The organism is Nocardia sp. NPDC055029 (assembly GCF_053608525.1).
In genome coordinates this window covers 54,295-101,690 of record NZ_JBSGVQ010000028.1, presented here as the reverse complement: position 1 = coordinate 101,690, position 47,396 = coordinate 54,295, and the positions used below count along the sequence as shown (strand labels likewise).

Here is a 47,396-nt window from a genome sequence, read left to right as displayed (position 1 = left end):
CGGGCACGAACCTGAGCGTGGACGCGCACCCGATCGGCTACAGCGGCCTACGTCGCGGCCGCGGCCGCGTTCAGGCTGTGCACCTGGCGGTGACGGTCGCCGACCGCGCGGGCCCGCCGCGTCGATCTCGTCTGACCATTACCGGGGCCGGTGACGGAATCGTTCGGTGGGAGCCGTACGCGGCGCCGGTCGCGGCGGCGCACCAGCGGCTTTCGCGCACCGGGTGAGGCTCTGTGCGAGCACTCGCTGTTTCCGACGGTCACCACTCTCGGTCGGCGACCGGGAACGTCTGTCGACGGGCTCTCGGTGCCGCGCGAGTCATCGAGCGAATTCCCACGCTCCCGCAGATGTGAGGCCATAGCGACGAACAGCCTGATCGGGTTCGTCTCGCTACGCGGGGCCGAGACGGGTGTGGGGCCGTCTGTCGGCCTGCAACACAGCGGGCACAGATCGAGACTGCCCAGAATCCGGCGAGTGTGTGGCCTTAAGGTAGGCCTGTTGGGCAGGGACGAGCCAGTAGTCGCTGTGTCCGAGGGTGAGATCATCGACATCGGCGGGTGTGAGGTCGGGATCAGCGTTGGCGGCCTCCGAGGCGACAGGGCTGGTTTGGCCGCTCACGAATCTGGGGTCCGGGCGATCGAAGGTGTTGGGTGCGCTCGCGAATTCGTTACGGCGTGAACCGAACAGGGGACATCCGATCGGATCGGAGTCGCGCCAGAAGTTGCCCCATTCGATGACCTTCTGCTCGACTTCTTCACGTGCGGTCGTACTGAAGTAGAAGGGGAAGAACCGTGAGTACAGAGACAGCAATGGCGAGCCGCACGTGACTAGGTAGATGTCGAGTCTCGTCTTGCCGGCCGGGACCTTCGCGCATTTGACGGCGGTGAACGCCAGTACGCTGCCTTGGCTGTGACCGACCAGCACGTACGGCTCGTCTGCTCGGCTGATTTCGTATTCGAGGACTCTGACGACATCACCTCGGTAGGGCAGGGCTGCTAGGGGATGCCACTTGACGTTCCAGTAGCCGGCGATGTCACCCAAAACGGCGAAGGGTCGACGGACCGAGGGAATCAGCAGGGCGATAGTGACCGAGACCAGCAGCGCATCGACCGAAACTTCGCTGAGCCGCGCGGTCCAGACCACCGGGCCCTCGACTTGCCCGCTGCCCGATCTTTCGACCGCCCCCTCCCAACCGGGAAACCGACCCAAAAACCACAGCGGTACAAGGTAGGTCACTGCCAGCAGCCCGATGACGAACAAGGTCAGTCGAACCCGGCTCTCGTCGCAAATCACGGCGTGCTGGGCCTTCTTGAAGCGCGTGAGCCCCTTTCCGGGCGCTCCGCCAGAGGTGGCCGACGGGCCTTGCCTGACTCGTCGGATCACTCGCACCACCACAAGGATCAACACGCCCAACAGCCCCACCAGGATGAAGGGGGTGGCGATGCCCACCACGATCTCGGGACCATAGATGAAATCGTTGGCGGGTCGCAAGAGACCAGCGGCCTCGGTGACGTTCCTGGGGGAATCGATCCAAGGAACGTGCCTGCCGAGATAGCTCATGGCCCATGTCACCGCCATCACCGCGGCTGACCATCCGAGGTTGACCACCATCAGGCTCAACGCCAATAGCCCCGACATGGCCATCAGCGGGTCGGCGTCGGTGTCGCTCCAGGTGCGATCATCGCAGACCAAGTTCGCTACGGTGCAGATCAGCACGATGACGGCCGACAGTGCCGCGGTCGCCAGCGCGAAGATCGTCACCCAGTCGTGTCGGTAGATGACGCAGTCCGGGGGCGAGGCGGCATGCAGTACGCATTGACTGTCCAGGTTCGTCGCCGGTGCGATAACGATCACGGTGGCCGCGACCGCGAGTAGGGCCAGCGAGTGGAGCACTACGTTGGCGAGCAGGGTCCGGTCGAGTTCGGGGGCTGGATTCGAGTCGTCATTTTCCTCCGTAGCTCGGGTCAGTCCTTCGTTCTTGCGCCGGATCACTTTTCGCCACCACATCGGCGCGAGAATCAACGCAGCGATCACCGCGGCGGCATTCGAGTCGTCATTTTCCTCCGTAGCTCCGGTCAGTCCTTCGTTCTTGCGCCGGATCATTTTTCGCCACCACATCGGCGCGAGAATCAACGCAGCGATGACCGCGGCGGCAATCGAACCGGCCATACGCTGTGAATCCGCGTCGACGAAGTACGGGATGGCTGTCTCGGCAGCCAGTGTCGCCCATAGGAATGTGCCGATGATCGAGAAAGCGCCCCACATCCACACCAGGACCGCTTGGGGCTTACGCACCCACGATCGGTTGGATCGCATGAAGCCCGCGACATTGATCAGGGTGTACGGCAAGGCGAAGTACCACATCAGCGGGATCCTGGCGCGTGAGGAGCGCGTCCAACTCAACATCTGCACCGGATGTTGCGGCGGTTCCGGGACCTCGTACAACTCGACCCCAAGGATCGGACGCGCCCGCGGGTCTTCGCGCGCCTCGATCGACTCCACACCCGCCGGACCCGACTCGGCCAGCTCGTCGGGTTCGACCACCCGAGCAGACCCTTGTGCGCTCAAGGGGTCGTGATCCCCCATTCCATGCACCCGCAATTCCATATCTATCAGCTTTCACAGATGGTGGTGGTGTCGCACGAAACCTGTTCGATCGTTTCTCGGCCTATACCCTGCCAGTCCCGCGGGATGGTGGGCATGGCCGATTGACCACGATTCGAACCAGTCCTGAGCCTATGGCGGCGTTCGACAGAAAAGAACGAGTACAGCACTACCTCAGTTCGGCGAGTTTCGCGATCAGGCACCTCAGGACAGTTGAAATAACAGTCTGATCGGTCGCGGAAGGCGAATCGAACCCCGAAAGTGTCGAGATCGACTGGCACTAGGTGACTCTGCGGCGAGTCGGGGTTCGGGCATCACAGGCGACATCCCGATTGGAGCGCTCGGAGACTTCCGCACCAAGAAAGTCGCTGTCGGCTCTTCCCTCAGCGTCCCGTATGAGGGGATGATGAAGAAACCAACCGCGCGCGCCGATGCCTATCGGACGTCAGGCGGCAGTGCGCCTCCGCTAGGGATCGACGCACTTCGTATCGCTGAGGCGTCGGGCACGAACCTGAGCGTGGACGCGCACCCGATCGGCTACAGCGGCCTACGTCGCGGCCGCGGCCGCGTTCAGGCTGTGCACCTGGCGGTGACGGTCGCCGACCGCGCGGGCCCGCCGCGTCGATCTCGTCTGACCATTGCCGGGGCCGGTGACGGCATCGTTCGGTGGGAGCCGTACGCGGCGCCGGTCGCGGCGGCGCACCAGCGACTTTCGCGCACCGGGTGAGGCTCTGTGCGAGCACTCGAGATTGTCGGCCCGAACCGCTACCGTTGATAGGCCGCCTGCATCACCGGTCTCGGGGAGGATCGTATGTACACAGATTGGGTGCGCCTGTCCGGGCACAAGTTCCCCCTCGAGGACGTGCGCACGGACCCCGACAACTACGCCCGCGCGCTGGCGGCCGCGCGCCTGGAGAAGTCCGCCGAGTGCCTGTGCCGGCCCGAGCCCCTGCAGCTGGTCACCCGCGCGACCCAATCCGGCCGTCATCACCTGGCGTGCTGGCCGGGCACCGGGCCGAAGCATCTGCCGCAGTGTGCTTTTCACCGGCTCGACTCCGATACCTCCGGCGCCAGCGCCTACACCGACTCAGCGATCCGGGAAACCGCCGACGGCACCAGCATTCGGTTCGCCGCACCTCTGGTGAGCAACCCGTCCGAGAACACGACCACGCGCGCGGCCGTCGACCAGAACACCTACCCCGGCGTCGGCCGCCGGTCGATGGGGCTGCTCGGGCTGGTCCACCACCTCTGGGAGGCCTCGCGGCTGACCGCCTGGTCCGCGGGCTCCCGGCCCCGTACCTGGGCCGACGTCGCGCGTGCGATCGGCGAGTACGCGCCGACACTCACCATCAGCCGACACCCGGCCACCCGCGTCCTGTTCACCGTCCCGGCCTACCGGCGTGAACGCGCCGCGGCGAACCTCGCCGCCTTCGACGACTTCGTCGCTACCCTGCGGGCCGACCAGAAGCAGATTCGGCGCGGATTTGTCCTCGGTGAGATCAAGTCCGTCGACGAGGGCCAGTACGGGCTGCGCTACCAGCTGGCCCATCAAAGCCGCCAGCGGCAGATATTCGTCAGTGCCGACCTCGACGCGCGGCTGCGCTCGTCGTACCGGCACGCGTTCGCGCAGGCGGGTGAGGAGGCGGGTGGGCGCAAGGTCGGGTTGTTCTACGTCGAGCGGTCCCGGGGCGGGTACGCGATCGCCGTCGACGCCGCGGTGATGCTCACGAATGCGGGCTACATCCCGAGTGATTCGAGTTTCGAGGTCCGCATGGCCGACGCGCTGCACGCTGCGGGCCGTTCGTTCATCAAGCCGGTGACCTACGACGCGGCCAGCGACGCCGTCTTTCCCGACTACGTGCTCACCGACACGACCACCCCGACCTATGTCGAGGTGTGGGGCCTGCCCGGCCGCGAGGACTACGAGCGGCGCAAGGCCGAGAAGATCGCGCACTACCAGCGGGCAGCGGCGACCCTGATCGAATGGAATGTCGGAAACCCCATTCCAGATTTGCGACATAGGGATGGCCGCCTGCAGGATCGCTTGTCCGCGTCGTGAGCGCGCGGCCGATACAGGGACGGTGACTACTGATGGCAGACAAGCAGCCGGACGAGAATCGCGGCCGGGCGCCGATGACTCCGGGTTCTTCGCCGGAGCGCCCGAAGAACCAGCCCACGCCGCCACCGCCGCGCAAGCCGCCCGGGGGCGGCGCGGGTGAGGGCAAGGCGAAATAGCCTGGCCGATCTCGATCTTCGGCGGAACAATTCAGCCCGGCGCACTCGTTGTATGCGCGGTGCCCCATCCCGGGGTCTGACGGAAAGTTGGACGAATTGCCTGAGAACGGACAAGGACAACCCCGCTCGTTGACCGGTGGCGCCGCGCCTCGCGCCGCGTCGGACCGTCGAGGCGGCAACCACGGCACGAGCCCCTCTGCGCAGGCCGCCCCGGCTACTCCGCGGCCTGTTCGCAAGCCGCCCGCCGGCGGTGCCGGTGAGGCGAAGGCAAAGTAGCGGAGGCGTCCCCGTTGCCCGTTGGCTTGGTTGAGCAACGGGCAACGGGGGACGTGATGTGAACTGCCCTACGGCTGCTCGTTCACCCACTGGACGCGCTCCGAGCCGGTCAGGGGAACGTAGAGTCCGATCGCTTCCGGGATGGCCTTGACGAACCCGCCGTCTTCGTCCATTTCCCAGGGCTCGGGGATGAAGATGTCGCGGGGCTGAGGGTGTGTGGAGATGAAGCCAGCTGCGCCCGCAATGTAGCCTCCCACCCAGTAGCCGTCCGCGGTTCGGATCCGCACGAAGCAGTCCGCCAATTTGGGGGCATGCGCGTCCCAGGCACTGGGTGCTGCGTAGCCGATCTCACGCCACACCAGGATCGTCCATAGCTTCCACCAGGGCTTCGGAGGCCACTGCAGTTTGCGGAGGTTGAGGGACGCGGCGATCGCAGCAGGGATCACGAAGGCCAGGGCGGCCGCGGTGATCGCGGCCAGCTGGGGACGCTGGACGAATCCGGGGACTCCCTGAGCATTCTTGGTCCACAGCGTGATCAGCCACGGCCCGAGAACCAGCGCGTAGAGGCAGGCTAGGGCGATGCTGACCGCGATGGCGTTGGCCAGTCGAGCACTGAAGTCCTTGTCGTCGGCGCCCGGCCCACGCATCCAGCGCCGGACCGCCGAGAACGTGATGCCGGGAACGACCAGAAGTAGCAGGACGAAGAACTGGGCTACGGTCTGCGGCAAGCTCACGGAAGTCCCCCTCGGTAATCGGTGCGGTGTGCCGGACTTTCATACCGCAGCCCGGCCGCATCGACATCATCTTCACGCGCACAACCTGATTCGGTCTGCGGCACTCCGGACCTCGGTCCGAGCACTCGGCCCGGACGACTGGCCCTGACCGCCTCGATGGTCGAGCCCTTCCCGTAGGTGCTCGGGCCGAGTATCAGCGATAATGCGCACATCGCCATAGGTGGATGAATAGAAGAGACGGCTCTTTCGTGCAGCCAGCCCCTCAGGCGCGGAAGAGGCAGGTCCGGGGTTCGGCAGAGATCGGCGGGTCGGGGAGCATCGGCGGGAAATCCGGCGCTAAGGAGTTATGGCAGATAGCGGCACACTATCTGCCATAACTGAGGAGTCGACCAGGCAAACACGGCACGCAGTCGACGCGACTCGGGAAACTATCTGCCGTAGTGCACAAGTCGCGGCGACTCGCCAGTCGCATCAGACGCGACCAAGCACCGTCCACCAGCGGGTCAGTCGGCAAGCGCCGGATCTCGGGCGGATGCTCCCAACCCTCTCGCCGCTGAACTGCGTGCCGAGCTCGGACCTTCGCCGTCCGGTCAATGAGGCACCTCAGCGGCGTCGCCGGGCGGCGGGATCGGTTCGGGCCTGATCCAGTAGTGATCGTCGAATGCGGATATTCGATCACATTCGGGCCACCATCGTAGCGCCAATAATGAACCCGTCATTTTCGGATCAAGGGGTGTGAACTTTTAACCCTAGGGTGAGTGGCTTCCTGATTGACGCCACTGGCAGGATTGAACTCACGCCAAATGCCGCAGACCCGGAAATAGGATTATCGCTCCGATTCCACAAAGAAAGCAGGAAAATAATGTCAATCACTAAATGGGCCCACAAGACTATCCTGATGCCGTCTACGACTGGAGCTTCCGGGAATCCCCGGACCTTCCAGGGCTCTGTACAGTTCAATGGCGGCGTTGTGAAGGATGCTTCGATCGCGATCGCCGGTTTCAGGTTCGATTTCGACGGTGCGAGTGACAGTCAACGCCCATTGAATATGATCCAGATCGACGCCACCGTCCTCGGCTTTGGCGGGAACACGGTTAATTTCAACGTCCAGTGCCAGTACGCCGACAACAATTTCGACGATAGGTACCGCGGTCACGTCAAGGTTCTGGTAATCGCCGAGCTCGATACTTAGGCATTCTTATCGTGAGAGAACTGTCAGCTCCGCTGCGTTGTGGTGCATGTGGCACTGCTCGGCGTACTGCTCAGCGCTCGACAAGACCGGCCAGGGACCAGTACTTCATCAGTCTCATGCCCGCCATCCTGGCCGCCGGGTGGTATCCGTGGCCAATGGGTTTCGCCAACGGCCGAGCCTGCAACAAATAGCCACGGCCACAAACATTTACGCCTGACTCTGGATTGACCGCGCGAGATCACCACGTTAGCGCCGGATCCCGGCCGGTTGCGCCACTACTCCCAGATCATGAACACCGGGCCTAGGCTGGGGAATGTGGATCTCGCGATCCCCCTGCCCATGCTGGCGAGCGCCGGACAGCCGCCTTCGTCCGGAGCGCGGTTCGCTGCGGAATTCAAGTGGGACGGTGCTCGAGTGCTGTCGCGCTGTGCGCCGGACGGGACCGTCATGCTGGCCAGCAGGACGCTGCGTGACACCACCAGTTCCTACCCCGAGATCGTCGAGGCGCTGCGCCGCGTCGCCGACGGTCGTGGGCTGGTCCTCGACGGCGAGATCGTCGCTCCTGATCCGGCCGCCGGTGGGGCGCCGTCGTTCGTGCGTCTGGGTCGGCGGCTGCACGTCCAAAGGCCCTCCAAGACGCTGATCGACGACATCCGCGTCGAGTTGATTGTGTTCGACGTGGTGGCCGACGGCGCATCGATCCGGTCCTGGCCCTACAGCGAGCGCCGGGCGCTGCTCGATGGGCTCGGCCTCGACGACGGCGACCGCGTCCGCGTGCCGCCGATGTGGCTGTTGAGCGAGGTCAGCGCCGACGAGCTCCTGATCTCGGCTGCGGCCGCTCATTTGGAGGGTCTGGTCAGTAAGAAGCTGGACTCCCCGTACGAGGCGGGAAAGCGCTCGAAATCGTGGATCAAGAGCGTCTTTCGGCAGAGTGTCGATCTGCTGGTCATAGGTGCTCTCCCGGGTTCGGGCGCGCACGCGAGTACGTTCGGCGCGCTGGTCCTCGGCGGCTACGACGTCGACGGCCGGTTGAAGGTGGCGGGCATGGTAGGTACCGGGTTCACCACCGCCGCACGGCGTCACATCCGCGCCGCTCTCGACGAGATCCGTCGCGATTCCAGCCCGCTCGCCGACCCGGTGCCGACGTACCTGCAACGCGCGGGCGTGTGGTGGGTCGACGCGGTCATCGTGGCCGAGATCAACCACAGGGAGGCCACCTCCGCGGGCCTGCGGCACCCGTCGTTCCAGGCGATCCGCACCGACAAGCGACCCGACGAAATCGGTCTACCCACCCGCGACGTCGACGACATCGGGTCTGGTTGACCTGGGCTCTATCCGGTCGGCGCTGTATGCCTCGGGCAGACCTGATAGCCCCGCACCGCAAGCCGACAGAGGATTTGCGCTGACACCGCTAGATCAGCATGTGTCGGAAACCGGCGTCCGGAGTTTGCGACACAACGCCATTCGATCCGATGAACGGGAAAACGCGGGGTGCGGCCGAATACGCCGGTGCCGACCACTCGGCGCATCACCCGAACCGTGCTGGCGGTGTCAGACCGCGGAGGTGACCTCGGTGAACGGCCCCTCGGACTCGAGCAGGAACGGCCACACCTGGACACCCTCGTAGTCGGCGACGCTACCGGCGTTCCTGCGGCGATCCCTCGAGCTCATGCGATAGCAGCCGTTCCCGTCGCTCTGGTGCATCCACACGTCCCCGTCGAGGTCGGAGATTTTCGCGGGCGCCGGAGTCGGCAGCTCGTCGCCGGGCGCCCAGGTCCGGCGGTGTGGTTCCCGCAGGCGTCGCAGGATCGCGATCAGCTGCCGCGCCACGATCATTCGGGCCTCGGATGACAACGTCGCGCCCAGCCTGACCGACGTCGCGCCCCACAGCTGCGCGTCGTTGGCCGGGGGCCTACTGGCCCGGCCGGTCTGCACCCGCTCGACGAAGTCCGCGGCCTGCTGGTCGGCATCGGCAGCTCCGGCGGCGGTCAAGTGCGCGAGCACCTGCTCGTGGAGCTGCTCGTCGAAGTTCTCGGCGCGGCCGCCGACGTGGGCTGAGGTCAAGGTGATCACGTTCCTGTCGACGGGAATCAGGTTGCCGGGCTTCCGAACTCACATGCTGGCCGATCGTGTGTGTCCATACTGCCAACGAACCCGCCGCCGGGCGATAGATCGGGCGGTGCCGCCGGGTCGACGGTCCCAGCGACACCGCCCGTTCTCGCCTGGCCGGTCAGGCGGTGGCGGCGAGAACCTGTGTCACGTCCAGCTGTTCGGGCGCCGGATCGACGCGCGCGAAGGCCTCGGCGGGACGGTAGCGGTCGAGCTGGCGGCCGAACTCGCGCACCGTCGCCGGCCACGCGTTGGTGATCTGCCCGTCGGGGCGGGTGAACCAGGTCTGCACCCCGTCCGGCCAGACGCTGGCGCCCAACTGCGCGTCCAGCCAACCGCGATAGGTCTCCATCGCGGCCGGGGTGACCTCGACCGGGCGGCCCAGTTCGACACTGCGGTCCAAGCAGGCTCGGATGTAGCGGGCCTGAATGGCCTTTATCGAGGGGTTGGAGCTGGATGGGGTGAAGCTGTTCGGCCCGGCGATCATGAACATGTTCGGGAACCCCGCCACCGCCAGACCGAAGAACGCCTCCGGCCGCCCCGCGCGGGCCCACTGCGAATGCAGGTCGACCCCACCCGTGCCCGTGATGGTGACGCCGTCGAAGAACTCCGTGGCCCGGAACCCGGTCGCCCACACCACCGTATCGGCCTGGTGGTGGCGGCCGTCGGACGTGCGGACACCGTCGTGAGTGAGCCGCTCGATCGGATCGGTCACCAGACGAACGTGAGGCTGCGCCAGCGCCGGATAGAACGCGCTGTCGAGCAAGATGCGCTTCTCGCCGATGCGATAGCGCGGTCGCAGCTGCTCGCGCAGCCCAGCGTCGGGCACCTGACGACGAAGGTGCGCGCGGGCGATCCATTCCGCTGGTCGTGCAGACCATCCGCGGTGCATGATCGGCGCCAACACCAGATCGGCGCCGTGGTGCAGCGCGGACCGATACAGCCCGTGCAGTCCCGGCACCCGCAGCGCGGTGCGGGTGAGGGGCCCGAACCCGGCAGCGGGCTTGGGCAAAATCCACGCCGGGGTGCGCTGGAACACCGTGACGCTCTCAGCGGTGCGCGCCAGCTCCGGAACCATCTGCGTCGCCGACGAACCCGTGCCCACTACGGCGATATGCCCACTCAGATCGGCGGTGTGGTCCCAGCGCGCGGAGTGGAACACCCGACCACCGAACTCGCTCGCCCCGGGAATTTGAGGCACTGCTGGGCGGTGAAGCTGGCCGATGGCCCACACGACGGCCTCGGCATGGATGTGATGACCGCCGGTGGTGGTCAACGTCCATGTGCCGTCAGCATCGTGGAAGCGGGCCGCGGTGATCGCGGTGTCGACACGGATGCGCTCGCGCAAACCGTTGTCGTCGGCAACCGCGCACATGTAGCGCAGGATCGTGGCCTGGTCCGGGTAGCGCATCTGCCGGTCGCGCCAGCGGTCGAACGCGAACGAGTACAGGTGCGAGGGCACATCACACGAGCAGCCCGGATAGGTGTTCTCCCGCCACACTCCCCCGACCTCGTGACCCTCTTCGAGAATGAGGAAATCGTCGATCCCGGCGGCGAGAAGTTCTGCGCCCATGGTGAGGCCACCGAATCCGGCGCCGACGATGACGACTTTGTGTCTGCGCGTTGGCTCGATCATCCCGGCACCTCCCAGGACACCTCACGCAGCGAGCGACCGAACGAGGAACTCGGCCACTGCGCCCAGTTCTGCCACCAGTCCAGATAATTCGGTGCAGCCATCGGCGCGTCGAACTCCTCCAGCGGGATCTCGAACGCCTCGACGAGCTGGTCGAGGTGCTCGGCGAGCACACGGCGGTTTCGGAGCAGCTCGATCTCTACCGCCCGCGCGCGCCTGGGTGACATCTGCCGGTGCGCGACATACCAGCCGCCTCGGGCATAGATCCGTTCCAAGGCGTAGACCGCGGCCGCGGATTCGAGTACCGCGTTGGCGGTGGGATCGGTCGCGTGGGCGGATGCTGCCAGCGCCGCGACGGTCGCGAGCCGCTCACCGGTCGCGGTCGCGAGTTCGATTGCGGCGGTGTCGCGGTCGATCGCGGTACCGGCAGCGTCGTAGTTGCCGCTGCGTAGTCCTGCCGCGAGAGTGAGTTCGCGGTCGGTGAGCATCCGCATGTACCAGGGCAGATGCGGCGGAGTGTTCCGTAGTCGCAACGCGGTGATGTCCATACCGGCGGTCACGGCCAACCCGGCCTGCTTGAGCAGCACCTGGGACTCGCCCTCGGCGGTGATGATCCCCTCGACCACACCGATCCAGTCGCCGATCCAGTTCACCCGCAGCGAGGCCTGCGCAGCGCCGCGCTGACGGCAGGTCAGAAGCACCTCGTGGGCGGTGTAGGCCAGCAGCGGCTTGGCCAGCATCGACCACATCGCCTGTACCGGAGTTCCGGCCGTGGTTTCGGCACGCATGTCCTGGATCCGGCGACCCAGCACGCTGGTGGCAGTGACCGCGGCCAGCGCCGACACCACATCACGGCGCACCGTGCCACGCTCCGCCATCGGGACCGAGCCGGGTTTGCGCGTGGATGTGTACTGGTGCAGCAGTGCCACACCCGCACGGGCGGCCGCGGCCGCGGCGTTGGCCAGGTCGAGGCGGCCTTCGCCGAGCATCCCGATCGCGCGGTGCCAGCGTGCCCGCGGCTCGATAGCGCAGTCGAGACGGCCGTCGGGGTTCATCACCGCCCAGTCCCCGCCCAACAGGGCATCACGCGGGATGAACACCGCGTTGTAGCGGATCATCGCGTGATCCATGGGCGCCCAGGACTTGTCGGGCAGCGTGGCGACGTGCAGGCCGGGCACGAGCGAGCCGTCCGGGTGGCGGAAACGTAGCAGGAACGGCAGCACGCCCTCATCCGCACCGTCGATGATCAGCCGGGCGGTGGTGACGCCGATCCGGGCGGTGGGGAACGCGATGTTGGGCATGAACTTCCACGACGCGGTAGTCGGTGAGTCCAGCCAGAACCCATCGCGGGTGCCGTCCCAGGTGGCGGTGGTCTGCTGGTCTGCGCCGTTGGTCCCACCGAGCTCGGTCAGCGCGAGCTCACCGAGCGCACTGCCGTCGTCGAGTTCGGCGGCGAGTGCGGCCTGATAGTCCGAGCCGTTACCCAGCGCCGCGATCGCCCCGACCGACAGGTCGAGATGGCCGGTGAGTACTGGGATCAGGTGCGGCGCGGACACCGCGGCCCACTCGCACAGGATCCCCCGCAGTCGGGGCTCTGCAGCGACCGCCGACGACGAACCACCGACCTTGGCGAGTACCGCGCGCAGCAGCGCCGGGGCCTGGCCCGCTTCCTCGCCGTAGGTCGTGCCCGAGCACGGGCTGTCGTCGAGCCCGACGACAGCGGAGCGAACATGCTGGTGCAGTAGTTGGTGAGGCCCCAGGATCGCGGCCCGTAGGGATGTGGTGGTGGGATCGCTGGTTTCCGGTCGGGTGGACGCTTCTACTCGCGCATGAGCGCGCGCGACATCTACTGTTGTCATGGCAGGGGCTCTCCAAGTGTCTGCATCAGCCCCAAGCGGTAGCCGCCGACTTGAGGCATCTGTATCGGATGTCCCCCCGTTTGCAGCGGGGGGACATCTCACTGTCCGGAGTGGACGCCGAATCGCCCTGTACTCCACAAACTCAGCCCGCCGCTACGCGGGCATCAGCCGGTCCGGGAGCACGAGAGTCAGTACGAAGAACCGCTTGGACCAGAGCGAGGGTGACCGCTAGGGCGGGCTCCTGCCACGTGAAAAGCGCGACAGGGCAGCACTGTTGGAGACTCTGCCGTCAAGGTGATTGTGTGCACTCATCCCGGTACTCCTGAGAACTCACGGAAGCAGCAATGAATTGCTCTGCTTCCGGGCTCGGGAGTCACTCTCCGGCCGGCGCCCCCTCACTATATGCCGCACATCACGTAGCGGCAATCACTCTGCAATCGGCCGGTGCCACACGGCGACCGAACGCGGAGCCGGAAAACCGTTGGTGAAGTGGACGAGCCGCTGATACCTCCGGGGGGGAGGAAGGTATCAGCGGCTCGATGTGGGCGTAGGTATTGGCGCGGGACGCCACCTACGCGGCGGACCGATGGGGGAATCGGCCCTCGCCGACCACATTACGCCTCGATCAGCAAATGTGAAGCATTCCCATCTGGGAATTTGTAGCCGCGAGTTCCCGGCGGTGAACAGTGCAGAATCACGTCGATCGACGCGAGCACACTCTGGGCCAGCAAACCGAGCGGACGCCGGTCCCTGGAGCGATCAACGGAGACCTACGGTGTGTCACGCAACTGAACAAGTTGTTTCACAGCGACTAGGCGTGTGACGCGAGAGCAAGCGCCGTCGAAACAGCTTCATCCGGAGAGCCGACCCGCACAGACTCGAGTACCGGAGTTCCGGCGTCGTCGGTAATCCGGTAGCCGCCGATGGACACCACTGGAACGTTCCCGCGGCGATTGGCGAGCGCGAGTTCGGACAGCGTTCCCCAGGACCCGCCGACGACAATGACCACGTCGGCGGACTCGACGATAACCGCGTTCCGTGCCTCACCAAGGTTGGTGAACACTGTGGCGGTCAGGCCAGCGCAGACTTTGGTGCGGTCGGTGTCGGGGCGGATGCCGATGACGAGTCCGCCTGCACTGGAGGCGCCTACGGCGACGGCGGCCATGACGCCGGTTCCGCCGCCGCAGAGCACGATCGCGCCCGCTTCGGCGAGCAGCTGTCCGATCTTCGTCGCGCGCTGGGCATCTTCGGGCGTGCAGTCGCGCGGGCCGCAGACGGCTACCTGCAGTGCTGGCAAAGTCATTCCTCTAGTTCAGCGGTGTACGTGGTGAACAGGTCGATCCGTTGTGTCATATCACGAGCGAGGCTGGTTCCTGCCGCGAGAGCGCGCAATTCGGTTCCAGCGGCAATCACTCGGCCGACGATCGGGGTGGTGCGCAGCTCGACCGGGAGCTCAAGCACACGCTTGATGCGGTGATTGGCGGCTTCTGCGTCGCCGAGCGCCAGGTGCGCACGCGCGGCATCGAGTTCAGCGGCAGCGCGGAACTCGGCCGGGGAACTGTCATCGAGCCGGATCAAGGCACTGTCTGCGAGCTCGAGCGCCTGCGCGCTGTGGGCGGCTCCCCCGACCGCAAGATGGACTTCCGCCGCGTAGTACAGCGCCTTCGCCGGCCCGAAGTGCATCACGCCCGGCTCACTGGCACTGGCTGCCGGGCCTACTCGGGAAACGGTGTCCAACGCAATGTCGAGTGCGCTGAGAGCGGCTCGGGTTTCGCCTTGGGCCGCCTTGGCGCGAGCGAGCTGGCTGGACAGTCGCAGCCGGGTGGAGTCGTCGACGGCTTTCGCCAGGCCGGACTTGGCGTGGAAGGCCGCGCCCTCGAAGTCGTTTTGCCAGTACGCCACGTTGGCTTGAATCCAGGACACGTAGGCGCGCAGGTGCTGGTCTTCTGCGTAGTCCGCTGCGACCTGCGCGGTGCGGGCGTGGGTGTCGGCCGCGGTGTTGCGGCCCAGATCCGCGCAGGCGTGAGCGAGGAGCGCGCACACCTGGCCCGCGAGCAGGTACAGGGTGGCCAGGTCGCGAGGCCGCTGGCGGGGGCTGTCGGTGTACTCGAAGATCTCGCGCCGGGTCCGGCTCAGCTTGGGGATCAGCTGGATCGGCGCTTTGGTGAGGTAGTTGCCAGCGTGTTCGATCACTTCGGCGCGCAACTGGTCGAGCACGGCGGGGGTAACGGAGCCTCTACCGCGCTTGATCCAGCCTGCGGACTCGTCGGTGCTCATCTCGATCTCCAGATCCAAACTCTCGCTGACAGTGGGTGGCGGCCCCCCTGTCACCGGTTCGGGCGCCGAGACCAGTGCCTCGAAACTCATCTTCCACACCTGCTGGGCGATGCGCTGTGACGAGGCCCTCGATGCCGACACATTTCCAGCCATCCAACGACGCAATTGCCGCTTGGACAGAGTCGCATTGTCGCCGCACTGAATGGCCGTTTCGTTGAAGTACTGGCACCACTCATCCATGGTGCGATTCGACTGGTGAACGAGCTGCTCGAGCACAGTGCGCGGTTCCGACGCGTCCATGGTCCCCACCTCTTGGTATCGGTTCCACCACGGTAATCCGCTGTGCGGCTGGGCAACTAGCGGACAACGCCACTGCCCGCGAAAAGTCCGCCAAAAGTCCGCCAAAAGTCCGCCTGCCGACCTTGTTACGTCCGCTGCGGCTGGGTGACGCTCATCTCGTGCTCGGCGCCGGGCACTGTGTCATCCCTCCACCCCCGCGATGGCGACACCCCCGACGCCCCTTGCCGGACCCCGACCCGTTCAGGGCCGCGCCCCGGCGCCGAGCACCTCGAAAGGACCATGCCGGCGAGCGAGGAGGCCCAGATGCGACAGGTCGACACCGCGCGCGACAAGCAGGTTCACCCCGACTGCGCGACAGAGCCCCCGAGCTTCACCTCCAAGCGGGACGTCGCCGCCGTCCAGCGGCTACACGCCTCGCATGGGCCCGACTGCCTCCCGTACTGGGCCGCGTTTGCCTACGACTCCGCCGAGGTCGACGACTGATGCGGCGACGGGCTGGAAGGACCACACGATGATCGTCAATGCATCGTCCACGCTGACCGGCGAACCCGAATCGCCACCGCCGCCGCAGAGTCCGCGATCGGAGCGACGATGATCGCGATCGGATATCTCCGGCTCGCCCTGGTCGGCGAGAGCGAGGTGGGCAGGGTCGAGCATCGGCTTGGACAGTGCGCTGATCGCGCCGGACTGCACATGCACGAGGTGCTGCATGAACCCGCCCCGCCGCGCAATCCCCTCTTGGCCACGATGGAGGCAATCGACCATCGTCACGGCACGCAGCTCATCGCCACGCTGACCGACTTCGCCGCCCGCGACGCGATCGACCTCCGCCCAGTACTCGGCGGGCAGGCCAGCTACCGAGTGCTCTGGGCGGCAGTCGAAAAGCTGCAGGAGGGACGTGGCGGCCACCTCATCGTGCCGAGTCTGTCCCATCTCGACGGGTTCGTGGTGCCGCGTCCGACGCTACTTCGCCGGATCTCGGACCTGCAGCCGATCGTCAGCCTGATGGACGCCAGCTCGGTCGACCACATCGTCGTCGACGCCGAGGAGGTCGTGGTCGAGTTCGAGGTGCCACCAGCTCCGCTCGCCGAGGAGATCGCGCGCGCCACCACCCGCAGCGGACTCACCCGCGCTGAGCTCCCCCACATGGTCGAGCCGCTCGATGTGCTGATGCGAGAGCTCGTGGGTCCGGCTACCGAGCCCGATCACCTCGCCAGCCAGGGGCACCTGCTCACCATCCGCATCGAGCGCGATCCGACGGTGGCGGCACTCGTGGTGACATGCCTGGATACCCGGGGGGCCATGGCGCGAACGCCACCCCACCCAGAGCTCGTCAAGGCCTGCGCGAGGGTGGTTCGAACACCTTGGGGCAGTGGGACATCCACGCGTTGCGAACTTCCACTACCCGCCCTGCACCGGAATGGGCGCGCCGACGCGGTGGCGGGAGTGTGAGCCGTGCAGGTGCATCTCGTCGTCGCGTTTCCGATCGGGCTGGTCCTGGACTTCCGCGCCGAGCCCGCTGTCGCCGCGACCTACGCCGCCGACATGAAGCGCCGCTACGGCGACGTCCAGGTCACCATCGACCGGGCGGTGACGGCGACCATGCGCCTGCTGCCGTGCCACCAGCTATTCGAAGCGTGAGCATCAAATGTCTTCTCCCGACACCCATCACCTGCCACACCGCGACCCGCAGCCTATCCCGGCGCCGGTCTCCGGCCGCGCGGTCCCGATCCAGACCGATCCGGCACTCATCCGCGCCGTGCTCGACGGACTACGAGATCCCACCGCCGATCAGATTTGACCGAAGATTGGAGGTCCATCCTTCACCGGAAATTCAGTGGAAGGAATCTCGGCTGGAACTTTTGAATTGAAGAACGTTGGGGTACTTCGATCCTACGAGCCGTAGTCAGGCGATCCTTCATTTGTCGCCTCGCTACGAGCATGCGTTTGATCGCTCATTCGAGTGAACCCCAATATATCTACCGACCGGTTCGAAAGCGCTCACGAACCGGGATTTGCCATGCTCAGACGCTGTTTCGAAATATCAAGTGCCGCAACGTATTTCGCTTCCAAACTGGTTCCGGTGCGGCGTCTCTTGTGTCACTATCAATGGCGTCCGAATACCGATCGCGAGCAGTGCGGAAGGAGGTGATCTTGATGTCCGAATGGGTCGCCGGTGGCGCGTAGACAACTGGTCGACGATGTCGACTGAATTCGAGATCCTGTCGGCGCCCGCTGTCTACAGCAGGGCGCCGACAGGTCCCGTCGACCAATGTCCCGATCCTCAATCACTATTTCGTTCCCGACACTAATTCGAGGTTTTGATGCTTCCGTTCGAGTCCTTCTCCTACCCGTTCTTCGACCAGAGCACCGCCGCGGATCATCTGGCCCTGGTGTCGGCGTTCCTCTCGACACCTGACGCTCCGATCCCCGGCGACCACACCCCCGGTCACCGTGCGCTGTACGTCCACATCCCGTTCTGCGACACCATCTGCACGTTCTGCCCGTTCGCCAAATCGGTGGGAACACCGGAACGGGTGACCGCCTACCTGCAGGCGCTGCACGTCGAACTGCGCACCCTCGGCGCCACGCCCCGCATGCGCGGCTGGGAGATCGACAGCATCTACATCGGCGGCGGCACGCCGTCGGTGCTCACGACCGAGCAGATCGCCGCGCTGATGGGCGAGATCCGCGCGAACTTCCAGATCACCGCCGACGCGGAGATCTCGTTCGAGTTCGAGGTCAAGTCCGTCGACGAGGACAAGTTCGCGGCGCTGGCCGAACTCGGCATCACCCGAGTCTCCTTCGGGGTGCAGTCCTTCGACCCGACGATCCGGGACATGGTCAACATCACCGCGACGGTGAAACAGGTCTACGACGCGATCGGTTGGGCCGGAAAGTACTTCACGAACACCAACCTCGACATGATGACCGGCTTCCCGGGCCAGGATCGCGACCACGCACACCGCGATGCGCGTCTGGCGGCGGAGTCCGGGATCGCGTCGGTGTCGATCTACCCGGTCGACTACGTGATGACCCTGCCGGGCTGGCAGGACCGGATCCGTTCCGGCGATCTGCCCCAGCCCGCGGCGCTGGATGAGCGGTCGAGAATGTTCCATGTCGCCCGCACGGCGTTGGGCGAGTCGATGGCCGTGCAGAACATGTACTGCTACGGGCCTCCCGAAGCACCCGCGACCCGCTACATGTTCTCCACCCTCTACGGCGGCTACCGCGACGAAGCGGTCGGCGTCGGCTCGGGCGCCTACAGCTTCATTCGCGGGCTGGCCTGGATGAACGAGGCCAGCGAACGCGAGTACGTGAAGACCGTCGGCGCCGGGACGCTGCCGGTGATCCAGTCCTCGCCCGGCCATGCCTACGAGAAGGGCCTCGTCTTCTTCCCCAAGCGGATGACCTTCGACATGCGTGATCTGCCGATCCTCGGACTCGAGGAGGTCTACCGCGACCGCATCGACTCCATCGTCACAGCCGGGCACGCCGAGATCGACGGCGATCTCCTGCGGCTGACCGCACCCGGCGAGCTGGTCTACTCCGAGCTGATGGCGCACTTCTTCTCCGACCCCCAGCAGCGGATCTACCAGCGCATGGTCAACCGACTCTCCAACCAGGTCGGCGTCATCGACGAACTCGAGTGGAAAGCCGGCGCCGATCGCGTCGCTGCGATGGGCGCGGCCAACGCCCTGCCCGGCGCCTCGAGCCGCCGCAAGCGGCTGCCGCTGGTCGGGTCACCACGGTGAGCGACGACCCGTTCTTCGCCCGTCTCCTGGACGCACTCACCGGCCCGGGAGCCGGGTACTCACGTACCGGCGCACCGACGGCGGCCACGCTCGACCTCGGTGTCGGCGAGGCCCGCTATCCGATGCCGCCAGCCCTGCGCAGCGCCCTCGGCCAGACCACCGCCGAAATCGACGAGCTGTGGTACTCGGACCCGCGCGGCGAGTCCGACCTGCGACAGGCCTGGCTGGCTCAGCTGCACCCGGGCGGGCCCGCCGACCCTGCCACCGTCCTGGTGACCGCGGGCGGAAAGGAAGCCGCCGGGCTGGCACTGCGCTACGCGCTGTATCGGCAGGACGGCGGCCCGGTCCTGGTTCCCTCGCCCGGCTGGGAGCCCTACCGGTTCTGGAGCGAGGCGGCCGGGGCGCGCGTGCTGACCTACGACCCGATAGCCGTTGCCGCCGACCCGGACCTATTGCGCCGGTTGATCATCGGCTGCGACCCGACGCCTCGCGTGCTGGTCGTGAACTACCCGCACAACCCCACCGGAGTCGGCGTGGACCAGGCGGTGATGGACGTATTCGTCGAGATCGCCGCGACCTTCGGCATCTGGCTCGTCTCCGACGAGGTGTACCGGGTCTTCGGCGACGCCTCGGTCACGGCGGCTCGCAGCCCCGCGCGAGATCCGAGCCGTCACATCGTTGTCGACTCGGTGTCCAAGGCGCTCGCCGTGGCGGGCCTGCGCGTCGGGTTCCTGCACGCCGACCGCACGGTCGTCGACGCGCTGACCGCCTATCGCGGCGCGTATGCCTCGTGCACCAGCGTGCTGACCCAGCGAACCGCCGCCGAGCTGCTGACCAATCCCGCCGCGCACGCATGGCTGACCGATGTCCGTGCGGCCGTCGCCGCCGGGCGTACCGCGACCGCCGACGCACTGACCGACGCCGGAATCGAGGTCGTGTCCCACGGTGGGCTCTACCTGTGGTGCCTGATCCCTGATGCGGTAGCGCTGCGCGCGCCGAGCAGGTCGTCCGATGGTGCACGGCTGACGGCGGGCGCCGGTTTCGGGGACGCACAACACTTTCGGGTGTGCACCGCCCGCGCCGATCTCGATCCCCTCGCTGCGGCGGCCGCCGTGGTCGAGACGATGCGGAGTCGCTGATGTTCGACCACTTCGCTCCGCCTCCGGTCCCGGCGCCCGAGCCGCTGGCGATGCTGCTGGATGTGACCTTGCGCGACGGCGGCTTCGAGGTCGACTTCCACTGGCCCGACAACCACTTCGAGATGGTCGCCGCAACGGGCCACGCCACGGGTGTCGACGTCGTCGAGCTCGGCTACATCGGTGGTGTCCCGCTCGAACACAGCGTCAGCCGCGCCGGCGTCGGCGCCTTCCTGACCCCCGACCACATCAGCGCCGCCCATCGCGACGGGCTCGATCTGGCTGCGATGATCCACCCCAGCGCGCTGCACACGGACCTCGATCTGCGCCCGTACGTGGCGGCTGGGCTCACCGTGGTCCGGCTGGTCTATCACCCCCGGTGGGCTGCCGAGATCACCGCGCTCGCCGCCCATGCCCGGCAGTTGCACCTCGAGGTCGCGGTGAACATCGCGCTGGCCTCGCGCTACACCACCACCGAGATCGTCGACCACGCCACCACCATCGCCGAAGACATCGCGCCCGACATCGTCTACATCGCCGACACCTGCAGCGCGATGATGCCCGGCCAGGTCCACGACCTCGTGCAACGGATGCGCGCCGCCGTCGACATCGAGATCGGATTCCACGGACACGACTTCCTGGGACTGGCCTACGCCAACGCCCTGGCCGCCGTCGACGCCGGAGCGACCTACCTGGACTGCTCACTGCTGGGGCTCGGGCGCGGTGGCGGCAACCTGATCGCGGAGCCGCTCCTGCTGCGCCACCGGCTCCCCGATGCCGACCCGATCGCGGCGGCGCAGCTGCTGGAGTGCCGATCCCAGCTCGCGGCGACCACCGGGCACCGCGCTGGATCGCTGGTGGCCGCGGTGTGCGCCACCTTGAACCTCACCCCAGTCGAGGAACAGGCCCTCCGGGAGTTCGCTGCGGTCGAGCCGGTCGACATCGAGACCGCTGCCCTGTGGCTGCTCACCCAAGCCTCGCAGGTGCCCACCCTTCGCCCGGCCGACCTGCGCGCCCACTGGCGCCGACACGCACCGGCGGTACGTCGATGAGCCCCCCGGCAGTAATCAGTGGCCGCGCGAGCAATGTGATCGCCTACAGCTACAACGACTTCCCCGTCACGATGGGCCAGCTCGATCTACGCGGCGACAACTCACCGCCGTTGTCGGCAGAGTTCGCCCGCCCGATCGCACTGCCCACCGCGGCCGTCGCGTCCTACGGCGATATCCGTGGCGAGATCCGCCTGCGAACGGTGCTGGCGGACCTGTTCGGCGTCGACCGTGATCAGGTTCTGGTCACCGGCGGCGGCTCAGAGGCTCTGCTGCTCGCACTGACCTGCACCACCGATCACGGGCACGTCGTCCGGATCCCGCGCCCGGCCTTCCCCGGATTCGAACAGCTGGCGCGGCTGCTCGGGCTGCGCGTGCTGCCCTACGCCGTGCCCGGCGCGCTCCCCCGGCGCGGCACCATGCCCGTCCTGGTGTGCACACCACACAATCCGACCGGGCTGGTCGCCGAGCCTGACGCCGTCGGCGGCAGCGGCGGATGGGCGATCTGGGATCTGTCGCACATGACGACCGCTGGCACCCGGATCGCCGAGTTCACGGCGGAATTCAGCGAGCAGGACATCGCGGTGTTCAGCCTGTCCAAGCTGCTGAGGCTTCCCGGCGCTCGGGTCGGGTGCCTCATCGCCCGCGACCCCGCTCTGCTCGCGGCCGCGGTGCGCACCAAGACACACCTGTCGATGTCGACGAGCTGTCTGGCTCAGGATCTCGCCTTGCGAGTCCTTCAGGACCCTGTCGCTACCGCCGAGTTATCCACGCGCACTGTGAGATTCAGTACGCACCGTTCGCTGATACTCTCCGCGATCGACGCAGCACAAGCGCTCACCGCAGTCCCCGCGTCCGAAGGCACTCACGTCTTCGTCGAAGCCGTCGACGGGGCCGACGCCTGGCGTCGCCTCACCGATGCCGGTGTCGTCGGTGTACCCGGTCAAATTTTCAACGGGCCAACACGCAGTGTCCGGCTGTGCATCGCCCAGCCTGACGATGTCGTTGCCGCAGCAGCGGATCGGGTGCGGACACTGTGACCATCCAGTGCGTGCGTTCAGACCAGCGCAGCGTCGAGAATCCGGACCAACGGCTTCGGCTCCGCATCGGGAACGAGCTCACGGAACTCGGCGGCCGCGGCGGCGCCGCGCGCCTTGATCACTTCCTTGATCAGCCAGACGCTGGCCTTGCGCACAGCGGGGTCCTTCTCTCGCAGAAGCTCGCTCAACCCCGGCACATCGACAGGCGAGAGCCCCTCCTTCACAGGCCGGATCAGCGACACGACGTAGAGGCGACGCTGCCACACCGACGCAGACCCGGCCAGCGCGGTGAGGTCGTGCAGCAGCGAAGGATTCGCGACCAGCGACATCCCGACGACACCGCCGAGCTCGTCGACCGAGAGCCAGTTGTCCAGCAGCAGCGCCCATCGCGTGACCATCGAAGCGGGCATCCACTGTTTGGTCAGCCGCAGCATCATCGACCCGGCCAGCTCCGCTTCGTGGACACGGCCGTGCCACAGCGCATCGGCGGCGCCGAACACCACCGCAGCATCGTCCTCGCTCCGGCCGGTGATGGAGCCGGACTTGAGCCCGGCCTTCACTGCGTCGCGCAGCAACGGGATACGCACACCGAGAACGGGTTTGCCGGGGCTGCGTGCAGCAACCGTACCCGCGACGTAGTCGGGATCGGCGTGCTCATCCAGCCCCCGCTCGACATCGGTCACCAGCGACGAGATCCGCTCTGCGATCACTGCGTCCATCCCTCGACCATACGTCCCAGCACCGACAACAATCGGCAGGAGCGACCATGACGGCCACCGCCCTCGACATGACCGGACCGCGGCCAGGCGCCGCGAGCGCGGTCTATGCCATCTACGGCTCGCTCGACCCGCGCGCGCTCACCCTGCCCGCCGCCCGCGAGTCGGGCACGATCTACCGGCAGATCCCTACCGACATCCTGATGGCCCTCGACACCGGCAGCACCGCGCTCCGCGAAGCCGCACTCGCCCAGCTGGAGCGTGAACACGGTCCAGGCATGATCGGCGCCGTCGGATTCGACGACTGGTGGAACACCGCGCTGACCGCGCTGAACCCGAACTGGGCGTTGGCCGGCGCTCGCCGACTGGTCACCGACAAGGCCCGCCTGTACACCGCGCTGCGTGACCACAACGTCGCCGTGGCGCCGTACTACACCGGCGCCCTGTCGACGAGACTGATCCGCACCGCGCTGGACAACCTGGGCCCGCGTCCGATCCTCAAGCCCGCGACCGGCGCCGGATCGCGCGGGGTCTACCGCTACCGCGACGAGCTGACGATCGACGACAACCTCGCCCTCTACCAGCAAATCCTGCGCGCGGGACACATCGACACCGCCACCCCGATCATCGCCGCGCAGTACCTCGGCGACCAGGACACAGCGGTCGAGATCAGCGTCGACGCGACGATCTGCGACAGCCGGATCACCCACGCCGTCGTCCACGAGAAGTGCACCGCCACAACGACACACCCGTTCGTCGACAACGTCATGATCTCCCCACCAACCGATCCACGCATCGTCGACGAACTGCCACGGCTACCACAGGTCCTGACCGGCGTCCTGGCCACGCTCGGACTCACCGACGCCGCGCTGCATCTCGAACTGCGCCTGCATCTGCGCCGCTGGCACGTTCTCGACATCGGGATCCGGCCCGGCTCCGGACTGGTGGCCCACGCAGCACTCGCCCACACCGGGGTGGACCCGCGCATGGTCCACCTGGCCGCGAGCATCGGCCGCCCCCTGCACCCCGGCGCGGTGGCCACCGCACACGGCACACACACCGCGACATGCATCGCGTGCTGCTACGTCGCGCCAGGGCGACGACACGAGATCACCCTGCTCCGACACAGCGAACTCGCCGACGAACTCTTCGGAGCCGACGACATCCTCGGTTGGCACCTCAACGTCGCCGAAACCGAGGACGATATCTATCAACCCGACGCCGGGATCTCCGTCGGCATCGGCGCGCCAGACATGCCGACCGCCCTGTCGCGGCTACGGTCGCTCGTCGAGCCGCTGGACTTCACCACCCAGACCAGCGCTACCACCGATTCGGTTGCCGCCCAATGAAAGGACTGCTGTGCTCACCCTGCACCACCTCTCCGTCACCACCGCAGACATGGACAAGGCCGCCCCGTTCTACGACGCGGTCCTGGGAACCCTGGGCTACCGTCGCGGTCACACCTCCGAGAACCTGTGCACCTGGGTCGGCCAGGCTCCCGAAATCCTGGTCTGGATCGTCGAAGGTGAGGACACCAGCCCACACACCCACGGCCGACCAGGCTGGCAGCACGCCTCCTACGAGGTCGACGACGCCGCGACCGTCGATGCCGTCCACACGGCCGTCGTCGAGGGCGGATGGACCGTCGTCCACGCCCCTCGCGAATACCCCGACTACGCCGCGGGCTACTACGCCGTATTCGTGGAAGACCCCGACGGGATCCGCTGGGAAGTCGCCCACATCCCCAACTCGACACACTGACCCTCGCCCGGCTCCCTCCCGTGTGAACGGAGCCGATCGTGCCCAGTAGCACCCTCACCATGATTTTCGTCGACCTCGTCGTCATCATGGTGGCCGCGAAAGCTCTCGGATGGCTGGCCGACAAGCTCGGCCAGCCTCCGGTCATCGGCGAGATCGCCGCCGGAATCCTGGCCGGGCCAACGATCCTCGGCAGCGATCTTTCGCAGGCGCTGTTCCCGCCCGATGCGCGACCGACGTTGAGCGTGCTCGCCAATGTCGGGGTCGCCGCGTTCATGTTCATCGCCGGACTCGAACTCGAGCGAGGAATCATCACCAGCCGGCGCGCAGCGATCCCGGTGATCTCACTTGCCGCTTACGCTGTTCCGTTCGCTGCCGGATGCGTCGTCGCGCTGGTCGCGCTCCCCCGCCACAACACTGGACTGCCGTTCGCGCTGTTCGTCGGCGCTTGCCTGGCAGTTACCGCCTTCCCCGTGCTGGTGCGAATCCTGCACGATCGCAACCTGATCCGGACCAGCATCGGGCAGCTCAGCTTGGCGTGCGCGGCCATGGTGGACCTGCTGGCGTGGGTGGCGTTGGCCATCGTCCTCGCCATCGTCGCCCCAACAGACACCCTGTGGCGATGGGGCTTGCTGGCACCGATAGCGGTGCTCGTCTGGTGGGGAGTACGCCCACTGCTGTCGCGACTGGCCGACGCGGGCACCGAACAGACAGTGATCCTGCTCGGGCTCGGTGCCGCACTGCTGCTCGGCGCGATGACCGAGTGGATCGGCCTGCACGTCATATTCGGCGCGTTCACCTGCGGCCTCATTTTCCCTCGGCGCCACCGCCATACGGCCGAAACCGGTGCGCGCGTCGTGAGTGCGCTACTGCTCCCCGCCTTCTTCGTGATCGCCGGACTTGCCGTCGACCTCGGCAGTGTGGATGCCACCGGCGTCGGCGAGCTCGCCGTCATCGTGGGCGCCGCGGTTGCCGCCAAGCTCGGAAGCGGCGTATTGGCGGGGAGGCTCGTCGGTCTCGACAGCCGGTCAGCTGCCGCTGTCGCCGTCCTGCTCAACACGCGCGGCCTCACCGAACTAGTGATCCTGCATGTCGGGCTCACGGTCGGGCTTCTCAGCACAGGCCTGTACTCACTGCTGGTGGTAATGGCGCTGGTGACCACAGCGATGACGACGCCACTGCTTGGCGCTCTAGCGACGGTGGTCAGCAGCAGCTCGGTACCTGTGACAGCAGCCGAGCACCGTTGAGGCCAATTCGCCGATCGCGGGTGACACTCGAATGAGGGGGTGATTCATGGTGAATCACCCCCTACGCTCCGCTCTTGGCGGCCGCCGTCAAGCCCTCGTGGCAAACCACCCAACCAGCGTGGCTCAGTGTTAGCCTCAGCCTGGCCGCCTGGCTATGCCGGGCCAACCCAGCCACCGATCGGTGGGCGAGCTGGGTCGAACGTCTGATACCCCACGCTCCGCCACCCGATGCGGCCGATCAATCACCACGCGAAAGAGGTCGGTGATTCACCGTGAATCACCGACCTAGCGGTTCCCCGACACGAGATGCGGTGTGTCGCTCGGAGAATGGTGCGCAATTTCGTCGCCTCGAGTACTCTGCCAATAACGTGTAAAACATGTATTAGGAGATGGGTGTGCCAGGAAAGAGACTGAGGAAGTCGAACATCGACCGATTCAATGGGCGCCCTGGCGGGACCGGGCTCGACCAACAGAATCAGTTGCACCACAGCCTGTCCGGTAACGGACACGGTCCTGAGGACGCGGCGCCTAACACGACACCACCGAGTGACCTAACGGGCGCGTTCGAGAGCATCGCGACGCTGGCGGCCGCCCAGGGCCTCGCCGTGGTCAGGATCAGCGTTGCGGGGCTCGCGCCCCACCCGATGAACAACCCTGAGCGCTCCCTACCTCAGCCGGGGAACACGAAATGGGATGACCTCGTCGAGTCCGTGAAGGAGAACGGCGTACGCCTCCCCGGCCTCGCCGTCACCAAGGACGCCTTCATCGCGGCCCGGCCCCGCTTTGCCGACAAGTTCGACGATTCGGTTACGCACGTCGCTGTGTACGGACACAGGCGCCGCGCGGCGTCGCTTGAAGCGGCCCAGCCCACGATGCCGATGATCATCGACAACTCCATCTTGGAGAATGGCGGCGATCTCGATGCAATGACCTGGGAGAACTGGGGGCGCGAAGACCTCGATCCTGTTGCGCTCGCTCAGCAATTCGCACTGTACAGCGAGGAATTTGGCCTCGGCCAGCGCGGGATCGCAACCCGGCTGGGGATCAGCCAACCGACTGTCTCGCGGCACCTCGCCCTGATGTTGCTGGTCGACGAAGCTCACGCGATGCTTCGGAAGAAGCGCTTGTCGCTCGTTGCTGCGGCTGATCTGTCGAGCAAATTGCCGTTCGGCCCGCGTCGGCGATGGCAAGACGCCAAGGCCGACGTCGCCCCTGACCCGGACCAGGACACCCCAGAGCGTGCCGCCGATCAGCGGGCAGCTCTGGTGCTCATCGAGTCTGGAAGCACGGTGGAGTTGGCGGCATCGCGAGTTGTCGCCGAGCGGCGCGCGCGGGCGACTGCAGCTTCGCTGGGGATCGAGATCGTAGACCCCGCTGAGAAGTTCGGCGACAGTTCCGAACAGCATCGACTGCCCGCTCTTCCGGAGGATCGCTCGGCGGCGTCGATTGTTGCCGCAGTTGATCCGTACACAGCCAGCCTGGCCTTCTATGCGGAGGAAATCGCGCCACCGCCGAACGGGCCATCGCCTGTCGAGCCTGCCTCCGCTCCGAGCACACGTGAGCCACGCACTGGAGGGGAGGAGGACAACAAGAACTCCAACGACGAGAAGGGGCGAGCCGAGGCGCAGAAGATCCGTCGGCGTGTTGCTGCACAGCTAGCTGTGAAGGGCGCGAGCCGGGAGCGTCTCGGCGCCTGGCTGACTGCTCAGTTCCGCTGGCGTGTGCGCGCTTCGGACAACCCTCGGGCGTGGTCTATGGCCTTCAGGTGGCTGACCGACGCGAGTGCTGTAACGGCCGAGTCCGTTGATAGCTGGCAGAAGGCAGTAGAGGCCGAAGTCGAGCCGAAGGTGTCGCAGAGAGCAATATGGGCGGTCGCGATGGCGGCATCTGAGCTGAGGGCGTCGGACAGGAACCACCGGTGGGATGGAGGAGATGTCGCCTATCTGGAAGTACTGCGCGAGAGTGAGGGTTTCACCCCTACAGAGTGGGAAGCCCAGCAAGTACGCTCTGTGCAGGCTAGCTGACGATGATGCCGTCCCGCTCGTCCGGCGAGGGTGATTCACCGTGAATCACCCGGGCGTGGAGACTTCCGCGCCGTATCGCCGCTCCCTTCGCCCCGTGCCGATCGTGAGGGTGATTCACGGTGAATCACCCTCCGCCGGGATTGCTTTCTAGGAGAATTCCATGCCCACCTACGCGTACATGAACCTCGCCGGGTCAGTCGGCAAAACCTCGACCGTGATCGCGACGGCCTGTGTGCTGGCGAAGCAAGGTCTGTCCGTTGAGATCATCGACTTCGACCTACAGGCGAACATCTCCACCGTGTTCGGATACCCGTACTTCGCAGGCCGCACGATTGTTGACGTCATCCGAGAAAAGGCGACCATCAGCGATGTCGTGCTCCCTGCGCGCATGCATCTGGGTGACGATCCGGAGACGAACGAGCCGGTCTACGAGGAAATTCCGAACATCTCGATCGTGCCGACTGCGCGAGCAGCCCTCAAGCCGCTGGACTTCGAGTTGAAGTCAATGAGCGGGGGTATGAACCGTTTGAGGAAAGCTCTTGTGCAGGACGCTGATCAGCGTGCAGGGACTCAGCCGGACGTCCGGCTGATCGACTGCGGCGGTGTCGAGAACACGCTCAACGAGGTAGCTGCCATCGCGGTGACCGCCGATGACGACGACACACGTCCAGGTGCATACGGGGTGATCACGTGCGCCAAGCCCGCGGGCAAGGAGTTGGAGGGCGTCCCGGATCTCCTGGAGAAGATGGGCACCTGGAGCGAAACCTACAACCGCCCCGTGAGCCTTCTGAGCATCGTTCCCACGATCATCCCCGTCCAAGGTGGAGCGGTAAGCGCCTCGGAAAGGGAATCCCGGCAATATCAGTTCCGAGTCTCAGGCGGCTACCGTCCGATGCTTGAGCGGTTGGAGGATGTCTATGACGACGCGCTCGTCGGAGGCGTGACCCCACCAGTCCGCAGAAACACTCAGGTCGACCACGCCTTCACCGCCCGCACACCGCTCCCATACTTCAAGCCGTCCGCAACGCAGGACATCATGGCCGACTACGAACTGGTCACCGAGTATCAGCAGAAGCGTGGATTGTTCATCCCGCGGCGCCACCTGCGCGCCGCGTGATCGCCCGGCGCGATCCCACGGTCAATGTTCCGAGAGACCTGCACGCACGGGCACGAGCGGCGATCCGAATCGTCCAAGCGTCGGGCAATCGCCGGTACAACATGGCGAGATTCACCGCGGAAGCGTTCGCGCTCCTGCTTCGCCAGATCGAGCAGACGTACAACAACGGCCAAGCCATTCCACCTGATGCCGACCCGCTGGAACGCGGCCGAAAAGCCGAGTGATTCACGGTGAATCACTCCTATCCAGGAGAGCCGAGATGACGGACACCACCACCGTGGAGAAGAAGACGCCGGCCGAGATCATCGAGTTGCAGAGGCGCGTTGAGATCGCAAGGTTGAGAGAGCCACTGGAATCCGACCCTGCGCTCTACAACGGCTTGAACTGGATCGAGAAGTTCCAGGAGGGTCGGACTGCTCGAAGACTGCGGGCGGCCAAGCGGCGTGAGCGGATGAACGCTGCGATGGCCGAGCTCCGCGCTGAGTCCCACAACCGCCGCGCCCGCGTCCGTGCGGCACGCACCGAACAGGAGCTGGCAGCAGTCGCCAGCATTGAGGAACGTCGACTCCGCACGTTTCAGCGAGCAATGTGGACGTCCCGGGTGCTGGTGGGCCTCATCGTCGGTGCGATCGCGTGGTCAGCGGTCACGGTTCAGCGGAACCTGTCCGGCGGGCTGACCCCTCACGATCCCCAGTGGTGGTTGGGATTCTTTATAGAGGCAACGCTGAGCGGGTTCGTCGTCGCGATCATGGTTTTGTCGACGACGGCAGCGACCTGGGGCGTGAAGATCGACAGGCGACAGGTGATTGGATTCGAGGTTGCGCTGGTGACCGCGGCCGTCGCCCTCAATGCCGGACCTCACATCGCCGATCACGATTGGGGCAAGGCTGGCCAGTTCAGCGTGGCCCCGATCATGGTCGGTGCCGGAATGTGGCTCCACGGCTGGATTTCGGCAAGGTATGCCGACCTGCTGGACCATGCAGAGGATATGGTCGCGAATGCTCAACACCTTGCTTCGGACTTTCCGCCACATGGCACTGAAGTCGCACTGGACAGTGCCGAACACATCGACGGCGACGAGTACATCGAAGTCCGAGCGTTGGCCGTGATGATCGTCGAGGACGTGGTCGCCCGTCAGTCACCCATCTGGCAGCAGCCAGATCGGATCGAGCGGATCACCACCACGATCGAACAGATCCTCGACGCAAACGACAGCGGAATGCCTGTCGCTGAGATCGCACGCACCATTGGGATCAACCCGTCAGACATCGAGCAAGTACTCGGCCGCGCTGCGGCAATTCTCAACGACGAGCTAATAGCTGCATAGCTCCACCATCGGCTGGGGGAACCTGGCAAGCCGCTGTCATATCTCGCTCGCGTACTCGTTGCAGATGCGGCCGTCACTGTGACGAAATTGTCGCGACGCCTGATGAAGCAACTCCGCGAGTTGCGGGGGAGCACTTACCGACACACCGTGCTGATCAAGTACGCCCTTGTGCTGCTCGACGTCGGAGCTCGACGAAAGTGCTCCGCCGCGGTGCCGCGTCACCGCCACCACAGCACGTACTCTCAATGTGTGGTGGATGTAGTGGGTTTGGTGAGGGAATTGGCGGAGCGGGTGGAAGGACTTCCCGCGGATGTACCCGGCGAGGTCGTGTTGACCACCGCTCACTCAGCGTTCGGGGCGATGTCCATTGCCGCCGCAGTGCTCGGAGGAAGCACGTCCGACACCGCAACCGCCGACGAACTAGCGGCGGTTGCTCTTTCGGCGAGTGCCGCGCATGCCCGGATAGCCGAGGTGGTCGGGGAGGACCTCCTCGATGCCTCCATCGACGCCCGCATCCTCGAGCTCACCGAGAACGCTGCGAACTTGCAGCGCATCAAGGCGAGTTCCCGTTGGTTGCGCGAAGCTGCCGTCTACGCGGCCCACGTCACTCACACAGCGTTGACTGAACTGGCCGAGTCGGAGCGAGCTTCGCCCAGAATGCGTAACGGCGCCGGCCTCGCTGGAGGCATCGCCGCCAACATCGGAGTTCTCCTCGACGGCGTCCCTGCTGACCGAGCACGATTGGCGCACAAGATCATCAGCAAGATGACGGCCGACCAGGAGTGACGGCTACCGGTCAGGTGTCGAGCCCTTACCGCTCGTCACGCAGGCGACGCCAATAGCTTCGGTGGTCGAATGAGCCACCGCTGTCGCGGCGCTGTGCCACCGTGTCGGCGACCGCCTGCACCTTTGCGCGAGCTGCCCGGCGACCGTCTCCGGTGAGCGCGGCCTCACGGACCCCCGCTCGCCGTTCTTCGGCAGACCGCTTCGCCGCGGTGACCGCCGCGTCGACGGCAGCATCGATCTCGGCCTTCGCCTGCGCGGCTTGCTGCTCAGCGATCTCACGCAGCACGTGCGGCGGGTACGGCAGGTCGACGGCGGCCAGCATCGCGCGCACGTAAGCCAGCGGCCAACGTGGGGGAGTGGCGGGGCGCGCCGAGTCATTGAGATCGTCTGGTGTCCATCCATGCTCGGCCGCTGGTGTCAGTACGTGCGCCCACGCGTCCGCCGAGTATCGCCTCGCCCACACCGGCGTTCGTGCGTCCCCGAGCCATCTGAGGGCCAATACGAGGGCTTTCTGCGGCGGCCTGGGCCGTTCCTCGCGCCACCCCTTCCTGTCGATGCGGCGCGAAGCGCCTCGTTTTCCACACCTCTTGGCTTCGTAACTACCACTTGAAGTCTCGGCTACGGCGCGAGCCGAGACCCTAAAGGGGTGGGTAGCCATATGTGTTTGACCTGGTCGAACTTCGTCCCCAGTGCTATCCACAGGCGTCATGTTCCGGGGTGGGTGCAGCGACCACACCGACGACCAGCCCCGGCTCTTGTCGCCCAGGCGCCAGCTGGCCATTCGCTCGACCCGAGTTCGCTGGCGCCCTCGCATCACCTCGGTCGCTACGCCCATTAGCAACATGGCGAGACGTGCTCGGGTCACAGTGGTTTCGGACAGACCGGAGCGGTCAGCGATGGTGGCGTTGCTCAGGAAGACGTCCCGACCAGTGTCGTGGTCCGCTGCAGCGGCCATGACCTCCACCACCTTCATGAACGCGCGCTTGGCGACGCCGCCGCCGGTCTTCCCGCCCCGACGCTTGATCAGGATCGGTCGCACCGTCTTGTACTGCCGGTCGAATGTGGAGTCCGCAGCCTCGATGTAGGCCTCGCGACTGAACCAGCACGCCACGGCCCCGACGCCAGCGTCATGGTCGTCGTTGCGGGGGTCGAGCCGGACCCGGCAGATGCGGCGGCACGCAGCTTCCTTGCCTCCCCACATCTCGATCAGTCGCGGGGGCAGACTGGTGCACTGGTGGCCGCAGACGTGACCGCGGCGGATCGTGGGCGGGCATTGGACGCGGCCGCGACGCTGGTTGCGAGGGCTGGATCCCCGGTAGGGCCCGTCGATGGCTGCTTCGATCAGGGCCTGCCATTTGTCGACTTCGCCGGGCTGTGGGCGGTCGATGCAAGCGATGGCAGGAAGCGGAGGGGTAGCCGAAGGCAAGACACGCCGCGATTCGGTTGAACCGACGTTTGGGCGTGCGATATCATCGGACCAGTGGTTCGTCATCAAGTGGAGTCCTGTTCCACGAATTTGGTGAGGGGCCCGGGTGGACGGCGAGTTCGCGCTCGCCTCCTCCACAAACTTCGAGGGCTCCCGGTTTGCCGACCGGGGGCCCTCAGTCCGTTTGCGGAGTCCAAACGGGCCCTGAGGGCTGTTCAGTTGTCACATCAGTCTGTCGCCGTAGGTCTCCCGCGGGCTAGGTAGTCAGCTGGCCTTTCTGTCTCTCTGCGAGACGTCAAGCTGCAGCTGCGAATCCTGGTGCTCTGGGTGGTCGCCTGCCGGTAGCGCTTCACGCAGCGCGTTCTCGACGACCTCCCACAGGTGGACGTTCTGGGCCTTGGCGGCCGTTACCACCCGCGCCTTGAGAGAGGCGTCGATCTCCACGAACAGACTTGCAACGCTGTTGGTGTCGCGATCGACACGCAGCCGAGGCGGGCCTACACGTTCTCTTCGGCGGGGCATAGTCCTAGAACTATCACGTTCTGGGGGCGATGTCATGTGACGCGCCGCCGTCGCACGGCAATTCAGATCCTGTGGCACCAGCGACATTCGACCCCGTGGGCTGCACTTGTGGGCCGACGAGGTCCGCTCGTCCTGCATCATGGCCCCGGACGACCTCAGCGGGGCACGCTTGGCCACCAATTATGTGATCATTGTATGGAATTCGCGGCCGCCGCTACCCTGAGCCTCCTTCGCGGTGATGCTGCAAAACAACGGGCACAAGGCGACGAACGGGGAGCGAGTAGCCGAATGACGGCGATGGGATTTAGGCCCGACCTCCGGTGGGAAGATCTGCACACGCTGGTCGCCAGAGTCCGCGACGGCATGCCGGCCTCACTGTGGTCGGTCGTGGAACCCTGGGCGCAGCAGCCGCGCCGGTGGGTCGGCGGACCCGGCCCGCAGGGGTGGAGCGGCGAGGTCTACGGCATCGATGTCCCGGCAGAACGAGCGCACGGCCCATGGGTCTGCGAACTCCACGCCCCGGTGCCCTGGCACGAGGTGATCGGCGAGCTCGACGGAGTATCGCTCGCATACCCCCGGCCGACAATGACCGAACTCGAGCATGTCTGGACGAAGCTCGGCCAGCTGGCAGGTGTACGCCCCGCAGTGAACACACATCTCGGACCTGCACCGAACACGAACGAGTGGATTGTCGAGATCACCGGGATCTCAGCCAGCGGGGCCGCGGTCGACGAGTCGGTCGTGGAAGAGCTCGCCGCGGACCTTCCCGGTCATGTCGGGCTGTGGACTCGAAATCCTGCGTGGCTCTACTGGGATTGCGCAGCTACAACGGGTTCCACATAGCCGTTATAGCGGGTTCCACATAGTGGACATTTGCCCAAGTAGTGCTGTCGACCCGGTTCCATGGGCGCTACCATCAGTAGTTGCACCGGCCGGAGAGTGACTCCCGAGCCCGGAAGCAGTTGCCCCAGTTTGTGAGGCGCGCTTCGGGCTGCCCTCGTTCCGGGATACGGAGTTCCTTGTATGGATGGTCAGATCACCCGCGCCGAGATCGACGGCGCCGCCGTCTACACACCCGCATTCCTGCGGGTCTACGACCCCTTCGTCCTGGGCATCAACAACACCTTCGTATGGCGTTGTCCCACAACGAATTTGCTTGCTCAATACAACGCGAACATATCCGGGGTACACCTGGACATCGGGCCGGGAAGTGGGTGGCTACTGGGCCGCACGAAGTTCCCGACGGCACAGCCAGTCGTCGAGCTGCTGGACCTGAATCCAGCACCACTGCAGGCCTCGGCGACCATCCTGCGCGGTCGCGGAATCGAGCCGACAACACACGAAGGTTCGGTCCTGCGGCCGCTGCCGACCACCCGCCGGTTCAGCTCGGTCGCGGCGAGTTTGCTCATGCACTGTGTGCCGGGCTCCTGGGCCGAAAAGGGCATCGCATTTCAGCATGTTGCCGACGTCAGCGCCGATGACGGCGTCTTCTTCGGCAGCACGGTGCTGTCCTCGCCTACCACGCTGCTGAGCCGCGCGACCGGGGCGTTCTTCCGCCGTAACAGCGCATTCCACAACCAGAGCGACGACGAGCTAGGTCTGCGCAGCGCACTCGAGGCGGCCTGGTCTGAGGTCACCGTGTCGCAGATAGGACAGGTCGCGTTATGGATAGCCCGCGGACCGATTCGCTATCCCGCAACACGGTGACCGTGCGTGTGGTGGTCAGTGCCGACCGTAGACAGCGGGCCTGAGCAGGATCGCTGTCGGCTTCATCGGCCGTCCCTTCTGTGAACTGGGCAGGGCCCAAACCCGTGCGTGGTAGTCGCGTTCGTTGATCGTCACCGCCAGCTGCATGGCAGGGCCCTGCACAGGGGTGCGCTGGACCTGGTCGAGCACATCGGTGATGTGGTGGTCGGAAAGGTCGTCACGCAGTGCGCCCGCGGTGTGCAGGGTGAACCGCTCGTGGGCGTCGACGAGAACGAGTGTGGACAGCGGGTCCACCATGTTGCCCATCGTCGCGTTGAGTTCGCGGTGAGGCATCCTCACCGACAGGCCGTACACGGTGCCAGTCGCGGGGCCACCGCCGGCCACGGCGCTGGACCAGAAGTGCACCCAGTCCGGTGCGCCGGGCGGGTGGATCGACCACATCGCTTCGGCGAGAAGTCCCTTCTCGCCGGTGCGCGAATCCCAATACAAGCCGAGGAAGTTCGGAGCATCATCTGCATTGACATAGCGGAGCAGATCCCGGATCGGACGTGGCTGGCCGGGCTTACGTCCGTCGCCGATGATGGCCAGGTCGTCCCCACCGCTCTGGGTGGTGACCGCGTCGACGTCGAGGATCCAGCTGTTGTAGGTCGGGCGCGGGGTGACCGGGCCCGGCGCCAGCCACACGATCAAGCCGACCGGCTGGCCGTCGGGTGCGCAGACCCAATGGGTTCGGAACTCGAGGCCTTGGTCTGTGGCAGTGAGGTCCACCAGTCTCAGCTGGGCAGGGTCGTAGTCCGGCCTGTCCATCGCCTCGAGCACCGGCGCCAGCTCGGCCTCGATCATCCCCGTGAGAAGTCGTTCCCCCGTGAAGTCGATCTTGAGTTCGTCGCTGCGATTGAGTAATCGAGCGACCCGCGTACCCGCGGCTGAGTGCACAACAAGTTTCCCACCCCGTATTCGCGTGGCGATGACATCGATTCCGATCCATGTCTGCGGCAAACGCATATGCCAACACTAGTGCGAGATCCAGAGCGGATGGGCATCGCGGTGGCCGAAAGATGCAGGATGCCGACGATTCTGGACCTCGCGAACATTGCTCGGTGATTGCCGTCGCGCATAACTCCGCGCTATGATGCGAGGGCGCCGGCCGGAGAGTGACTCCCGAGCCCGGAAGCAGGAGCTGTATTTCCGCTGCTTTCGTGCTTCGTGTCTTGGGGGTCACGGCCATGAATTCTCGTATCGCTCACGTCTACTGCACCCGCCGCTTCGGCGGCGTCGAGTCGTGCCCGGACGGCTGCAGCACACCGGCTCCTGCCTCAGATCGCCAGCGTGACCGTCGCGCACCGGAATCCGGTGTCATCGTCGAGCATCGTGCTGAACGCACCGCCCTTGAGCTCACGGCGATCGGCCGCGGTGCCGGGGGAGTCGGTCCATTCCCACACGCCGCCGCAGAGGTCGTAGATCCCAAATGCACTGGCGCTGAGGAAGTTCCGCGCAGCGATTCCGCCAATGATGCTGATGATCAAACACACCGGACGGTCGCGATGATGGCCCTACGCCGGTGCTCCGGCCGGGCGGTCATGGGCACGCTGCCAGGCCGCGCGGATCTCTGCGACATCGTCGGCGCTGACCCTGGCCGGATCGGCGGCGTAGAGAGCGGCGAGCTGCTCGGCGCGCTCGTCGGTCAGCGCGAGTTCACCGCGCTCGGTCCGGCCGAAACTCTGCGTGGTCATGCCCAGCGCGGCCGCGGCCTCGGGCTGGGTCAGACCAGCCAACCAGCGCAGGTCGGCCAGCGTGCGCGACTTCGGGGCGATGACGATCAGCTTGTCCATCGGGACGGCGAGAACACCGGCGGCGGTACGCAACAGGTTGGCCTGGGGACTGCGGTCGCCTTTTTCCCAGCCGTAGATGGCGGTCGCGCTGATGCCGCTGAGCCGCGCGAGGTCGGCGACCGAAATCTCCGGCAGGCCCGCCGCGGCGCGGTAGGTGCCCGGCTGGGCTTGCCGTTCGGCCTGGAAGACGCCGGGCTCGAACCCACGAACCACTTTGCGGGTCAACTGACCAGCACTTCCCGGCTTGGCGTCACGGCGAATCATGAAATCAGCATACTGGCGCGGAGTCACGGACGGTGGTTATATGGTGTGAACATAACGCGTAATTGATATCGGGTGTCTCCCCACTGTTGGCGCAGCGGAGAGACGCAGAACTCAGCGGTTGGCGCCGCGTAAGTCGAGTCCTGATTCCTTTGTGAGCAGAGAGAAGGTCCCTGCTGTGTCCAGCGTAGCGGCTCCGCTCCCGCGTTGTACCCGTCCTGCGCGCACGTCAAGGTGGCGAAACACCACCTCGCGCGCCCATTCGATCCGTCCCGCCGGCCGACTGCAGCTGACGCGCTACCGAGCCGTCTGGCATATCCGCGGCCGCCGCCGAAGCCTGCGCGGCGAGCTCACCGAATCGTGTGTGGTCGTCGGGATGTTCACCGACGGCCAGCTCTCTGGCCTGACTGCCCTGACCGATACCGGGACAGCGGAATTCGGTCTGGTGCGTGAGCTGGTCGTCGACCAGGCGCCGCAAGAGGTGCTGATCATCGGGGTCGCCCCGATGCGGTCGGCGCCCGCGATCTGGCAGGCCGCCGAGGCGCTCACCGCAGCGCTGGCAGGCATCGCTGCCACCACCACGGTCTACACCGAAAGCCTTTGCGACACAGCGCCAGTGATCGACCTGGGCGCAACAACCAACACCAATTGGAGGGGATGAAATGAACACAGGAAAGTCGAGCACACCGTCACACCCGATCACCATGATTCCGGCCGGTGAGACCCGCGAGGTGTCGACCACGCACACCGGACAGCGCGCCGGTACCCGCGCCGCCGTCGCCTTCGCCACGGCCGCCGCCGTCGCGCTCAGTGCGGCTGGTGTCGCCGCGGCCGCCGAACAGCAGCCCGGCGTCACCGGTCCCACCGAGCAGCAGCCCGGTGTCACCCCGCGCCCGCAGACCGAACAGCCCGGTGTCACACCGACTCCGACGCCTCCGGCCAAGCCCCAGGAGAGCCCGCTGGGCGCGGTGATCCCGGATCCGCCGAGCTACGCCCCGGAGGAGTACCGGTCCTCGCCGACCCCGGCACCGCAGCAGCAGGCGCCCGCCCCGCAGCAGCAGACTCCGCCCCGCCAGAGCGGGCCCTACTACAGCGGCCCCTACGCCGACGAGGGCCAGTACAGCACCCCGCAGACACCCGAGGCCCCGGCCCCGAGCCTGGCCCAGGACCTGCCCAACCTGCACGCTCCGACACCGCTGCCGGAGAAGCCGAAGATCATCATGCCGCCGGACCCGACCAAGCTGGGACTCGGCCAGACCACGATCGACAAGCCCGACTGGGTGCCCGCCGACGTCGCGTGGGAGATCAACGGCCACATCGCCGTTGCCCAGCGCGACACCAACGCGTTCCTGCAGTCGACCGGCCTGAACCCGTCGCGCTCTGATGCGATGGCAGCGGCGATGGTCCTCGGCGGTGTGAGCGGATTCTGCATCGGCGCGGGCGCGGTCGGCGTGCCGCTGGCCGCAATCGGCGCGGTCGGTGGCGGCCTGATCGGTGGCACCGTCGGCGGTATCGCCGGTGCGGCGGTCGGCACCCTGGTCCCGGTGCCGGTCATCGGCACCGTCACCAGTGGCGTCGCCGGTACCGCGATCGGCGCGGCCGCCGGTGCTGCGATCGGTGCGGCTGCTCTCGGCATTCCGGCCGCTCTGGCTGGCGGTACAGCCGGTGCGGCGGTCGGCGTCCTGGCCGGTGCGGTGGCAACCGGTGGCGACGGCAGCGATTTCACCCCTCGCCCGGCGGTTCCGGTGGACCCCGTCGAGCCGCAGGAGACGGTGCCCGCACCCGCGCCGACACTGCACGACCAGTTCGCCGCGCAGGCCGACGCCGTCGCGGACAGCACCGAGCAGGCGGTGGACTGGGTCGAAGCTCAGCCCGGCGGCCAGCAGGCCACCGAGTGGGCCGTGGACCTGGGCAACAACACCGCTGCGGCGATCGAGGCGCAGCCGTGGGCGCAGCAGGCCGGTGAAACCCTCACCCAGACCGCCCACGATGTCGTCGACGCGGCGCAGAACAATCCCGACACCGCGCCGATCGTGGACGCGCTCGTCGCGGTGATCGGCGAGCAGGAACCGTTCGCGGCTGACCAGTTCGGTGCGTTCACCGACGTGGCCAATCAGGCGCGGGGCGTGGTGCAGGGGGTCATCCAGTGAACCGCCTCGGACGAAGCGCCGCAGCGGCGCTGAGCATCGCGTGCACCACCGTGCTGGTCGCGGCACCAGGCATCGCCAACGCGCAGGAAGGCGACGACACCACCACGACGGGCGGATGCCCGGCGCTGATGGCCCTGGGCGTGCAGGGCACCGGCGAGTCCTCGCCGGGCGCCTCACCGACCAACGACACCGGCATGCTCAGTGACGTGTTCCGGCCGTTCCTGGCCGGAGCCCAGGAGGCCGGGATCGACGTCGGCCGCGAGTACATCCCGTATTCGGCCGGGTACGGCGGGTTCGTCGCCGGTGGCAGCGAGTCCTACCAGGTGTCGGTCACCGGCGGCAAAGACCGTCTGTCACAAACACTGTCGGACAAAGCAGCCGAGTGCCCGAGCACACGGTTCGCGTTGGTGGGCTACAGCCAGGGCTCGCACGTCGTGAGCAAGGTGGCCCACGAGATCGGCCAGGGCAGCGGCCCGCTCAGCGCCGACCGCGTGGCGGCGGTGGCCATGTTCGCCGACCCCACCCGCGCCGAAGGGGCCCAGACCTTCCCCGGTGCCTCCCAGAACGCTCCGTCATCGGTGCCGGGGACCTCCGGCGACGCGGTCGCGGCTCTCGGACAGGTCACCCAGTCCGGCGCGACCGGCGGTGGCATCTCCCCGGACGCCGACAAGACACCGAGCTTCGGCACGCTCACCGGGCGGGTCGCGAGTTTCTGCTCGGCGGGTGACCTGGCCTGTGACGCACCGCAGAAGGCGCCGCTGATGCAGGCCGTCGCCAACATCAGCGGGCAGGCCGAATTCGGTGGTGACCCGCTGCGGGCCCTGGCCTCGATCGGTCAGGCGCTCGCGTTGACCGGCATCAAGACCGCGACATCGGTGGTCAACGAGGACATCTCGGGGAACAGCTTGGCGAATCTGTCGATCTCGCCGAAGAAGTCGCTGTCCGCGCGGATCGCCGAAGCTTCCGATCCGACGACCGAGCTCGATCCGGGCGAGGTGATCCAGGCGCTCTACAAGGTCGCCACGATCGGCATCAATTCCGCGATCACGGTCGCCAAGACGGTCCTCACTCCGACCAACATCGCCGAAATCGCCGCCGCTGGCCTGTCGAATCCGATCGGCGCCCTAGCGGTTTTCGGCACCAAGCTGGTCGGCGCGCTCCCGCAGCTGGTCCCGCCCGCGACCCAATCGCGGCTGGTGCAGCAGACCTTCACGGCCTTCACCGACAACATCACCGACAACAGCGATCTGCTGAACGCGACGAACTGGGTGAAGTACTCCCAGGTCCTGCAACAGCACGGCTCCTACAGCAACGACGCCGCCACCGGCGGCGGCAAGCCTGCGGTGGGCTACGTCGCCGACTGGCTGACCGCAGCAGCCAAGGACGCCGCCGGAGTTCCGGCGACCGGCCCGGCCGATGCCGGTCAGCAGCCACCCAAGCCCGACATCTCGACGCCGAAGGCGACGTCACCGGCCAAGCCCACGCCGTCCAAGCCCAGCGGCACGGTGCCGACGAGTTCACCGAACTGACTGACCCATGTTCTGCCAGCTCACGCTGCGCAGACCCAGTGCAGGGGCCGGACTTCCGGCCCGGCCCCTGCACCCGGATTACCGACATCACCCTCGTAGGAGGTGAGCAATGTTGTTCCCACACAACGATGATCCGAACAGCACCACCAAGCCGTCGACAGGCTGGCAATCCTGGCTGGCGCCCACCATCGACCCCGCGCCCGCCCAGCCGAACGCCCAGCTCGGCGACTCGGGCGCCGATCCGGCGATCAACCACGGTGGCGACGTGCACATCCCGACCACCGAGGGCGCGGACTGGTCGCAGTGGATCTCCGAATCCAGCCCGGCACAGCCCGCCGTGGCTACGCCCGCCGCAGCAGGGGAGAAGACCAAGAGCAAGTGGGGAAAGGGACCGCTGATCGGCGCGGTCCTGGGTGGGGGAGTGGCCGCGGCCGCGGTGGCCGCCGGTGTGGTCGTGCTGGTTTCGGATCCGACAGCGCCTGGTCTCCCCACACCGGCGGCGACCCCGTCTTCGGTCGCCACCGCGACCACCTCGCCGGTCGTCGACCCAGTGCTCGGCGGCGGTCCCAGCTGCGCGGCCACACGCCAGCCGAATGTGGTGGTCGGCAACGGAACCGGGTCGACCGGCTCGGGGCCGGATGCGATCCTCGCGTTCCAGCACGCCTACTACACGACCCGCTCCGGCGCTGCGGCCCGCAAAGTGACCACTCCGGACGCGAGCGTCTCCGCAGTCGAGGTCGTCGACGCCGGAATCGCCACGATCCCGCCCGGAACTCGCCACTGCATCACCATCACCCCTTCCGGCAAACCCGACCAGTTCAAGGTCGTGATCGCTGAGGTCCGCCCCGACTTGTCGGTGCGCAGCTACCAGCAGCTGGTGACCGTCGCTGCGGTCGGCGCCGACACCCTGATCACCGAGATTGGAGCGGTCGAATGACCAGCACCATGGACGCCCGCACCGCCGATCCGGCGGCCTCGCCGATCGCGTCTGGACTGCGGTTGCGGACCGGCAACCTGTCCTTCGCCGCTGCTGTCGCGCCACCGCCGGAGAGGCGGGCCCCGGTGTGGGACAGGCCCGTTCCGCACACCGGCCGCGCTCCGGCGGTGTGGCTGCTCGGCGCGCACGGCGGTGCCGGGGTCTCGACGCTGGCCCAGATGCTGGCCCCGGCCGGGGACAGCGGCCGCCGCTGGCCTGCCGCGATGGGTGGCGAGTCCCCGTTCACCGTGCTCGTGGCCCGCGAAACGATCGAGGGCCTGTCCCGCGCGCACGACCTGTTGCGCCAGTACCACTGCGGGCTCATCGAGGGCAACACCGTGCTCCTCGGTCTGGTCACCACCGCACACCAGCCAGGCAAGCCACCGCGCGCGATTCGCCGCTACCTCGATGTCATCTCCGACCTCGTCCCGGAACACGGCCGCTGGCGCATCGACTGGCAGGACGACTGGCCGGTGACCGCACTGGATCAACTCCCGACCTGGGCGCCGGGCAACGAAGCCCCCGCCAAAGGAAACGACCCGCTCAAGAGCGTGCGCGGCCTCGGCCAAGCACTGCTCGACACCCTCAAAACCGCTACCACACAAGGAGACAACCGATGATCGCCATGCTCGCACTGCAGACCACCGACTTCCTCGCCCAGGGCATCGACGTCGACATCACCCCGAAGGCCCCCGCCGGATCCAACGGCTTCATCGAGATCCTCCGGATCGGCATGTGGATCGTGCTCATCTCAGGTATCGCCGCCATCATGGCTGGCGGCGCCTTGCTCGGCTGGGAGAAGTTCAACGGCGGCGTCTCGGTGGCGCCGAAGATCATCTCCGGTGCGCTGATCGGCGGTGTCATCGCAACGTCGGCGGGCGCCATCGTCAACGGCGTCATCGCGGCCGCGCAGAGCTGATTCAGTGATGCTCGCCAAGACGCCACCTGCCGAGGTCACTGAACCTCTGCGAATGATCCTCGAGTACGGGCTGTGGTTTTGCCTGATGACATCCATCTGCTGGGTGATCTTCAGCGGCGGCCACCTCGCAATCGTCAAGTTCTCGGGCGGCTCCTACTACCACCCGACCAGCCGGATCATTCGCAGCCTCATCGGGGCGGTCCTGTCGACCAGCGCCTTCGGCATCGCCGTGTCCTTCCTCTCCGCGACCAGATCATGACCACCGCAAGGAGACCCACCATGCGCCGACCACGGCACCGCACCGCGGCCGCACTCGCCGGCCTGGCCACCGTGCTGCTGGTCGTGACCGGCTGCGGCGGCGGGAATACCCCCACCGCACCGGCCGCGACCGGCCCCGACATCACCCAAGCGCCCGCGTCGGTGACGTGGCGCAAGTGGCAGGGCGTCGCCCTGCCGATCGGAGCGAAAGACGGCCCCAAGCGCACCGACGTAGCGGCCACCGGCTACTCGCGCACCCCACAGGGGGCCGCGCTGGCCGCGATCCAGCACTCGGTGCGCTTGGGACTGGCGCCAGACGACTCGTGGGCCAAGATCGCGGCCCAGTCCCTCGCGGAGGGCCCCGGCAAGAACGAGTGGGTCCTCAGCAGGCCTTTGGTGTCGATCAAGAAGACCGATCCCACGGTGGCGCCCAAGATCGCCGGGTACAAGATCACCTCCTGGGCGCCGGAGCGCGCCGCGCTCACCGTCTACACCACCTACCCCGACGCGAGCGTGCTGGCCACAGACACCGTCGTGGTCTGGATCGCCGAGGACTGGCGGCTGCTGCTCAACGACCCCGCCACCAAGACGAAGTTCCAGCACGAGATCCCGGCCGTCCCTGCCGATGCGGTACGGATGGAGGCGAAGTCGTGAGCACACCGAAGCCCACCCCGGAATCCTCCACCGAAACCAAGCACAGCGGCCGTGCGACGACCGCGCTCGCGGCCGCCGCGATCTTCCTGATCATCCTCGTCGTGGTGGGGCTGTCCATCGCGTTCACCCGCACCCGCAGCGAGGACACTGCGCCGACCACCACCACGACGGCGCCGACCACCACCAGCGCACCCGCGGCGACCGGCTTCGCGACCCCGCAGGTCGATACCTTCGGCCGCCGGGTCGACGTGCCGAACAACCTCGCCGGGCAGCCGCTGGAACAGACTGTCGCCCAGCGCAAGCCGACCGATCCGGAGTGGAAGACCGCCGCACCGGCGGGCACTCGCGACAAGGGCGGCTGGCAGCGTGTCTCCGGCGCGGTGGTGCCGTTCTCGACCTCCGATGGGCCGACTCGCCTCGATAGCGGAATCCCCACCGGCTACGCGCATACCCCGCAGGGTGCCGCGCTGGCGGCGGCCTACGTGATGTGGGAGACCGGCGCGCGACCGGGCGACCGGGCACTGCGTGAGCGCATGGTCGTCATGACCCCCGCCCAGCTCGCCGAATTCGACCGGCTCAAGGCTGCGGGCAAAGTCCCTGACCAGCAACCGGAGTCGGTGACGCGCTACATGCTCGCCCCCGACGCGTTCCGGGTCGAAAGCTTCTCCGACGACCTGTGTGTGCTGTACCTGGCCACGCGCAGCGAACCCGACAAGAACGGCGCCGAGCGCTGGATCAGCAGCCAGCTGGCGATGGTCTGGGACGGCCGCGATTGGCGGATGCAGTTGCCCGCCGACTCCCGGCTGCCGCAGCAGACCGTGTTCAGCCTGGCCGGGTGGACCACATGGTGAGCGCGCGCTCGATCCTGTCCCTCACCGGCGTGCGCCGTGTGCTCGCGCTGCTCATCGTGGTCGCGGCCGCCGCGCTGGGCCCGGCCACGGTCGCGGCGGCGCAGCCCGCCGACAACACCACCTTCGGGTTCAACGAGGCCTGCGACCAGATCCACGACGCGATCGAGGGCATCGGTATCCCCGGCACCCCTTTCAACCTGGGCAACGCCGCCTCGGGAGTGTGCAAGGCGGGCAACGTGGCCACCCACCCCGGCGAAACCGTCGAGGCGGTCAAGGACAAGGCCTGGGACTCCACCTTCGGCCAGGTCGTGGACTCGATGCTCACCGGGCTCGGCGAGGCGATCATTCTCTCGCTGACCTTCTGGGCCAAGGTCCCCAACTCCGCTGTCGACGACCTTCCCGGCCTGATGACGAGAGTCCGCGACTACACCGACGACATCCAGTTGTATTTGCTGGCAGGGTCACTGATGGTCGTGGCGGTCCGATTGATGTTCGCCAAGGCCAACGCCGCCGCCGACGAAGCCACCCACGGCTTCCGCGTCCTTTTCCGAACCGCTTTCGCCTCCTCGGTGTGGGCGTTGCTGATCGTCTTGGGCACCCGCGCCACAGATGCCTTCTCGGTCTGGGTTATCGACGACGCGACCAACGGCAACGCCAAAGGCGTTGCCGAGGCGATGGTCCAGACGCAGGCACTGGCCGCCTTCTCACCAGGGCTGATCGTCATCTTCGCCATCGTCGGTCTGCTCTCGGCGCTGCTGCAGATCGTCCTCGCCCTCATCCGTCAGGGCCTGCTCTGTGTCGTCGCCGGAGTGCTGCCGCTCGCCGCCGCCGCCAGCGGATCGGCAGCGGGAGAACAGTTCTACAAGAAGCTGTTGCTGTGGTCGATCGCATTCATCCTCTACAAGCCGATCGCCGCACTGGCCTACATGATCGCGTTCACCGTCGCCGGAGACTCCAACGTCGTCAACAGTGACACTGCACCCACCACCGAAACCGCCGTGAAAGCACTGGTCGGCATCGCGCTGCTGTGCAGCGTGGCGTTCGTCTTGCCCGCGATCATGCGCCTGCTCTCGCCGGTCACCGCCATGGGCGGCGGGGTCTCCGGTGCCGGGGTCGGTGCCGGGATCGTCGCTGGGACAGCGGGAATCGGCATGGCAGGACGTCTCGCCTCCGGTGCAGCTGACTCGCGCGGCGGCGGCACGGTCTCGACCAGCAACCACAGCTCCTCGTCGTCAGCGGGCGGATCGCGCCCGACCGGGGCGGCTCCGGCCACAGCCCGCGCCGGTGGGGCCGCAGCCGCGGGCAGCCCGGGATCGACCGGTGCAGGCAAGGCCGGGACTTCCGGGGCGTCCGGTTCTGCTGGCCGTTCTGCCTCTGCTGGTGCCGCCAGCACCGGCGCGGCCGCAGGCGCCGGAGCCGGAGCGGCCGGGGCCGGTGCTGCTGGCGGGCCGTGGGTGGCTGCGGCCCAGGCCGGTGCTCAGGCTGCCGGAGCCGGTTTCCGCGCTGCCGACAACAGCGTCAACCAAGCCGCCGACAGCGGCCCCTCTGCACCCCCGACGGGTGCCGGATCGAGTCAGGCGGTGCCGCGATGACAACCAGCTCACAGCCCGAAGTTCGCACCTACGGGCAGTGGACCAAACCGCGAAACGAAGGGCTCTGGGGCCTGGCGTGGCCGGTGACCATGGCCGGGTTCGTCGCGATCGTGATCGCGATGCTCACCGTGATGGTCGCCGGAATCAAAGTCGCCATCGCGGTCGTCGTCGTCGAGTTGCTGGTACTTGCCCCCCTGGCCTGGAGCCACGATGGCCAAACCGGATACGAGCGAGGAATTCTGATGTTCCAGTGGATCCGCACCGTCCTTCGACGGGAAACCAACTACGCCAGCGGCGTGTTCTCCAAGCTCGGCACCGCCCGGCTGCCAGGCCTGCTCGCCGACTCTCAGCTCTATGAAGACACCCATTCGGCCGGATACCGGTTCGGCATGACCCATGTCCCCGCGTTCGACCTCTACACCGTGTCGCTGCGCTGCTGGCCCCAAGGCGCGCGGGCCGTGGACCAGGCGATGATCGACCAATGGGTGGCCAGCTGGGGGCAGATGCTGGCCTCTCTGGGCAGCGCGCCCGACGTCGAGGCGATCACCGCCGTCATCGACACCGTGCCCGAGACCGGCAACCGCCTGGCCGCCGAGATCGCCGCGATCACCGATCTGCACGCCCCGCAGATGGCGCGGGAGATGATGACCGAGCTGCGCGACACCCTGCCCTCCAACTCGATCCGAGTGGAGGCCTGGTGCTCGGTGACCTACCGTGCCAACTCCGGCGGCCGCCGCCGCGACCCAGCCGAGCAGGCCGTCGAGATCGGCCGCCGCCTGCCCGGCATCGTCGGCGCGCTCGCCGATGCCGGTGTGCGTGCCCGCCCGATGACCGCCGACGAGATCACCGCTGTGGTGCGCCGCGCCTGGGATCCCGCCGCCGAAGCCGACCTCGAGGAAGCCTCCGAAAGCGACAGCTCCCACCAAATCGCCTGGACCGATGCCGGGCCGGTGGCCTACGAGGAACACAAGGACCGGGTCTGGCACGACGGCGTCACCAGCGTCACCTGGGAAATGGCGAGCGCTCCGGACGGCAACGTCAACGAGCGCGTCCTCAAGCGCCTGCTCGAACCGAATCCAGACATCCCACGCAAGCGCGTCGCGATCATCTACCGGCCGCACTCCGGCGGCGACGCTACCAAGATCGTCGACGACGACTTCAAGAACGCCCTGGTTGCCAGTCAGTCCTCCCGGGGCATCGTCTCCGCCCACGCCTCCCTGCGAGTCGGCGCGACCAGCCAGGCACGCGAGGAACAGGCCCGCGGCCACGGAGTCACCCGGTTCGGCGTGCTGATCACCGCCACCGCGCTCAGCGAGTCCGACGTGCCGCGCATCGACGCCGTGGTGCGCGATCTGACCGTGCAGGCCCGCCTGCGTATTCGCCGCTCCTACCGCTACCAGGCCGCGGCCTTCGCCGCCGGCCTGGGCACCGGAGTACTGCTGCCGGAGATGACCTCGCTGCCTCGGACGGTGGCCGAATGATGCGCGCGCGGACGAACAAGGGCAAGGGCGACAAGGGCACCACGAAGGCCTCGGAGAAGGCCGG

Annotated in this window: 46 protein-coding genes and 1 pseudogene (1 of these 47 running past the window's edge); 33 read left to right on the top strand and 14 right to left on the bottom strand. The window is 66.8% G+C overall.

The window, feature by feature from the left end; genetic code table 11:
- Window positions 1-227 (top strand): annotated as a pseudogene (locus tag ACWF9G_RS23130) (hypothetical protein); the annotation flags it as partial.
- Between the two features lie 163 nt (window positions 228-390).
- Here ACWF9G_RS23130 and ACWF9G_RS23125 read toward each other — a convergent pair.
- Entirely contained in the window at window positions 391-2,544 is a 2,154-nt protein-coding gene (locus ACWF9G_RS23125) for a hypothetical protein (protein WP_452517825.1), read from the bottom strand.
- A gap of 871 nt (window positions 2,545-3,415) precedes the next feature.
- On the opposite strand from ACWF9G_RS23125, the gene ACWF9G_RS23120 reads away from it, so the two are divergent.
- Both ACWF9G_RS23120 and ACWF9G_RS23115 read left to right on the top strand, forming a co-directional pair.
- Complete coding sequence (locus ACWF9G_RS23120) at window positions 3,416-4,663, top strand: DUF1173 family protein (protein WP_452517824.1); 1,248 nt, start codon at window positions 3,416-3,418, stop codon at window positions 4,661-4,663.
- A gap of 32 nt (window positions 4,664-4,695) precedes the next feature.
- Window positions 4,696-4,839, top strand: a complete 144-nt coding sequence (locus ACWF9G_RS23115; protein ID WP_452517822.1) for a hypothetical protein — start codon at window positions 4,696-4,698, stop codon at window positions 4,837-4,839.
- Window positions 4,840-5,183: 344 nt separating this feature from the next.
- Here the strand turns inward: ACWF9G_RS23115 and ACWF9G_RS23110 are convergent, their stop codons facing one another.
- Both ACWF9G_RS23110 and ACWF9G_RS23105 read right to left on the bottom strand, forming a co-directional pair.
- On the bottom strand, window positions 5,184-5,849 hold the full coding sequence (locus tag ACWF9G_RS23110; protein ID WP_452517821.1) for a DUF6338 family protein: 666 nt from the start codon (window positions 5,847-5,849) through the stop codon (window positions 5,184-5,186).
- 865 nt (window positions 5,850-6,714) lie between these two features.
- The gene (locus ACWF9G_RS23105; protein WP_452517820.1) at window positions 6,715-7,005 is read right to left on the bottom strand and encodes a hypothetical protein; all 291 of its coding nucleotides are present in this window, start codon (window positions 7,003-7,005) and stop codon (window positions 6,715-6,717) included.
- Between the two features lie 351 nt (window positions 7,006-7,356).
- Between ACWF9G_RS23105 and ACWF9G_RS23100 the strand changes: the two genes are divergently transcribed.
- Window positions 7,357-8,364 carry an ATP-dependent DNA ligase gene (locus ACWF9G_RS23100; protein WP_452517818.1) on the top strand — a complete coding sequence of 336 codons (1,008 nt, stop codon included), beginning with the start codon at window positions 7,357-7,359 and terminating at the stop codon, window positions 8,362-8,364.
- 228 nt (window positions 8,365-8,592) lie between these two features.
- Here the strand turns inward: ACWF9G_RS23100 and ACWF9G_RS23095 are convergent, their stop codons facing one another.
- The 5 genes from ACWF9G_RS23095 to ACWF9G_RS23075 all read right to left on the bottom strand — a co-directional run bounded on the left by ACWF9G_RS23095 (window position 8,593) and on the right by ACWF9G_RS23075 (window position 15,219).
- On the bottom strand, window positions 8,593-9,105 hold the full coding sequence (locus ACWF9G_RS23095) for a hypothetical protein (RefSeq protein WP_452517816.1): 513 nt from the start codon (window positions 9,103-9,105) through the stop codon (window positions 8,593-8,595).
- Window positions 9,106-9,271: 166 nt separating this feature from the next.
- Complete coding sequence (locus ACWF9G_RS23090; RefSeq protein ID WP_452517815.1) at window positions 9,272-10,786, bottom strand: flavin-containing monooxygenase; 1,515 nt, start codon at window positions 10,784-10,786, stop codon at window positions 9,272-9,274.
- Window positions 10,783-12,642, bottom strand: a complete 1,860-nt coding sequence (locus tag ACWF9G_RS23085) for a hypothetical protein (protein ID WP_452517813.1) — start codon at window positions 12,640-12,642, stop codon at window positions 10,783-10,785. Before ACWF9G_RS23085 ends, ACWF9G_RS23090 begins: the two co-directional genes overlap by 4 nt.
- 811 nt (window positions 12,643-13,453) lie before the next feature.
- Window positions 13,454-13,945 (bottom strand): SLOG cluster 4 domain-containing protein, encoded by a 492-nt coding sequence (locus ACWF9G_RS23080; protein WP_452517811.1) that lies wholly within the window; start codon window positions 13,943-13,945, stop codon window positions 13,454-13,456.
- Window positions 13,942-15,219, bottom strand: a complete 1,278-nt coding sequence (locus tag ACWF9G_RS23075) for a hypothetical protein (protein ID WP_452517810.1) — start codon at window positions 15,217-15,219, stop codon at window positions 13,942-13,944. Before ACWF9G_RS23075 ends, ACWF9G_RS23080 begins: the two co-directional genes overlap by 4 nt.
- Before the next feature lie 303 nt (window positions 15,220-15,522).
- Between ACWF9G_RS23075 and ACWF9G_RS23070 the strand changes: the two genes are divergently transcribed.
- From ACWF9G_RS23070 to ACWF9G_RS23035, 8 genes are all read left to right on the top strand, one after another.
- Complete coding sequence (locus ACWF9G_RS23070; protein ID WP_452517808.1) at window positions 15,523-15,702, top strand: hypothetical protein; 180 nt, start codon at window positions 15,523-15,525, stop codon at window positions 15,700-15,702.
- A gap of 108 nt (window positions 15,703-15,810) precedes the next feature.
- A complete protein-coding gene (locus ACWF9G_RS23065) occupies window positions 15,811-16,671 on the top strand; it encodes a hypothetical protein (RefSeq protein WP_452517807.1) in 861 nt (286 codons plus the stop codon).
- Window positions 16,672-16,674: 3 nt separating this feature from the next.
- Entirely contained in the window at window positions 16,675-16,860 is a 186-nt protein-coding gene (locus ACWF9G_RS23060) for a hypothetical protein (RefSeq protein ID WP_452517806.1), read from the top strand.
- Between the two features lie 7 nt (window positions 16,861-16,867).
- Window positions 16,868-17,020 (top strand): hypothetical protein, encoded by a 153-nt coding sequence (locus tag ACWF9G_RS23055; protein ID WP_452517804.1) that lies wholly within the window; start codon window positions 16,868-16,870, stop codon window positions 17,018-17,020.
- A gap of 523 nt (window positions 17,021-17,543) precedes the next feature.
- Window positions 17,544-18,974: a coproporphyrinogen-III oxidase family protein gene (locus tag ACWF9G_RS23050; RefSeq protein ID WP_452517803.1), complete on the top strand. Its 1,431-nt coding sequence runs from the start codon at window positions 17,544-17,546 to the stop codon at window positions 18,972-18,974.
- Window positions 18,971-20,113 carry a pyridoxal phosphate-dependent aminotransferase gene (locus ACWF9G_RS23045; RefSeq protein ID WP_452517801.1) on the top strand — a complete coding sequence of 381 codons (1,143 nt, stop codon included), beginning with the start codon at window positions 18,971-18,973 and terminating at the stop codon, window positions 20,111-20,113. Before ACWF9G_RS23050 ends, ACWF9G_RS23045 begins: the two co-directional genes overlap by 4 nt.
- On the top strand, window positions 20,113-21,162 hold the full coding sequence (locus tag ACWF9G_RS23040; protein WP_452517800.1) for a hypothetical protein: 1,050 nt from the start codon (window positions 20,113-20,115) through the stop codon (window positions 21,160-21,162). Before ACWF9G_RS23045 ends, ACWF9G_RS23040 begins: the two co-directional genes overlap by 1 nt.
- Window positions 21,159-22,199 (top strand): pyridoxal phosphate-dependent aminotransferase, encoded by a 1,041-nt coding sequence (locus ACWF9G_RS23035; protein ID WP_452517798.1) that lies wholly within the window; start codon window positions 21,159-21,161, stop codon window positions 22,197-22,199. The genes ACWF9G_RS23040 and ACWF9G_RS23035 overlap by 4 nt, the downstream gene beginning before the upstream one ends.
- 17 nt (window positions 22,200-22,216) lie before the next feature.
- Here the strand turns inward: ACWF9G_RS23035 and ACWF9G_RS23030 are convergent, their stop codons facing one another.
- On the bottom strand, window positions 22,217-22,918 hold the full coding sequence (locus tag ACWF9G_RS23030; RefSeq protein WP_452517796.1) for a DNA alkylation repair protein: 702 nt from the start codon (window positions 22,916-22,918) through the stop codon (window positions 22,217-22,219).
- A 47-nt stretch (window positions 22,919-22,965) separates the two neighbouring features.
- Here ACWF9G_RS23030 and ACWF9G_RS23025 point away from each other — a divergent pair, with 47 nt between their 5' ends.
- From ACWF9G_RS23025 to ACWF9G_RS22995, 7 genes are all read left to right on the top strand, one after another.
- Window positions 22,966-24,264, top strand: coding sequence for a hypothetical protein (locus tag ACWF9G_RS23025; RefSeq protein ID WP_452517795.1), 1,299 nt, complete (start codon window positions 22,966-22,968; stop codon window positions 24,262-24,264).
- Window positions 24,265-24,274: 10 nt separating this feature from the next.
- A complete protein-coding gene (locus ACWF9G_RS23020) occupies window positions 24,275-24,676 on the top strand; it encodes a VOC family protein (protein ID WP_452517793.1) in 402 nt (133 codons plus the stop codon).
- A 38-nt stretch (window positions 24,677-24,714) separates the two neighbouring features.
- Window positions 24,715-25,920 carry a cation:proton antiporter gene (locus ACWF9G_RS23015; RefSeq protein WP_452517792.1) on the top strand — a complete coding sequence of 402 codons (1,206 nt, stop codon included), beginning with the start codon at window positions 24,715-24,717 and terminating at the stop codon, window positions 25,918-25,920.
- 395 nt (window positions 25,921-26,315) lie between these two features.
- Window positions 26,316-27,944: a ParB/RepB/Spo0J family partition protein gene (locus ACWF9G_RS23010; protein ID WP_452517790.1), complete on the top strand. Its 1,629-nt coding sequence runs from the start codon at window positions 26,316-26,318 to the stop codon at window positions 27,942-27,944.
- 160 nt (window positions 27,945-28,104) lie between these two features.
- On the top strand, window positions 28,105-29,061 hold the full coding sequence (locus tag ACWF9G_RS23005) for a ParA family protein (protein ID WP_452517788.1): 957 nt from the start codon (window positions 28,105-28,107) through the stop codon (window positions 29,059-29,061).
- Between the two features lie 259 nt (window positions 29,062-29,320).
- Window positions 29,321-30,388, top strand: a complete 1,068-nt coding sequence (locus ACWF9G_RS23000) for a hypothetical protein (protein WP_452517786.1) — start codon at window positions 29,321-29,323, stop codon at window positions 30,386-30,388.
- Between the two features lie 147 nt (window positions 30,389-30,535).
- The gene (locus ACWF9G_RS22995) at window positions 30,536-31,174 is read left to right on the top strand and encodes a hypothetical protein (RefSeq protein ID WP_452517784.1); all 639 of its coding nucleotides are present in this window, start codon (window positions 30,536-30,538) and stop codon (window positions 31,172-31,174) included.
- 25 nt (window positions 31,175-31,199) lie between these two features.
- Here the strand turns inward: ACWF9G_RS22995 and ACWF9G_RS22990 are convergent, their stop codons facing one another.
- Together ACWF9G_RS22990 and ACWF9G_RS22985 are read right to left on the bottom strand one after the other, a co-directional pair.
- Entirely contained in the window at window positions 31,200-32,666 is a 1,467-nt protein-coding gene (locus tag ACWF9G_RS22990) for a replication protein (protein ID WP_452517782.1), read from the bottom strand.
- 198 nt (window positions 32,667-32,864) lie between these two features.
- Window positions 32,865-33,044: a hypothetical protein gene (locus ACWF9G_RS22985; protein WP_452517781.1), complete on the bottom strand. Its 180-nt coding sequence runs from the start codon at window positions 33,042-33,044 to the stop codon at window positions 32,865-32,867.
- A 273-nt stretch (window positions 33,045-33,317) separates the two neighbouring features.
- On the opposite strand from ACWF9G_RS22985, the gene ACWF9G_RS22980 reads away from it, so the two are divergent.
- Both ACWF9G_RS22980 and ACWF9G_RS22975 read left to right on the top strand, forming a co-directional pair.
- On the top strand, window positions 33,318-33,965 hold the full coding sequence (locus tag ACWF9G_RS22980) for a hypothetical protein (protein WP_452517779.1): 648 nt from the start codon (window positions 33,318-33,320) through the stop codon (window positions 33,963-33,965).
- 180 nt (window positions 33,966-34,145) lie between these two features.
- Window positions 34,146-34,829, top strand: coding sequence for a class I SAM-dependent methyltransferase (locus tag ACWF9G_RS22975; RefSeq protein ID WP_452517778.1), 684 nt, complete (start codon window positions 34,146-34,148; stop codon window positions 34,827-34,829).
- A 15-nt stretch (window positions 34,830-34,844) separates the two neighbouring features.
- On the opposite strand, the gene ACWF9G_RS22970 is transcribed toward ACWF9G_RS22975, so the two are convergent.
- From ACWF9G_RS22970 to ACWF9G_RS22960, 3 genes are all read right to left on the bottom strand, one after another.
- The gene (locus tag ACWF9G_RS22970; RefSeq protein WP_452517776.1) at window positions 34,845-35,765 is read right to left on the bottom strand and encodes a hypothetical protein; all 921 of its coding nucleotides are present in this window, start codon (window positions 35,763-35,765) and stop codon (window positions 34,845-34,847) included.
- A 380-nt stretch (window positions 35,766-36,145) separates the two neighbouring features.
- The gene (locus ACWF9G_RS22965) at window positions 36,146-36,355 is read right to left on the bottom strand and encodes a hypothetical protein (RefSeq protein WP_452517774.1); all 210 of its coding nucleotides are present in this window, start codon (window positions 36,353-36,355) and stop codon (window positions 36,146-36,148) included.
- A gap of 27 nt (window positions 36,356-36,382) precedes the next feature.
- Window positions 36,383-36,925 carry a helix-turn-helix domain-containing protein gene (locus ACWF9G_RS22960; RefSeq protein ID WP_452517772.1) on the bottom strand — a complete coding sequence of 181 codons (543 nt, stop codon included), beginning with the start codon at window positions 36,923-36,925 and terminating at the stop codon, window positions 36,383-36,385.
- Between the two features lie 373 nt (window positions 36,926-37,298).
- Here ACWF9G_RS22960 and ACWF9G_RS22955 point away from each other — a divergent pair, with 373 nt between their 5' ends.
- From ACWF9G_RS22955 to ACWF9G_RS22900, 12 genes are all read left to right on the top strand, one after another.
- Entirely contained in the window at window positions 37,299-37,583 is a 285-nt protein-coding gene (locus tag ACWF9G_RS22955) for a hypothetical protein (RefSeq protein ID WP_452517770.1), read from the top strand.
- A gap of 1 nt (window position 37,584) precedes the next feature.
- On the top strand, window positions 37,585-39,072 hold the full coding sequence (locus tag ACWF9G_RS22950) for a hypothetical protein (protein WP_452517769.1): 1,488 nt from the start codon (window positions 37,585-37,587) through the stop codon (window positions 39,070-39,072).
- Complete coding sequence (locus ACWF9G_RS22945) at window positions 39,069-40,601, top strand: cutinase family protein (protein WP_452517767.1); 1,533 nt, start codon at window positions 39,069-39,071, stop codon at window positions 40,599-40,601. The genes ACWF9G_RS22950 and ACWF9G_RS22945 overlap by 4 nt, the downstream gene beginning before the upstream one ends.
- A gap of 109 nt (window positions 40,602-40,710) precedes the next feature.
- Window positions 40,711-41,538 carry a hypothetical protein gene (locus ACWF9G_RS22940; RefSeq protein WP_452517766.1) on the top strand — a complete coding sequence of 276 codons (828 nt, stop codon included), beginning with the start codon at window positions 40,711-40,713 and terminating at the stop codon, window positions 41,536-41,538.
- Window positions 41,535-42,197, top strand: coding sequence for a hypothetical protein (locus ACWF9G_RS22935; RefSeq protein ID WP_452517764.1), 663 nt, complete (start codon window positions 41,535-41,537; stop codon window positions 42,195-42,197). Before ACWF9G_RS22940 ends, ACWF9G_RS22935 begins: the two co-directional genes overlap by 4 nt.
- Complete coding sequence (locus ACWF9G_RS22930; protein ID WP_452517762.1) at window positions 42,194-42,496, top strand: hypothetical protein; 303 nt, start codon at window positions 42,194-42,196, stop codon at window positions 42,494-42,496. Before ACWF9G_RS22935 ends, ACWF9G_RS22930 begins: the two co-directional genes overlap by 4 nt.
- A gap of 7 nt (window positions 42,497-42,503) precedes the next feature.
- Window positions 42,504-42,755 carry a hypothetical protein gene (locus tag ACWF9G_RS22925; protein WP_452517760.1) on the top strand — a complete coding sequence of 84 codons (252 nt, stop codon included), beginning with the start codon at window positions 42,504-42,506 and terminating at the stop codon, window positions 42,753-42,755.
- 20 nt (window positions 42,756-42,775) lie between these two features.
- Complete coding sequence (locus ACWF9G_RS22920; RefSeq protein ID WP_452517758.1) at window positions 42,776-43,408, top strand: hypothetical protein; 633 nt, start codon at window positions 42,776-42,778, stop codon at window positions 43,406-43,408.
- Window positions 43,405-44,259 (top strand): hypothetical protein, encoded by an 855-nt coding sequence (locus tag ACWF9G_RS22915; RefSeq protein ID WP_452517756.1) that lies wholly within the window; start codon window positions 43,405-43,407, stop codon window positions 44,257-44,259. Before ACWF9G_RS22920 ends, ACWF9G_RS22915 begins: the two co-directional genes overlap by 4 nt.
- Complete coding sequence (locus ACWF9G_RS22910; RefSeq protein ID WP_452517830.1) at window positions 44,253-45,851, top strand: hypothetical protein; 1,599 nt, start codon at window positions 44,253-44,255, stop codon at window positions 45,849-45,851. The genes ACWF9G_RS22915 and ACWF9G_RS22910 overlap by 7 nt, the downstream gene beginning before the upstream one ends.
- Window positions 45,848-47,332: an SCO6880 family protein gene (locus ACWF9G_RS22905; protein WP_452517755.1), complete on the top strand. Its 1,485-nt coding sequence runs from the start codon at window positions 45,848-45,850 to the stop codon at window positions 47,330-47,332. Before ACWF9G_RS22910 ends, ACWF9G_RS22905 begins: the two co-directional genes overlap by 4 nt.
- Window positions 47,329-47,396 carry the 5' portion of a hypothetical protein gene (locus ACWF9G_RS22900; RefSeq protein WP_452517753.1) on the top strand. 1,711 nt of this gene lie beyond the right edge of the window, so only the first 68 of its 1,779 coding nucleotides appear in the window; the start codon lies at window positions 47,329-47,331; its stop codon lies off the right edge, out of view. Before ACWF9G_RS22905 ends, ACWF9G_RS22900 begins: the two co-directional genes overlap by 4 nt.

What these genes read in the sequence shown, in the direction of transcription:
- ACWF9G_RS22935 (WP_452517764.1), top strand. Translation starts at nt 41,535, where the DNA reads ATGACCAGCACCATGGACGCCCGCACCGCCGATCCGGCGGCCTCGCCG.
- ACWF9G_RS22925 (WP_452517760.1), top strand. Translation starts at nt 42,504, where the DNA reads ATGCTCGCCAAGACGCCACCTGCCGAGGTCACTGAACCTCTGCGAATG.
- ACWF9G_RS23085 (WP_452517813.1), bottom strand. Translation starts at nt 12,642, where the DNA reads ATGACAACAGTAGATGTCGCGCGCGCTCATGCGCGAGTAGAAGCGTCC.
- ACWF9G_RS23040 (WP_452517800.1), top strand. Translation starts at nt 20,113, where the DNA reads ATGTTCGACCACTTCGCTCCGCCTCCGGTCCCGGCGCCCGAGCCGCTG.
- ACWF9G_RS23080 (WP_452517811.1), bottom strand. Translation starts at nt 13,945, where the DNA reads ATGACTTTGCCAGCACTGCAGGTAGCCGTCTGCGGCCCGCGCGACTGC.
- ACWF9G_RS22910 (WP_452517830.1), top strand. Translation starts at nt 44,253, where the DNA reads ATGGTGAGCGCGCGCTCGATCCTGTCCCTCACCGGCGTGCGCCGTGTG.
- ACWF9G_RS23050 (WP_452517803.1), top strand. Translation starts at nt 17,544, where the DNA reads ATGCTTCCGTTCGAGTCCTTCTCCTACCCGTTCTTCGACCAGAGCACC.
- ACWF9G_RS22980 (WP_452517779.1), top strand. Translation starts at nt 33,318, where the DNA reads ATGGAATTCGCGGCCGCCGCTACCCTGAGCCTCCTTCGCGGTGATGCT.
- ACWF9G_RS22975 (WP_452517778.1), top strand. Translation starts at nt 34,146, where the DNA reads ATGGATGGTCAGATCACCCGCGCCGAGATCGACGGCGCCGCCGTCTAC.
- ACWF9G_RS22940 (WP_452517766.1), top strand. Translation starts at nt 40,711, where the DNA reads ATGTTGTTCCCACACAACGATGATCCGAACAGCACCACCAAGCCGTCG.
- ACWF9G_RS23065 (WP_452517807.1), top strand. Translation starts at nt 15,811, where the DNA reads ATGATCGCGATCGGATATCTCCGGCTCGCCCTGGTCGGCGAGAGCGAG.
- ACWF9G_RS23115 (WP_452517822.1), top strand. Translation starts at nt 4,696, where the DNA reads ATGGCAGACAAGCAGCCGGACGAGAATCGCGGCCGGGCGCCGATGACT.
- ACWF9G_RS23120 (WP_452517824.1), top strand. Translation starts at nt 3,416, where the DNA reads ATGTACACAGATTGGGTGCGCCTGTCCGGGCACAAGTTCCCCCTCGAG.
- ACWF9G_RS23055 (WP_452517804.1), top strand. Translation starts at nt 16,868, where the DNA reads ATGTCTTCTCCCGACACCCATCACCTGCCACACCGCGACCCGCAGCCT.
- ACWF9G_RS23025 (WP_452517795.1), top strand. Translation starts at nt 22,966, where the DNA reads ATGACGGCCACCGCCCTCGACATGACCGGACCGCGGCCAGGCGCCGCG.
- ACWF9G_RS23070 (WP_452517808.1), top strand. Translation starts at nt 15,523, where the DNA reads ATGCGACAGGTCGACACCGCGCGCGACAAGCAGGTTCACCCCGACTGC.
- ACWF9G_RS22905 (WP_452517755.1), top strand. Translation starts at nt 45,848, where the DNA reads ATGACAACCAGCTCACAGCCCGAAGTTCGCACCTACGGGCAGTGGACC.
- ACWF9G_RS22990 (WP_452517782.1), bottom strand. Translation starts at nt 32,666, where the DNA reads ATGACGAACCACTGGTCCGATGATATCGCACGCCCAAACGTCGGTTCA.
- ACWF9G_RS22960 (WP_452517772.1), bottom strand. Translation starts at nt 36,925, where the DNA reads ATGATTCGCCGTGACGCCAAGCCGGGAAGTGCTGGTCAGTTGACCCGC.
- ACWF9G_RS22930 (WP_452517762.1), top strand. Translation starts at nt 42,194, where the DNA reads ATGATCGCCATGCTCGCACTGCAGACCACCGACTTCCTCGCCCAGGGC.
- ACWF9G_RS23090 (WP_452517815.1), bottom strand. Translation starts at nt 10,786, where the DNA reads ATGATCGAGCCAACGCGCAGACACAAAGTCGTCATCGTCGGCGCCGGA.
- ACWF9G_RS22950 (WP_452517769.1), top strand. Translation starts at nt 37,585, where the DNA reads ATGAACACAGGAAAGTCGAGCACACCGTCACACCCGATCACCATGATT.
- ACWF9G_RS23030 (WP_452517796.1), bottom strand. Translation starts at nt 22,918, where the DNA reads ATGGACGCAGTGATCGCAGAGCGGATCTCGTCGCTGGTGACCGATGTC.
- ACWF9G_RS23035 (WP_452517798.1), top strand. Translation starts at nt 21,159, where the DNA reads ATGAGCCCCCCGGCAGTAATCAGTGGCCGCGCGAGCAATGTGATCGCC.
- ACWF9G_RS23000 (WP_452517786.1), top strand. Translation starts at nt 29,321, where the DNA reads ATGACGGACACCACCACCGTGGAGAAGAAGACGCCGGCCGAGATCATC.
- ACWF9G_RS22955 (WP_452517770.1), top strand. Translation starts at nt 37,299, where the DNA reads ATGTTCACCGACGGCCAGCTCTCTGGCCTGACTGCCCTGACCGATACC.
- ACWF9G_RS23005 (WP_452517788.1), top strand. Translation starts at nt 28,105, where the DNA reads ATGCCCACCTACGCGTACATGAACCTCGCCGGGTCAGTCGGCAAAACC.
- ACWF9G_RS23075 (WP_452517810.1), bottom strand. Translation starts at nt 15,219, where the DNA reads ATGGACGCGTCGGAACCGCGCACTGTGCTCGAGCAGCTCGTTCACCAG.
- ACWF9G_RS22920 (WP_452517758.1), top strand. Translation starts at nt 42,776, where the DNA reads ATGCGCCGACCACGGCACCGCACCGCGGCCGCACTCGCCGGCCTGGCC.